Genomic DNA, 57280 nt, shown 5'->3' on the forward strand with positions numbered 1-57280 from the left:
TGGGGCATGGCGTTCCCGCTGGCTATGTATACAACGAGCACGTACCAGCTCTCGCAGGCGTTAAAGCTTCCGTTTCTAGTTGCGATCCCGCGTGTTATGGTCGTGATTGCTTTCGTTGCCTGGATAGCGGTGCTGGGCGGATTCATCCATCATCAAATCATCTCGTTCGGAAAAGCTCATTTAAAGGTGAAAGGTAATTAACCAGACCGGAAGCTGGACCGAAACTGATGGAAAAGCAAGCAAAAAACCCGGAGCGGAAAGGAATAGTGCTTCCAGCTTCGGGTTTTTGTTGTTTACCTGTCTGTTGATGCGTTAATCTTCAAGGAAGACGAGTCCGATAAAATCGTCCATTTCCAGATTGCCGAAATAATGCTTAACATCGATTCCGGATAGCGCTGCGCGGACATCGTTCTCTTCATACCGCACGCCTTTGAGTTTGTCTTCAATGTCGCTCACATCGCCGACGCCGAAGAAGTCGCCGTAGATCTTGATGCCCTGAATATGGCCGTCCTTGATATCCATCCGTAAATCGATGATACCGACCGGGAATTTCTTAGCGTGCTTCACATTGCTTTCCGGAGATAATCCGTAATTCCAATCCCAGTTCTTATAGCGCTGTTCCGAAATTTCGCGGATTTTGGCCCAGTCTGTTTCCGTCAGCTTATATTGCGGCACATCCTTCGGATCCATGCCGAAAATGTGGCGGAGCAGCTCGGAACGGAACTCCTCGATCGTCATTTTGCGGTCCAGGAAATCGATAATGTTCGCGACGCGGCTGCGTACGGATTTCGTGCTCTTGGACTTGAATTTCTCGGGATTCGCATGTAGCGAGGCCTGTACATCTTCCAAGTTCAAGTTGAACATCAAGGTGCCGTGGCTGAACATCCGGCCGCGCGTCGCAAATTGGGCGTTGCCCGATATTTTTTGTTCCCCGACCTGAAGGTCGTTACGGCCGGTCATTTCGGCATTGACGCCGAAGGAGCGAAGAGCCTCGACTACCGGTTCGGTGAACTTGCGGAAATTATGAAACGATTGTCCGTCATCCTTGGTAATAAAGCTGAAATTGAGATTGCCGAGGTCATGATATACCGCGCCTCCGCCGGACAGGCGGCGAACGACTTGGATGCCGTTTTCTTTTACGTATTCGGCGTTGATTTCTTCGATCGTGTTCTGATGCTTCCCGATAATGATGGACGGAGCGTTAATATAGAACAGCAAGTAGCTGTCGTCTTCCAGCGGAAGATGTCTAAGCGCGTATTCTTCGATGGCCAGATTGAGTGACGCATCGGTAATTCCCTGATTGTCGATAAACAGCATGGATCTCTGGTCCCCCATTTACTATGGATTGGTAACGATTTTCTATATCCTATTGTAAACCAAATAATCCGCGAAATGAAAGACGGTCCTGTGATCATCTGCTTATTCCGTCTTGATTTCACGTCAGGGTGTGATAGACTTCACCTAAAAGTGTGTGTTCAAAAAGTCGGCTTTTCAGCACCGAGAAGGTTGCGAGAACCCGAAGAAGGAGGAACGGAGTGTAGGCAAAACCTACATGAGTACCGGACTTCGAGGGTGAACGGAAGATTCGATGTTGATTTAACGACTTGAAATGCTTCGTGATCAAAAGATGACTTTTTAAACTACCGCAAAAAGTGTGTGTTCAAAAAGTCGGCTTTTCAGCACCGAGAAGGTTGCGAGAACCCGAAGAAGGAGGAACGGAGTGTAGGCAAAACCTACATGAGTACCGGACTTCAAGGGTGAACGCAAGATTCGATGTCGATTTAACGACTTGAAATGCTTCGTGATCAAAAGATGACTTTTTAAACTACCGCTAAAAGTTGTGTTCATTTGGGTAGGAAAGAGGAGAGTTTATGATACTGGAAGTTTACGGGCACGGCGGGGATTTACGGACGGCTTCCGCCAGATACGGGATACCTGCGGATCAATTTATCGACTTCAGCGCCAATATCAATCCGCTGGGACCTCCGCCGGGGTTGTTCGACCGGTTACGCGAAGCGCTGCCGACAATAACGAGTTACCCGGACCCGGGCCACAGGGCATTCGTTTCGCGCTTAGCGGACACGCTCGATACGGAGGAAGCCGGTCTGGTTACCGGGAACGGGGCGGCTGAAAACATGGCGCTCGCTCTGCTGGCTCTAAAGCCGGAGAAGGTTGGGGTTGTTGAACCGTGTTTCTCGGAATATAAGACATTATCGGAACAATTCGGAGCGCAGGTTCTGTCGGCATACGGAAGAGAAGAACTGGATTTTAAAGCATCGCCTGAAGAAGTGGAAGAGCTGATCAGTGAAAGTGACCTCGTATTTATCGGACAGCCAAACAATCCGAACGGCGTCCAGTACAGCCTGGATGAGCTGCGGCGATTCGCCGAGGCGGGGGAGCGTTGCCGTACATATATCGTGGTCGACGAAGCGTTTATTGATTTTATTCCGGGATCGGAAAGAAAGTCGCTGCTTAAGGAGATCGGACGCTATCCGCGCTTGATTCTGATCCGGTCGATGACGAAGTTTTATGCAATTCCGGGACTGCGTCTCGGTTATGCCGTTGCTCATCCGGAGACGGCGGCAGCGATGCGGGGAAAGCAGGTGACCTGGAGCGTTAATTCGCTGGCCCTGATTGCGGGAGAAGCTTGTCTTGCCGCTGGACAAGAGTATGAGGAGGAGACGATTTCGCAGATTGCCCGGCAGCGGGCGATGCTGCGGAAGGAACTGGACGGAATGGGGTGCCGGACTTGGCCCGGCGAGGCCAATTTCCTGCTTGTGCGTTTGCCCGGGGACTGGACGGCTGCGGGGATGCAGGCGGCATTAGGAGCTAAGGGGATATTGGTGCGTAGCTGCGCCATGTATCCGGGGCTCGGGGAGCGGGATATCCGGATTGCCGTGAAAGACCGGGATGCTTGCATTAAGCTGCTAGATGCTTTGAAGCAAGTGCTGAATGGAGAGGGAGGAAAATAGAGATGGCTACGCCTTTTTTGAAAACCGGCGAAAGCGGGAGCTATGAATCGGCCGTGTGGCCGGGCTTGAAGCTGACCCGGGGAGACCGCCATATTTTGCTGGAAGCTCCAGCGGTAATGGATGGATTGGGAAGCTCTGTCTATGGCGGCGGCATGACGCCGCTGAGACGGATCGTCAACATCTATGTGGATCGTTTTTACCGGTGCGATGATCCGGAAAGAGATATTGCCGATAGTCTAAGAGCTTGGGGGTATCCTTCAATGGATACGGCAGGCCTGCTTACCGCGGTCCAATTGCGACACGCCTCCGTTGCGGAGGAACGGTGCGACGATTACGCCGTGTTTTGCTGCGCCACGGCCGGGGTATCCAATGCGGCTCGTGCGGGCGTGAAGCGGACGACGTTTCCGGCTTCCTGGACGCCGGGGACGATCAATTTGATGCTGGCGGTCGACGGGCGGATGACGCCGGGAGCGATGGTGAACGCCATCATCACGGCAACCGAGGCGAAGGCCGCCGCGCTTAGCGATCTCGGCGTGCGCGACGCCGAGACGGGCCTTTCGGCCACCGGCACCACGACCGATGCGGTCGTGCTCGGCGTAAGCCAGCGGCCGGATTGGCCGCTGCTGCACAGCTACGCCGGCACCGCAACGGACCTTGGCGGCACGGTGGGCCGCCTGGTCTATGCCGCCGTGAGCGAGTCGCTGCGCGTAGCGGCGGAGGCGCGCGCTTGACGGCGGCGTGGTGGGTGCTGCCGGTCGCGTATGCGCTGGACCGGCTGCTTGGCGACCCGCGCTGGCTTCCTCATCCCGTTATCGGGATGGGGAAGGCGATCAAGCGGGTCGAGGCGGCGATCCGCCGCCTGTTTCCGCCCCGCGCCTACAAGGCCGCGGGGGTGCTGCTGCCGCTCGTTATAGCGGGCGGCAGCTTTGCATTGACCTGGGCCGCGCTGCGCCTGCTGGCCGGGATCAACCCGTGGCTCGCCGCTGCGGCCGAAGCCGCGCTCATCTGGACGACGATCGCGGCCAAGGGGCTGCGGGACGCCGGGATGGAGGTGTGCGGCCATCTGCGAAATGGCGACCTGCCTGCTGCCCGTCGATCGCTAGGCATGATCGTCGGCCGCGATACCGAGCAGCTTGATTCGCCCGAAGTGGCTCGCGGCGCGGTAGAAACCGTGGCCGAAAACATCGTCGACGCGGTCGTGTCGCCGCTGTTTTTCGCCCTGCTGGGCGGAGCTCCGCTGGCGATGGCTTACCGGGCGGTAAATACCCTTGATTCGATGGTCGGTTACAAGAATGACAAATACATACATCTCGGTTGGGCATCCGCCCGCCTGGACGATATCGCAAACCTCATTCCCGCCCGATTGACCGCGCTAATGCTCATCTTCGCTTCCTGGTGCTTGAGATTTGACGCCGCCGGCGCATGGCGGTCCGTGCGGCGGGACGCCCGCTCGCATCCAAGCCCGAACAGCGGCTATCCGGAAGCGGCGGTGGCCGGAGCGCTCGGCATCCGGCTTGGCGGGGAGAACTCCTATCATGGTGTCAAATCGTTCCGGAGTTACATGGGCGACAAAACGCGGGAACTGGAGCCCGATGATATTTCAAGAGCGTCCAGGCTGATGTTCTTCGTATCCGGATTGTTCATCCTGCTGGCAACCGGGGTATGGATTTGGGTGACCGGCGGTCCAGCCTGGATTTGAAGGAGGAAGCGTGATGGAGTTATGGCTGGTTCGTCACGGCAAGACAGAGTGGAACTTAGCGCATAAATATCAGGGAAATAGTGATCCGGACCTGCTGCCCGGGGACACTTCGGGACTGTCCTCTTTGCAGGCGTTGCTGGCGGGGATCTCCTTCTCCGCCGTATATTGCAGTGATCTCAGGCGCTGCAGGAGCACATTGGAATATTTGCGCCCGGATTTAAAAGCTGCTACCCATTATGACGCGCGGCTCAGAGAGATGAATTTCGGAGAATGGGAAGGCCGGACGTATGAGCAGCTTAAGCACAACCCGCATTATCGCAACTGGATTGACAGCCCCCAAACCGTCGTGCCACCGGGCGGTGAATCGTGGCCGGAATTTGAAGGTCGGATTCGGGAATTTGCCGGTGAGGTGGCAGTAGATTATCGCAAGCACCGAGCTAAAAGGCTGGCGGATGACCCCTGTCTGATCGTAACCCATGGGGGCGTTATTTCCATGCTGGGTACAATCCTGAAGCCGGGAACCGATTTCTGGGACGCCAAATACAAGATCTCGACGGGGGAAGTGCTGAAATTAAAGGTTTGAAATTAAGTGAAGTGTCCACTTTTAAGTGGGCATTTTTAATTTAAATATAATTCATACTTGACAGGTGTGAATAATGGGTTTAATATTCGTGATATAAAATCTTTTATCAATCATTTTCTTAGTGCTAAGAGAATACCGGGCAGCCGATTGGATCACCAAAGGCTCCTGAAAGAATCCCTCACGGGATTGCTTTCGGGGGCCTTTTGCGCATGCCGGGAATGCGGATGTACGAGTGAAAATGTTGGTTCCGAACCCGGAACTCAAACAGGGAATACTTTCGGGTTCGATTGGAGGAGCATGAATTTTACAAAAGGGGATGGGGCCGTCATTAGCAGATGCAACGCCGAGTTGGAGTTGATGGAGGAAGCGGATTGGCTGTTCCGGAGAATGGTCAGACGATTCGTGAAGGAACGGGACAAAGTTGAAGTCGAGGGGATCTCGCTGCCCGGTTTGCTGGTATTGCAAAAAATGATCCGGGAAGGCCCCCAGCGTCTTGGGGATTTGGCTGAAGAGCTGGACTTCACCTCGGGTGCCGTGACCGGACTTTGCGACAAGTTGGAGAGAAAAGGGTTCGCCCTGAGAATCCGGCGGGACAGCGACCGCAGGTCGGTATGGCTTGATATTACTACGCAGGGCAGGGAATTCGTGAGCCGCAATCGAAACATCGGCACCCGGTGCATTGCGATTTTGTTTGAGGAATTATCGGTGGAGGAGCTGGGGCAAGTCCATGATCTGTTCAAAGGATTGATCGACCGGCTGGAACATTTTTCAGATACGTTGAACTCCCTTGCGGAGAGCAATTTACGGCAACCATCGGTTCATTCCACCGGTGTTCGGCCTGAAGATATCGATGAACAAACGGCCGGAGAAGAGAAACGGCAGGGGAAATATCTATCTTACTAAAGGGGCGGTATAAATGGGACATCCGACAATATATCCTACGGGAGCAACGGTATACAAACCGGAGAAAGCATGGAGCGGTTACACGATCTATCAGGCGGCGGACACGGGAGCGCTGCTGATCGACATGAGCGGAAAGGAGGTTCATCTGTGGAAGGGCCTGCGCGGATTCCCCAACAAGGTGTTTCCGGGAGGCTACGTGCTCGGGAGCACGGCTGAACGGGACCCCAAGCACGGTTTTCAGGACGAGGCCGACCTGGTTCAGGTCGATTGGGACGGCAACATCGTATGGCGTTTCAATCGCCATGAATGGATCGAGGATCCCGGGCATGAACCGCAGTGGATGGCGAGAGCCCATCACGATTACCAGCGAAGTGGCAATCCCGTAGGGTATTATGTTCCCGGCGCCGACCCGGAAGTTGGCGGGGGAAACACGCTAATTCTGGTTCATAAAAATGTGCACAACCCGAAAATCTCAGATAAGTTGCTGTTGGACGATTCGATTATTGAAGTGGACTGGGAAGGAAACATTGTCTGGGAATGGAACTGCCATGAGCATTTCGACGAACTCGGCTTTGACGAGCAGGCTAAAAACGTGTTGTTCCGCGATCCGAACACCCGGTTCTTCGGCGATGAATCGGGAGACTGGATGCATATCAATTCCATCTCGGTGCTCGGACCGAACCGGTTCTATGATGCGGGAGACGAGCGGTTCCATCCCGACAATATTATCTGGGACGCCAGAGAGAGCAACATTATAGCTATCGTTGACAAAAAGACCGGAGCGATCGTCTGGCGGTTAGGCCCGGATTATTCGGCTCCCGAATTTAAGCATCTGGGCTGGATTATCGGGCAGCATCATGCTCACTTGATTCCCCGGGGATTGCCGGGCGAAGGCAATCTGCTCCTGTTTGACAACGGCGGCTGGGCCGGGTACGGCGCTCCGAATCCGGCTTCTCCAATCGGCCAAAAGAACGCGGTTCGGGACCATTCCCGCATTTTGGAGATCGATCCGGTCACTCTCGAAATCGTGTGGCAGTATACTCCGACCGAGGCCGGATTTATTGCCCCGCTGGACTCTTATCGTTTCTATAGTCCTTATATCAGTTCCGCCCAGCGGCTGCCAAACGGGAACACGCTGATTACGGAAGGGGCGGACGGACGGATTTTCGAAGTGACCCGGGAGCATGAGCTGGTTTGGGAATATATTTCACCTTACAAAAATAAACGGAACTCCAATATGGTGTATCGCGCTTATCGCGTGCCTTACGAGTGGGTGCCTCAGCTTTCGCGTCCGGTCGAACAGGCGATTGAACCGTTGGACGTGGCTAGCTTCCGGGTTCCGGGTGCCGCTGGGACGGGTGCCGAATCCGTTGCTGTTGTGGACGGCACGATCTCTTACGAGGATGGAGCTCTGTGTGTCGCCCGCATCGACGAGCGGCCTCAGAACAAAGATGAATAATTAAAGGAGGGGAAAGGACCATGCTGAACCAGAACCATAAGAAAAATAGGACTCGATCGGTGACTATGCTTGTTTCGCTATCTTTATTATTTATCATTGCCTTGACCGGCTGCGGTTCGTCGCCGGATTCCACGTCATCCAAAGCCCGTGCGGCCGAAAATGGAGAGAGCGCGGGGACAACCGAAACCGCAAGTGAAAAAGCGGAGAAGGTGAAGCTGAATATCGCCGATATTTCCTCAAATCCCGTGCTGCGGGTTGCAGCGAATCAAGGGATTTTTGAGAAGCACGGAATCGAAGCGAAACTGGTTACGTTTGCCACGCCGGCGGAAGGAATTAATTCATTGTTTATCAAGCAGGCGGATATCGCTTGGGGAGCCGACTTCCCGATTTTGAACGCCGTCAGCAAAGGAGAGTACGCGATCATCGCGTCGACGGGAAACTCTACCGATCTGAGCGCGAAACAGTGGAAGCTGTACGTGCGGAACGAAATAGAACGTCCGGAGGATTTGGCCGGAAAGAACCTGAGCTTTTTGCGGGGGACCTTCATTTCTTATTTATGGGATGAATACTTGTCCGAATACGGGCTCGAACCCGAGAATGTCAAGTTCATCGGCCAAGGAGGATTTGATGAAGCATACATTGCACTGAAAAAGGGCGAAGTCGATGCCGTTTGGGTTACCGGTGCAGCCATGGTGGATAAGTTTGAAGCTTTGGAGGGAGCGCATCAACTGACCGATATGTCGCAAACGAAGGTACGGATCGGCAGCCAGATTATCGCCCCGGAATCGCTGATTGCCGACAAGCCGGACGTCGTGGCGAATTTTCTGGATGCGCTGGATGAATCGTCCCGGTTTGTGAAGGAGAACCCGGAGAAGGTTGCGGATATTTTATACAAGGAAGTCAAACAACCGAAAGAAGCGACGCTGAAGGATTTATCCGTCATTAATTGGAACGTCGAATTCACGGATTCCGCGCTCGACAGCCTGTCCCGCCAAAAGCAATACATGGTGGAGAACGGGATCATACAGCAGGACTTCGAATTGAGAGATAAAATCAAGCTGGATCCGCTGCGGACTGTTTTTCCTGACCGCGTGACGGCGGCACCTTAAGGAGGGATCGGGATGTCCTTGGCGTCTGTTAAACCTGTGGCTTCAAAGAAACATACAATCACAATCGAAGGTTTGAACAAAAGCTATCATGATCATCCCGGGTCCGGTAGTGGAAACGGGGATATTCACTACATCATCAAAGATGTGGACCTGGTGATCAAGGGCGGCGAGTTTTTTGTTCTCCTTGGGCCGAGCGGCTGCGGAAAATCCACACTGTTGAACATGATCGCAGGCTTCATTTCAAAAACAAGCGGAAATCTGCGTGTTGGTGGGTCCGATATCGATAAGCCGGGTCGCGACCGGGCGGTCGTGTTCCAGCAGGCCGATTCCTCGCTGTTCCCCTGGCTTACCGTCAGGCAGAACGTCGAGTTCGGGCTAAAGATGAAGAAGGTTCCGAAGCGGGACAGAAGGGTCGTCTCCGAGCAGTATATCGACCTGGTAGGGCTGACAGGACATGGAGATAAACTGCCGAGGGAACTATCCGGCGGGATGAAGCAGCGGGTGCAACTTGCCCGCGTCCTGGCCAACGATCCGGAAATCCTGCTTATGGATGAGCCGTTCGGCGCATTGGATGCGATGACCCGCAGAACGATGCAGAAAGAGCTGGTTCGCATTTGGCGGCAAACGGACAAAACCATCGTGTTCGTAACGCACGATATCCAAGAGGCTATCCTGCTCGGAGGACGGATTGGCATCATGTCCCCGGGCCCTTCATCCAAAATATCGCATATTTACGATATTCCGCTCACTTATCCAAGGGAAGTTTCGGCGGCGGAGTTTTACGAGTATCATTCACGGATTCAGGCGCACTTTGACGAATAGGGGGGGAAGAGTGATGACTTGGTTAAAAAAGAAATGGGCCGGCCTGCTCCTGCTTTGGATTTTCGTTTTGGCGGCCTGGCAAACCGGGGCGTTGCTTTACGGCCCTGAAGTAATTCCCGGCCCGGTAGAGACCGTTAAAGGCGGGGTTGAACTGTTCAAGGACGGCTCGCTCCCGAAATATATCGGTATCAGCTTTTACAGAGTGTTTAGCGGCTGGGCACTCGGCAGCCTGATTGCGATTCCGCTGGGCGTCCTCATCGGCAAGGTGGATGTCATCCGTCATTTTGCCGAGCCGTTGCTCAATTTCATCCGGTTTATTCCTCCCATCGCATTCATTACGCTGTTTCTTGTCTGGTTCGGCATCGGGGAGCAGTCAAAAATCGCCCTGATCCTGTATGCCACACTATTTATCGTGATGATGAACACGCTGACAGGGGTGCTGTCCGTAGAAGAGGATAAAGTCCGGGCGGCCCGCAGCATGGGGGCATCGGAATGGCAGATCATCCTGCATGTCATCATCCCGGCGACGGCGCCCTATATGTTCACCGGAGTCCGGCTCGCCATGGGGACATCGTATATGGCCATCGTCGGGGCGGAAATGATCGCTTCCAATGAAGGCGTCGGCTATTTGATCTGGAACTCGCGGTTGTTTTTCCGCACGGACTGGATTTTTGTCGGCCTCATCAGCCTCGGATTAATGGGCTTTGTCACGGACCGGCTGTTTGGCTGGTTCGGACGCAAAGTATTGTGGAGGTATGGAGTCGTCGGCTCTACCCCGGTTCGGAGATAGGGTTCATATTTGAGCTTCCCGATTGCGATTTTGATACAATAAGAGCAAGGTCTTATATTTCGGGAGGAATCATGGAAAGTGCATCCGAGTCATCTCAACAACCAAAGTTTTTGACGAATTTACATTCTGATCGATATATTTATCCATTTGCTTGTCATGAAAACGATCGCGAATTGTGTAATATGGAATTCCGTGCCCTATTCGGACAAACGCCGGGAGTATACCCCTATATAGACAGTAATGTGGCGATTGCGCCGGAACGGAGTCCATTTATTTCCATGCGGATAGACGTATTGTTCACAGGGGTGGGACTTGAGGATATTGTTGCCCAAGCGGGGGGAATTCAGCTTGATGGACATACGTTTAAAGTGCTGTATATCAAGCACGGGTTGAAACGGAGTTATGGGGAGCAACGGCAGTTGGAGCGGCAAGTAGGAGCTGGTATCCGGGGGACCGCAGAAATGCGCACTCCGGATTTTACGTTTGGTTTGCTTTCTTTTGAAGAGGGCTGGCTGCTTGGAGTTTGCCGAATGGCGGATCCGGCCTGGCAGGAGCATAAGCATAAGCCGCAAAATTATTCTACCGGGCTTTCCGCCGCGCTGGCCCGATCCCTTGTCAACATCGCAGTTCCTGACCCGGCAGGGATTAGGGCGATCGATCCCTGCTGCGGGATGGGCAATGTCCTTATCGAAGCACTATCTATGGGAATAGACATCCGGGGCCGGGATTTGAATCCGCTGGCCGTTAAGGGAGCCCGGGAGAATTTGGCGTATTTCGGATACGATGCCTCGAGTCTTGTTACCTTCGGAGACATGAGGGACGTGAGCGATCATTACGATGCGGCGATTCTGGATATGCCCTACAATCTGTGCTCTGTGCTGCCGCAAGAAGTCAAACAATCTATGCTGGCCGGCCTGCGGGGATTCAGCGACCGTGCTGTAATCATCTCAACGGAGGAGATAGAGGAGGATATTCTGGCATGCGGATTTAGAATTATGGACTACGGCCGTGCAGCCAAAGGTTCATTCATTCGAAAGATATGGGTATGTCAGGGATAACCGAATCCCAGTCAAAAGCCTGAATAAATATAACACGATGTGTAAAGTATTGATGTTTTCAAAGGGAATTTATGAATATTTTTAATTTTTCTATAAAATTCCCTTTTTAAGTTCAGAATCCCGCTTTATAATGTTAGATAATCTGACATGAGGTGGCGAGGACAATGAGATATTTTGGTGTGTTCGAAAAAAATGTACGTCTGCTTGGCTTTATAGCAGCTATCGTATTATTCGTGGCGGCTTTGCTGCAGGATTCTTCCTGGTACATTCCTTTGACGGCCCTGATTGCCGTTCTTTGTTTTGTAATGCTGTCCCTGAATCTTCCGATATCCTGGAGGAAAGGACAACCCCCTTCCGGTTCTATTCCTCCGGCAGCTCCGCAGGGATCGGACGAAGAAGCGCAGACGGCAAGCCAATGGGGGGCGATGGTGAACGAATCGCGAGTAGCGGCGGACCGGTTGCAAGCTGCCGTCGGTGAGGTGAGTGAGAGTATCGGGGAGCTCCAGCATTTATCCGATGTATCTTCCGTTGAGGATATGAAGCTGAAAGCCAGCAGCGAACGGTCTTTGGAACAAGTGCAGGAGAGCCTGGCCGCGATGGAGGAGGTAGCTTCTTCCGCATTCCGGATTCAAGAGGCTGCGGAACAGCTGCGTTACCGCAGCGAAAGGACGCTGTCGGAAGCTTCAAGGATGTCGGAGGCGCTCGTAGCTGCAGACGGTACGATCCGCTCGCTGGCGGAATCCCAGCAATCCATTGCCGGCCCTATGAATGATCTTGAGAGCAATACACGAAAGCTCGGGGCCCTGTACCGGGAGCTTGAGGGAATATCCGGCGAGGTGTCGTTGCTGGCGCTGAACGCCTCTATTGAGGCGGCCAGGCTGGGGGAGCAGGGCAAAGGTTTCGATGTGGTGGCCATGCGGATGAGGCAACTCGCTGAGCAGAGCGGCAAGGCTATCGGCAGCTCCGCTCCCTTGTTCCGGCAAATCGTGGATGAGGTTGACAGGGTCAAGGAAACGCTGCATGAGGGAAAGAAGTCGGCTTTAGACGGCATTGAGTTATTGAAAATCATGGGGAGAGACATCCTGTTTATTTCCGATGAAGTGGCTGCGATCAACGATCACGTAGCCGAGACAGGAAAGCGCAGCAAGGAACAGACTGAGATGACGCGGAATATGGACAGTATGATGAATGATGTCCATGCCGCGCTTAGCCGCAGCATTTCCCATGTGGAAGGTGCGTTGTCTCGCATGGAATCTCAAAGAATACATATCGGCAAGCTGCAAACCGTAGCCGGTGGTTTGCACCGGGCACAAGCCGAACTGATCACCTCGCTTGACGCTGTCCGGATCGGTTCATCCGGTGGTGAGGAGTCGGCAGAACAACGGGAGGCGGTCCGGGCTCTGGGTTTGACTTACGCCCGCAAACTTCAGGAGATTGCGCAAACCGAGCCGCTGACCGGGATGTTGGAGGCGGATCACCGGACCGCTCTGGAGCTGCTCTTGTCCCGGGAATCCGGTCTGGAGGCGGCATGGACAAACCGGGTGGACGGTTCATTTGTGATTTCGATTCCGGAGGCGGGATTGCTGAATGCCAAGGGGCGTGAATGGTTCCGCAGTGCAAAGAGCGGGGAGACGGTCATTTCGGAGAGCTATGTCTCGGCTATAACGAAACGGCGATGCATCACCTTATCTGTTCCTATTGTGAAGGACGATATCGTGATAGGCGTACTTGGAGCCGATTTGTCAATAGAATAAGAGTTCCTGGGTGAGTCTCGAGAAACAGGGGATTCGATCATGAAGCTTGCCCGGGAGTATTGTAAGTTTGAGTCTTTTCCCCTATAATCCTATAGAGAAAGAAAGCCTTGATTCAAGCGAATAGAAGTGCCCGTAGGTCCTGGAGCAAGCTTAACCGCAAGCTTCGGGTTAAAAGGGAAGCCGGTGTAAATCCGGCACGGTCCCGCCACTGTGTACAGGGACGAAGCTCATCGATGCCACTGCCATACGCCATAGTATGATGGGAAGGCGGACTTCGTCGCAACCTGATAGTCAGGAGACCTGCCAACGGGAGATTAGACGGTCCTTCGAGGAAAGGATAACGTTCTGCTTAGAACACGGAGCCTGCTTTTCCGCTAGGGCAGTCAAGCCATTAAGCCAAGGCCTCCGATATGACTTTGTAGACGTAACCCATCCGCTCAGGATGGGTTTTTTTCTTAAATAATAGGGCTTCGCTAGGGTTAAGGCGTTTCTTAATAAAGAAACCCGAAGGAGAGGGACAAAATGAAGAAATGGACTAAGATTTGGGGGATTTGGCTGCTGGCGCTGTTGTTGCTAGTTACGGCCGGCTGCGGTACAAACGAAAAGAATAACGTGACGGATAATAGCGGCAATACGTCACAAAAGGAACAGAGTCAAAATAACGAAACTTCCGCGCCGGAGCAGGAAGGGCAGCAGACTTCTTATCCGCTAACGGTAAAGGATGCTTTCGGAACGGAGTTTACGTTTGAATCCGCACCGCAGCGGATCGTATCGTTGGCGCCATCGGAGACAGAAGGGCTGTTCGCGCTTGGTCTGGATGAGCAGGTGGTCGGAGTTTCCGATAATGACGATTATCCGGAAGCCGTAAAGGACAAGCCAAGAATGGGCGGGTTCCAGGTGAATGTAGAAGCTGTAGTTGCGGCTCAGCCTGACCTTGTGCTTGCGGGGAACCTGATCGGGGAAGATACGGTCAAGAGCCTGAGCGACCTGGGCATGAAAGTATACCGCTCCAATCCGAAGACGATTGACGGAGTGATGGAGAATATCCGGACGATCGGCGAGATCACCGATCATCAAAAAGAGGCAAACGAAGTAACCGCACAAATGCAGGCCGAATTGGATAAAGTGACCGAGGCCGTGAAATCTTTACCGGCTGATCAAAAGAAAAAGGTATATATCGAATTTTCTCCCGGCTGGACGGTAGGCAAGGGAGAGTTTATGGATGAGATGATTCAGGTTGCAGGCGGGGAAAATGTGGCATCCGACATTACCGGCTGGAGCGAAATTAACGAAGAGAATATTATTAAGGCAAATCCGGACGTTATTTTATATGCGAAAAGCGTCGTAGATGAGAACAACCGGACGTTAGCCGAGATTATCAAAGGCCGCGGGGGATGGGATCAGATCACGGCCGTGAAGGAAGATCGCATTGTGGCAATGGACGACAATTTGCTCAGCCGGCCGGGACCACGGGTAACCCAAGGTTTGATTGAAGTGGCTAAAGCGATCTATCCGGACCTGATTCAGCCATGAGGACCAGGCTGGCAGGTTACGGATTTATCGGCCTAGGATTGCTTATATTCTCACTGCTGATCTGCATCGGGTTCGGTTCCGTTCACTTGCCTGCCGGGGAAATCGCTCGTATCCTGCTCCATCAGTTGCCCGGTCTCGGGCGGTGGATTCAGCCTGACTGGAGCGTGGCTTCGGAGCAAATCGTGATGCAGGTTCGCCTGCCGCGCGTGCTGCTCGGCCTGTTGGTGGGAGCTTCGCTTGCCGTCGCGGGCTCCGCATTTCAAGGGGTGCTCCGCAACCCGCTTGCCGATCCGTTCACGCTGGGCGTATCCTCGGGTTCCGCGGTAGGCGCGGCCGTATTGATCTTTTTCGGTTGGCAGTTTTCTTTGCTGGGGATATTCACGTTGCCGGTAGTCGCTTTCCTGACGGGGGCGGCAACGCTGTGGATCGTGATGTGGCTGGCGAGAGAGAATGGAAAAATACCGATCGAAAGCCTGATTTTGTCGGGGGTAGTGATGCAATCCTTTCTCGGGGCGGTCGTTTCTTTTCTTACGGCCATGTCGAAAAGGACGGTCAACGAAATTTTGTATTGGACAATGGGAAGCCTGAGTCTTCGAGGATGGTCGTATACGGCCATCCTGCTTCCATATTTATTGCTTGGCGGACTTTATCTCTGGAGCCGTTCGCGTTCATTGAACCTGCTGGCTTTAGGTGAACGTCAAGCGGCACATTCCGGACTGAACGTGGAGTCGACAAAACTGGCCGTTCTGCTCGTGGCCACGTTGATGACGGCAGCGGCTGTTTCCGTTTCCGGAGTTATCGGCTTTGTCGGGCTAGTCGTTCCTCATATGATCCGGCTGGTTACCGGTCCCGATTATCGTCTCATCATCCCGTTGTCCGCGCTTGGAGGCGGGATCTTCATGATGTGGAGCGACCTCGCGGCCCGTTCTCTGCTTGCGCCAACGGAAATACCGCTCGGCGTAATTACGGCCTTTATCGGCGCGCCGTTTTTTGCTTATTTGTTATATAGGAAGAAAAAAGCGAGAGAGAGGGAAATGCGATGATCGAGGTCCAAAACGCCGCTAAATCGTATGGCCGTCTCCATGCGCTGAAAGAGATCAACTGGAAGGTTGAGCCCGGCGAGTTCTGGGGGGTTATCGGTCCGAACGGCAGCGGCAAAAGCACGCTGCTGAGCCTGATTTCCGGCATCGAAGCCCCGGATCATGGAGAGATCTCATTATCCGGTCAACCCATAGCATCCTATAACAGAAAGGCGTTGTCCCGGAAGCTGGCCGTATTGCAGCAGGATGGGCTTCCTCCGGTTTCTTTTACCGTGCGCGAAGTGATCGAAATGGGGCGGTTTCCGTTTCTGGACTGGCGGGGCAGAGAGAAGGACGGACATGCGGAGAAGCTGATGCAGAGCATAATGGACAGGTTGGAGCTCGGGGACTTGGCGGATCGTCAGCTCAGCAGCCTGAGCGGCGGACAGAGGCAGCGGGCCGCGCTGGGAAAGGTAATGGCGCAGCAGCCGGAGGTAGTTCTGCTGGATGAACCGACGACGTATTTGGATATTCGCTATCAACAGCAATTTATGGAGCTTGTCGCGGGGTGGCAGCGTGAAGAAGGATTAACGGTCATCTCTGTCATGCATGATTTGAATCTCGCCTCACTTTACTGCGATCGCCTGCTGGTCCTGAATGCGGGTTCATTAGTGGCCATGGGCGCTCCCTCGGAAATATTGAATTCCGATACGATGGAATCCGTATTTGATGTCAAATCCCATATTGTTGCCCATCCTGATACAGGGGTTCCGCAATTGCTGCTGCAAAAGGATGCCAAGAACGGCTGAGTCCGAAGCGGGCGATTAATTGTCAGGGCTTTTTTGTATTTCCTGCCGGGCAGGAATGGTAGAATGGTATAAAAGAATCATAGGCGAGAAGAAGAGAGGGGTTATTGGATGAGTCGCTCTATTAAGGATATAGCCGGATCCGTGCGAGCGTTGGATCCTGCGGCTTCGGCAGCCGCGGCAGCACATTTGGACAGTTTGACCAAACCGCCGGGAAGTCTTGGCAAGCTTGAGGCTTTGGCGGTCAAGCTGGCGGGGATTACAGGCGAGATGCAGCCGAAATTCCCGGGACGCGGCGTGGTTGTCATGGCTGCCGATCACGGCGTATGCGAGGAAGGGATCAGCGCATTTCCAGCTGAGGTGACACCGCAGATGGTGTTCAACTTTCTTTCCGGAGGCGCGGCAGTAAATGTTCTTGCCCGCCAAGCGGGGGCGGAAGTCATGTGCGTCGACGTGGGCGTCAATGCGGAGCTGGAACATCCGGATCTCATCTCGCGGAAGGTTCGCTTCGGCACGGCTAATATGGTATCCGGCCCGGCTATGACCCGCGAAGAAGCCGAGGCCGCTATAATGGCCGGGGTGGATATCGTGGAAGATGCCGTATCGAGAGGGATAAGATGCTTTGTAACGGGTGAGATGGGCATCGGAAATACGACGGCCAGCGCCGCGCTTATGAGCGCGTTTACCGGGGTCTCCTCCCTGGAAACGGTCGGCCGGGGAACCGGAATCAACGAAGAACGGATGCGCCATAAAGTTCTGGTCGTTGAACGTGCATTGGAATGCAATCGTCCCGACCCGTCGGATGCGATAGATACGCTTGCCAAAGTAGGCGGCCTGGAAATCGCAGGATTGACGGGTGTTATTTTGGGCGCTGCCGCAAATCGTTGCCCGGTCATTTTGGACGGGTTTATTTCCGGCGCAGCGGCGTTGGCTGCCGAGCGATTAGCTCCAGAATCGGTGAATTACATGGTCGCATCCCATGTATCGCAGGAGCAGGGACATGTTCATCTGCTGAAGGCGCTCGGCCTGGAGCCGATGCTTCATCTGGACATGCGGCTCGGCGAAGGGACGGGAGGCGTACTCGCTTTGCATCTGGTGGATGCGGCTTGCCGGATTATGACGGAGATGGCGACGTTTGAAAGCGCGGGAATTTCATCGGGAAATGATCAGGCGGAGTCTTCCGGGGAGTCGCAGATATGATCGTCACGGTTACCGGCGGAGCCCGCAGCGGTAAGAGTGCATTTGCTGAAAAATGGTGCATGAAGCATGGCGATTCCGGGTTATACGTCGCAACCGCCCAAGCCTTCGATTCGGAGATGAGACAGCGTATTGCGCATCACCGGCTGCAGCGTGAGGAGAGCGGGTTCCAATGGTCCACGTTAGAGGAGCCGCTCCATGTAGCTGACTTGCTGGAAGGAACGTCTGGTCAAAGGGGGATTATCCCTGCCACGGCTCAAACCGGGGAAGCATTAGCCCCGGTGGTATTGATCGACTGTCTGACGTTGTGGCTGTCAAACGTGATGCTTATGCCGGAAGACGGGGATACGAACGGAGATGGAATGGCCAGCGATCATGCGGTGCAAAAGGAAATGGACCGTCTTGTTTCAGCCGTGGAGAGTTATAGCGGCCATTTAGTGATGGTAACGAATGAAGTTGGAAGCGGGATCGTGCCGGAATATCCGCTTGGACGTAAATACCGTGATTGGGCCGGAATTTTGAACCGGAAGATGGCCGAAATCTCTGATCAGGTGTTTCTGGTTACCGCAGGTATCGCCATAGAGCTCAAAAGCAGGGAGTATAAATTATGAGTCAAAAAGGACGGCCGAATTTGGCCGCTTTTCAATTTTTATCCCGGTTTCCGGTGAAGGCCGAGCTGGACTTCTCGCCGGAACTTTTAAGGCGCAGCGCCAAGTATTACCCGCTGGTCGGTGCAGCAATCGGCCTTGCCGTAGCATTGGCGGGAGGACTTGCCGGCTGGGCGATTCCGTCCCTGCCTGCCGCGGCAGCGGCGCTGATCATATGGGTGTGGTTGACTGGCGGCCTGCACCTCGACGGCTGGATGGATTCAGCGGATGCTCTCCTTAGCTACCGCTCTCGCGAGCGGATGCTGGAGATCATGAAGGACAGCCGGGTCGGCGCGATGGGGGTGTTGGCCTGCGTGCTGCTGCTTCTGTTCAAAGTAACGCTGATTTCATCGCTCCTGGACTCCGGCCGATTTGCATTCGCCGCTGCGATGCTGACAGTACCCGTCTGGAGCCGGTGGTTTATGGCCTGGGCCATGCACCGCTTTCCGACCGCGCGGGCCGGGGAAGGATTGGCCGGACGGTTTCGCGGGCTCGGCACAAAGGACATGGCCAGCGCTACCTTGTTGGCCCTGCTGCTGACCGGCGCCGGTCTCGGGATAGCCGGAATTGCAGACGGGCTAATTTCAGGAGTTATTTCCGGCAGTGCTCCCGGCGGAATGGGTTTCTGGCTGCCGATCGGGGGGTATTTTGCCGCCGCGCCTTTGGTGACTTTGGCTGCAGGCTCTTTCGCTGCTAGTAAAATCAGCGCAAGGCTTGGCGGACTTACAGGAGATATATACGGAGCTCTGAATGAAGGCCTGGAAGCTTTGCTGCTGCTTGTTGCGGTCATTTTTTTCTGCTAACGGACATAAGAGACCTTAACTCTTATAAAAACGCTGCTTTCAACAGCTAACGGACATCAGAGCTGTTATTTAGGGATGAACAGGTAGTTTAGGGTAGAAATTCGCAAAATAACGGCCGCTGTGTCCTTTAGATTAAAAAAATGATAAATTTAGGGCGCTAAGCGTCCGTCATGTCCGTTAGAGTTAAACACATAACGGGCATGTTTTAGATGAGCGCGAGAGATATCTTTTTACTGGAAGGGAGGCGATGGGATGAGTGAGCGAGTATGGGACGATGCGGGGACAAGGGCCGAAATCAAAATGACGGCGGAATCGGCCGAAGTAATTGCGGATGCCGAGGCAGGTGACGAATTGAGAGCGGAAAATGAGAAAGCCAGTCCGCAAGGCGCAGTTCTGATGGTGCAAGGTACAGCGTCGGATGTGGGCAAAAGCGTGATTGTCACGGCGCTATGCCGCATTTTTACGCGAGACGGGCATTCCACAGCCCCTTTCAAATCGCAGAATATGGCCTTGAACTCGTACGTAACCCCGGACGGCAAGGAGATCGGGAGGGCCCAAGGTATACAGGCGGACGCCTGCGGCATTCCGGCAACGACGGATATGAACCCAATCCTGTTAAAGCCAACGGGCGAGATGCATTCGCAGGTCGTCGTTCACGGTAAGCCTTATCGCGATCTCAGCGCGGCGGGGTACCGTGAGGATTTCCTGCCGCATGCCAAGCCGTTGGTGATGGAGGCGCTGGGACGCCTGCGCCGGCAATTCGATATCGTGGTGATGGAAGGCGCTGGCAGTCCGGCTGAAATCAATTTGAAGCACCGGGATATCGTCAATATGAATCTTGCAGGATGGGCGGATGCTCCCGTCATCCTGGTAGGGGATATCGACCGCGGCGGCGTGTTCGCGTTTCTTGTCGGGACCCTGGAGCTATTGGAGCCGGAAGAACGGGCCCGGGTGAAGGGATTCGTGATCAACAAATTCCGGGGCGATTTGTCCCTGCTGCAACCGGGGCTGGAATGGCTGGAACAGCGGACAGGCATACCGGTGCTTGGCGTATTGCCGTTTATGCCGGACCTGGATGTCGAAGCCGAGGATTCAGTGGTTCTGGATTCGTATCCGACCCGGCCTCTACCGGGCAAGGACCTGGACATCGCTGTAATTCGCCATCCCCGGTTATCGAATTTCACCGATTTTGATATTTTGGCCGCCGAGCCCGATGTTTCCCTTCGGTATGTGCAGAAATTATCTCAATTGGGAGAGCCGGATGTCGTCATTCTTCCCGGTTCCAAAGATACGATCGGGGATCTGGAATATTTGCGGGAGCAAGGGCTCGACGAAGGGATTGCGGAAATGATGGCAAGGCGGCCGCATACCAGACTTGTCGGTATATGCGGGGGCTATCAAATGCTGGGCGCGGAGCTTCATGATCCGGCTGCTGTAGAATCGTCCGTACCGCGCCATGCGGAAGGGCTTGGCTGGCTGCCGGTCGCGACGACCTTTATCCCTGGTAAGACGACCGTTCGTGTAACCGGAACAGCCTTCATGAATGATGAAGACTTTGCGGGGCGTCCGACCGGAGACATTTCTATCAGCGGATATGAAATTCACTCCGGAAGGACAGTAACATGCGGCGTCCATGAGAAGGAGACCGTGCCCGTTTTCCGAATCCGGGAGGAAGACGGGACGGGGCGGAATGAAGGCTGCGCTACGCCGGACGGGCGGGTTTTCGGAACGTATTTACACGGCTTGTTCCAAAATGATTTATGGAGACGGACATGGCTGAATTCCGTCCGCAAGGATAAAAGGCTGTCCCCGCTGACCTCGGAGATTTCAGCGGAGTTGCGTAAAGTAGCCGCTTTTGATCGGCTGGCCGACCACGTTAGCCGGCATTTGGATATGGAGCGGATTTACGAATTGATTCGTAATTAGGCTAGAATCAAAAAAGACGTATCCCCTAAATAACAGGGATACGTCTTTTTGCACTTGTTACATTTTGAACTTTTCGACGGACGCCTTCAAAGTCAAAGCCTGATCAAACAGCGCCTGTACCGTCTTGGAATGGATTTCAGTTTCGGAGATCTGCTGTCCGGAATAATTGGCGATTTCTTCGATGCTTTGCAGCGATTTTGCCGTAATATTCGCGGCCTCTTCCACTGAAGCGGTGACCTCCTCGGTTCCGGCGGACACTTCCTGGGTGGAAGCGGAGACCGATTGGATGGTCATATTGATGTTGTAAATCAAATCCGTCAGCTGCCCGAAAGCTAAGCTGGCCTGGTTGACCCGCTCTCTGCCCGATTTGATCTCTTCGCTGACATGATCCATGGCATTTACCGAATTTACCGCCTCTTCCCGAATGCTGAGCAGGTATTCTCCGATTTGATCCGTGGCGTTTCGGGATTGTTCGGCTAATTTGCGGACCTCCTCGGCCACTACGGCGAAGCCCTTGCCGTGCTCGCCCGCGCGAGCCGCTTCAATCGCGGCATTCAAAGCCAAAATGTTGATTTGCTTGGTTATTTCCATAATGACGCTCACTACGCTGGCGATGGATTCCGACCGTTCGTTCAGTACGGCAATGGAATCCCGGGATTGAATGGCCGCTTGCTCCACCTGTTTCATCTGCTCGACGGCGGTCTTGGCAAGCTCATTGCCTGAGCCGGCTTCTTTCGAGGCCTGGCCGATCTTTTCCGAGACTTCCGCGGAAGAGGTGGCAATATGCTGTACGCCTTGCGAGATTTCTTCCATGGCCCGGGCGTTCTCGGCTGCGGTGGAAGCGATAGTGTAGCTGCCTTCTTTAATTTCAAGTGTAGCCGCTCCGGATTTTTCAGTAAGTTCTTTGTACGTCGCGGTCGAATGAAGCAGTTGATCCGATCCGTTGACGACGGATTGGGAGGTCTCCAGCACTTTCCCGATCATCTCTTTGAGCTGAGCGGTCATCGTCCGGAAACTGTCGGCCAGATGTCCCACTTCGTCTTTGGCGACGATGTCGATCTGTTCGCGAAAATCGCCTTGCGCCATCTTTTCCGTAACAGCGGCGAGCTTCTTGATCGGGTTGGTGATTCTCCGGCTGTTGAGGTAGGCGACGATCATGCCGACGGCGATAACGAAGATTGAGATCCCGAAGCAAATCCAGTAGATTTCGGTTCTTTTTTCCTCGATAAATGTTGCATCCATACCGACGGCCAGAAGGGCCGTACTGCCGGGAAGAGCTATGTAGGCGGTTTTATGGGAGCCGAACTGGTCGGAATACAATTCGCTGATTCTGGCGTTCCCTTTGGATTCGGCGGCAAGCATGGCTTCCTGGATGGCCAGTGAATCGCCGATCTTCATCTTGGAGTTTTCGTTTACGCCGATGACCGTCGCTTTATCCTTCTGCAAATCAAGAATGTAAGCGGTATGTAACTGATATTCTTCCACTTTGTCCGAAAGGTAGGATTCCACGACAAAGCGGGAATTTTCTTTACCCTTCAGCAACTGGAGAGCCTGGGTTGTGTCCAGATTTTTGAATATGTCTTTTGAACTGGTCTGAAGCACCTTGTCGAACTGAGGTAGAACGTTCTTGTTGATGATTCCCATGGAAACAACTAAGAAGCTGGTACTGAACAATACCGATGACAAAATGATGACGACAGCAAACGTGAACATGAATTTGCGGTTAATGGAATGTTTCGTCTTAAACATGGAAATCCTCCCCGTATCCTAATTTTCTGTTTAGTTCTCTCTATACAGTATGGTGCGCCTCAGGTCTTATTTGACCGGTGTTCATTATTGTTATTCTATAGAAAAAGTCGGCTTTTGAAAATGATGTTTTTCATTATTTTTCATTTTCAAAATTGAGCGGAATGTTAGGGGTAGAATCTTGAGCGGAGATATGGTATCTTGGGACTTGCTGTGCTAATTCACGGCCGCGGTTCGTAACCATCCCGCGTAATCAAAACTAGGAGGAATTCTGTTTGTTCAACATCGGATGGGGCATATTTTATATGCTCGTCAACTTTTCTTTTTTTCTGCTTTGTTACAAGCTGTTCGGAAAAAAGGGTCTTTATGCCTGGATCGGCGTGGCTACGGTCGTAGCCAACATTCAAGTCGTTAAGACGGTGGAGATGTTCGGCATCGTCATGACGCTCGGCAATACGATGTATGTCAGCCTGTATCTGACCAGTGATCTGCTCAACGAGAAATTCGGGCGCCAGGAAGCGAAAAAAGCGGTCTGGTTCGGGTTTTTTACGCTGATCATGACCACGATTCTGATGCAGATGGTCCTTGCCTTCCAGCCTCAGGAGACCGATATCGCCCAAGGTTCGCTCGAGACGATCTTTGGTCTGATGCCGCGGCTTGCCCTAGGCAGCCTTACCGCTTATTTCGTCAGCCAGTTCCTTGACGTACGACTGTACGCCTGGATTCGGAAGTTTTATCCGAAAAGGAACCAGTTGTGGATCAGAAACAACGGCAGCACGATGGTAAGTTCGTTCGTGGATACCGTGATTTTCTGCTCGATCGCTTTCATTGGAGAGTACAGTCTCCAAGTCTGGTTTGAAATTCTGCTGACGACGTATGTGTTCAAATTCGTCCTGACGGCGGTGGGGACTCCATTCCTGTATATCGCCCGGAATTTCCGCCACGAAGAAGACGAGCCGTCAATAGCTCCGCAATAAAACAACAAACCTCCAGGCTATTCAATATAGCCGGAGGTTTGTTTTCTTTTATAGGCCTATAGATTACAGATACGTCAGCTGTTTGGGGAAGCTCGTCAATACTTCCACGCCGGTATCCGTTACGAGACAATCGTCCTCGATACGCACCCCGCCTACGCCAGGAACGTAAATTCCGGGCTCCACCGTAAATACATTGCCCTCGCTGAGCAGATATTCGTTTTGCCCGTGAACCGAAGGGAATTCATGCACATCAATGCCAAGTCCGTGGCCCAGCCGATGAATGAAATATTGGCCATACCCGGCATTCTCGATGACATCTCTGGCGGCTTTATCGATGGACGCATAAGTGACGCCGGGACGGATAGCCGCAATCGCTGCTTCGTTCGCGGCAAGCACGGTCTCATAGATTCGGATCTGCTCCTCAGTCAGCTCGCCGAACGCGAAAGTTCGCGTTATATCGGACGCATATCCTGAGGCATATACGCCGATATCAAACATGAGCATATCGCCGCGGCGAAGTTTGCGTTCTCCTGGAACTCCGTGGGGCAGCGCCGTTTTTTCGCCGGACAGCACCATGGAATCAAAGGATGGACCGTCCGCACCCAGCTTGCGGATCTGGTATTCCACTTCGGCTACGAGTTCGTTCTCGGATACGCCTTCTTTTACCTGCTTGAGCGATTCCTGAAGCACTTCCTCGATGAGCCGGACCGCATGGCGTATTTTGCCGATCTCTCCGGCCGTTTTTCGGACGCGCATATCACGGAGCCAAGGCCCCACGTCGTGATATGTAGTGAAGCCCAGCGACTCTTGAAGCTGTTCGAAGCGGGCTACCGTGAGGTTTTCTTTTTCCAGTCCGACAGTTCCGACCGGAGCGTGAAGCTTATTTTTTAACAAAAGATAAGGGTTATCCGTATCCAGGTGGGTGATGATCTCCATATTTCCGGTCGCGGCGCGCGCGGCCTCTTCGTCAAGAGCGGGGGCCACCAAAATCGGTTCATTGCCGGGTTGGAAGAGAATCCCCAGAAACCGTTCATGCGGATTGCTCAAAAACCCCGTCAAATAATATACATGCTTGGGATCGGTAATGAGCAGCGTTTGAATCCCTTGCTGCCGCATGCTTTGTTCTAATCCTGACCAATGTTCATTCATGTCGAATACTTCCTTTCTTACTCTGTTCCTATATATTATAGGCTACACCTTCCCGGAAAGAAAAAAAAGTTGCCTCAAAGGGACAATGTTGAACGGCAGCGGATTGCAATTGCAATAAATCGGAAATGATTTTTCAAAAAATGTTTACTTTTTATCAATATTCACTAAAATAAAATAGGTATTCAAATTTGAATAGGTACAAGGGGGGCCAAGAATGGCTGCTGAGAAAAAGGACTACACCAAATTTATTCTGATCGGCCTCATGTTAGGCATCCTGATGTCGGCCATGGATAATACGATTGTAACGACGGCCATGGGAACGATCGTTTCCGAGCTTGGAGGAATGGAGCAATTCGTTTGGGTTACCTCCGCCTATATGGTGGCTGTCATGGCAGGTACGCCGATCTTCGGCAAGCTGTCCGATATGTACGGACGAAAGCGGTTTTTCCTGTTCGGAATCATTATGTTTCTGATCGGATCAATCCTGTGCGGGATGGCGGGAAGCATTGTGCAGCTCAGCATTTACCGGGCGATCCAGGGGATCGGCGGCGGGGCGCTGATGCCGATTGCGTTCACGATTATTTATGATATTTTTCCCGTGGAGAAACGGGGGAAAATGACAGGGCTGATGGGGGCCGTCTTCGGCACCTCCAGCATATTCGGTCCGCTGCTCGGCGCTTATATTACCGACTCGCTCGGCTGGAATTGGGTATTTTACATTAATGTACCGATCGGTCTCGTATCGCTGGTGCTGATCATTATGTTCTATAAAGAATCGCTTACGCATGCCAAACAGCAGATCGACTGGAGCGGTGCGTTTACACTGGTTGGAGCTGTCGTCTGCTTGATGTTCGCGCTGGAACTCGGCGGAGAGAAATACGCCTGGGATTCGGCGGTCATTCTGGGCCTGTTTGCCGGGTTTGCGCTGTTGTTCGTAGTTTTCCTGGTTGCGGAAACAAGAGCGAAGGAGCCGATCATTTCGTTTGATATGTTCCGGAACCGGCTTTATGCGACAAGCAGCCTGTTGGCGTTGTTCTATGGCAGTGTCTTTATCGTGGCTACGGTTTATATTCCGATTTATGTGCAAGGCGTATTCGGGGGAAGTGCTACTAACTCGGGCCTCATTCTGATGCCGATGATGATCGGCTCCGTCGTAGGCAGTATGATGGGCGGGATGTTGACTTCAAAACTGTCTTACAAGGGCGTTATGTCCATCTCCGTCGTCTTTTTCGTATCGGGCATTTTTGCGCTCAGTACGCTGAGCGGCGATTCGTCGCGGATGCTTCTGACGCTCTATAGCATTTTGACCGGATTTGGCGTCGGATTCTCCTTTTCCGTGCTTGGCATGGCTGCGGTACATCCGTTCGATATGCGCAAACGGGGTGCGGCAACCTCGACCAACTCTTTTCTCAGATCGCTTGGCATGACGCTGGGGATTACGATCTTCGGCATTGTACAGAGGAATCTGATGGCGAACAATATGGCGGAGGCCTTTCAGGGAATGGGCCAGGCAGGCCAAGCCTTTGGGGATACCCGGGAAGCGTTGTCTCCCGAGAAGCGGGCGCTGATTCCGCCGGATATTTTGGATAAATTGACGAATGCGATGGCTACTTCCATCGGTCATACCTTCATGTGGGCGTTGATTCCGGCCGTTCTGGCCGTACTCGTCGTAATCGCGATGCCAAACGACCGGATGGTAGCTAAGGCGAAGGCGGCCGAAGTGTCCAAACAGCGTGTTTGAGGACGGTTTGATATGCAAGCTTTATCGATCCGTCTAAGCATTCTCGGTTTGTTGATGGAAGAGGATATGCATCCTTATGAAATCCGGAGCCGGATGAAGGACCGCTTTCTGGATTTCCAGGGCAGATTCAAAATCGGTTCGCTCTATTATGCTGTTGATCAACTGGCGAAACAGTCGTATATCGAAGCGGTGGAAACCATACAAAGCGACACCCGTCCGGACAAAACCGTATATCGGATTACGGACAAGGGGAGGGCTTATTTTCACAAGCTGCTGCTGGACCGGTTCAAGGAGGAGGATATTCCTTTTCATCCGATGTACATCGCCCTGGTGTTTGCCGGAAAAGGGGACCGCGAGAAGATCGCCGCTATTCTCCGGGACCGGGTACGGGAGGCCGAGCATCACGTGAATTACTGTTATCAGGTGTATTGCGAGCATAAGGGGACAGTGCCGCGGAGCGTTCTGCATTTAATGGCCGGGCGATATGAACATGCCAAAACCGAGCTCGCCTGGCTGGTCCGGCTGTTGGAAGATACCGAGGCGGGGCGCCTGAACGAGGTGGCTTTCTCTCCGTTATTGGAAGAGGATTAGGCGCTGCTATTCCAATGCTGTTGTAGATTGATTCTATTACTCTCGTCTTAACTCTCGAACACTTCCCGTGTTTATTCCGGAAGGTTTTGAGGTATAAAGGAAGTACAAAGCCGTAGACGAGGTGAAAATCATGGATAACGAACGGAACGATGCCGGTTTCCCGGATCGCTCGAAAGAAACCCCGAAGACCGGGGAGATTCCCACCCGGGATCATCCCGAGCAATATCCTACGGAACAGCCCAGCTTGTTCGATATGTTCGAAAGCGAGCAAAACGTCGATCCGATTCCGGTCGAGGATTTGAATCTTGAAGTCCGCGAGGAGAAGGACAAGGAAGCGACGAAGCACGCCTCTTCCAGCGAACGGAAGTATCATACGGGATTCGAAGATTAATTTACCGGAATGCCAAAAACTCCCCAAGCCCATGATTCATGGAGCTTGGGGAGTTTTTGAATTTAGGGATGATCGTTTCTCTGTTTCTCTACCTCAGTTCCTTTACTACATTCGGAGGGGTATGCCCTTGCAGCGCCAACACCAGGTTTTTGGCGGCGGCCATGGCCATCTCGCGGCGCGTATGCTCCGTGGAAGAGCCGATATGCGGCAGGGTTACGACGTTCGGTAAGGTTAGCAGCGGATGGTCAGCCTCGATCGGCTCCCGCTCAAATACATCCAGCCCGGCTCCGTAAATTTGTTTGTTCTTCAAAGCCTGGATCAAAGCCGATTCATCCACAGTTGCACCGCGCGATGCATTGATGAACACCGCCGTACGTTTCATGAGATCAAACTCCGGCTGTCCGATGAGTCCGCGGGTTTCCGGCGTCAACGGCGTCATTATCACGACGAAATCGGATTCACTCAGCAGTTGGTGAAGAGTGCGGTATTCCGCTTGCAGTTCTGCTTCGGCCTCCGGCTTGCGGTGACGGTTATGATAAAGCACCTCCATGCCGAAGCCGAGTCTGCACCGGCGTGCGACCGCCTCTCCGATGCCGCCCATCCCGATAATGCCGAGCTTTTTATGATGGACGTCCAATCCGAAGAAGATCTCGTCATCGCCCCGCTTCCAGCGGCCATCCTTTACATACTTGTCCAATTCCGCGATCCGGCGGGCCGTGGACAACATGAGCGCCATAATCAAATCGGCTACCGTTTCATTCAGCACCCCGGGCGTATTCGTACCGAGTATCCGCCGCGCCTTCATCGCTTCAATGTCGAAATTGTTATAGCCGACACTGATCGTACTGACCGCGCGCAACAGAGGGGCGCGTTCCAGCAGCTCTGCGTCGATTTTGCCGCCTGAGGTGAGGAGCCCCTCAGCATTTCCCAGGCTTTCAAGCAGGCGTTCGCGGGGAATAGGCTTGGGTTGATCCCACTTGCTGCAATCGCAATGTTCTTCAAGATAAGCTTCAACTTCAGGAGGAACTTTTCTGGCAATAAACACTTTAGGTTTCATGAGCGTTCTCCTCTCCAAGTCAGGGACGGTAACCGAATCAAAACATGAATTAGCGATTATCCACCTTTTCGGGATAAAGGTCATGATTCAGCAGGCGATGTTCGGCCATAGCTTCATATTTTGTTCCGGGACGGCCGTAGTTGCAGTACGGATCGATGGAAATTCCGCCGCGCGGCGTGAATTTTCCCCATACCTCAATATATTTGGGGTCCATCAGCTTAATCAGATCATTCATTATAATATTAACGCAATCCTCGTGAAAATCACCGTGATTACGGAAACTGAACAAATACAATTTGAGCGATTTGCTCTCCACCATTTTGATATCCGGAATATAACAGATGTAAATGGTGGCAAAATCGGGTTGACCGGTAATCGGACAAAGGCTGGTGAATTCCGGACAATTGAATTTTACAAAGTAATCCCGATAAGGATGCTTGTTATCAAAGCTTTCCAACATTTCGGGCGCATAAGTCATCGGATATTGAACTCCCTGATTGCCCAACAGACTAACATTTTGCATTTCTTCGGGTCGTCTTCCTGACATTCTTATATCCTCCTTTTTTAAACTCCCCGCTTGTTGCCCCATACCAGGGCATGAAGCTGGGGAAGAACACGTACATCGTTCAAATCGCTCATAGACATAACCCGGTCTATGAGTGCTTCGTAACGATGCAGCAAGTCAGCGGCGTGGTGGCCGATGTCCATACGCCGCACATCGGGGTTGCCGACCTGCAGGAACATCGCAACGCCCGGATAACGGGCGTGCACCTGCTTGGCGTAGGCAAGGTCGGCATCGTCGAACACGACGACCTTGAGGCTCACCGCCAAGGGAGCAGGTCGTCCATCGAGCTTGGCGACGATCTCGTCCAGCATGGCCCAATCGGTATTCATTCCCGAGCTGGGCGGCTTAGGGGAGATCGTCACCTGGTGAATGTCGCTCAGCCAGTCCTGCCACCGGGAGCCTTGCGTCTCTACGGCCACCGTGATGCCTTTGCTCCGGAGCAAAGAGACAAGTCCCTCCAACTGAGGCAGGAGGGCAGGATTCCCGCCGGACAAGGTCACGTGCGAGAACCGGTCGCCTCCGATCCGGTACAGTTCGTTCCAAATCTCCGCAGGGGTCATCCGGGAGATCAACTCTTTGGCGCTGCCGTCCCAGGTGAAAGCGGAGTCGCACCAGCTGCAGCGATAATCACAGCCTGCGGTGCGGACGAACATCGTCTTTTGTCCGATAACCATGCCTTCGCCCTGAACAGTCGGGCCGAATATTTCAAGCACGGGAATGTGCTGTTGTTTGATTTCTTCATTCATCCCTCATCCACTCCCGTCTAGCTTCCGCGTAACTTGTCGGTGTCTCGTACAGGCGTACGAATTCCGTACGGGCCTCCGGGAGAGAAGAGCGGTAGCACTCCAATGCCATGGAGGCTTCCATCTTCTCAAAGAGCCAAACGACCATATTCTCGGCCGTCGTATTCATCGGAGGCAGCGTTTCATTCAAATAGCGGTGATCCAAATAGCCTTCGATTTCTTCCTTCCAAATTTGCTTGATCGTGCCGAAGTCGACGGTGATCCCCACCTCGTCGGGCTTTCCGCTGATACCAAAGACTACTTTGTACGTATGGCCGTGCAGGTTTTTGCATTTCCCGTCATATGCGTGCAGATGGTGGGCCGCATCGAAGGTAAACTCCTTGCTGACGAGCACGCGCCGACGATGATAACGGAGCTGCTCTTTGGCGATGTCCTGACCAAGCACCTGCAACTGTTCTACGATTCGAAATTCTCCGGGTGTCCGTTCCATATTTAGAACTCCTCCTTGACGGAGCCGCCGGTACCGCGAGTCTGAAGATAGCTGTCCATTCCGGCTCTTCTGAGCTTGCAGGCGGGACAGTCGCCGCAGCCGTCCCCGATGATTCCGTTATAGCAGGTCAGCGTACGTTCGCGGACAAAATCGAAAGCGCCCAGCTCATCGGCCAGTTGCCAGGTTTGGGCTTTGTCAATCCACATCAGGGGCGTATGAATGACGAAATCAAAGTCCATCGCCAGATTCAAGGTCACGTTCAGCGATTTAACGAAAGCGTCCCGGCAGTCCGGGTATCCGCTGAAGTCGGTCTCGCATACACCGGTTACCAGGTGGCGTGCTCCGACGCCTTTGGCCAGTACCGCAGCAAAGCTGAGGAATAGATGGTTCCGGCCCTCCACAAAGGTGCTGGGAAGCTCCCCTTCCTCATGCGTGATCGGGATGTCGCTGCGGGTGAGCGCATTTTGCGTCAATTGACCGAGGAGGGACATGTCCAGGACGGTCAATTTAACCCCCAATTCATCCGCGATTCCTTTGGCGCATTCGATTTCCAGAGAATGGCGCTGACCGTAATCGAAGGTGACGGCTTCGACTTCACGGAACTGCTCAAGCGCCCAAAACAAGCAGGTGGTACTGTCCTGGCCGCCGCTGAAAACAACGACCGCTTTTTCATTTTTAAGCATAAAAAAACCTCTCATTCTTCTTGGATTGATCCGAAGGCGAGCAAACGCCTTCTGGGAAGAAAGAGAGTTCTTGAACTTACACCGCAAAAAAACAAGCCCATGCTACTCAGGCAGGGGCACCATTAGTTTTTTATAGAGGGAGTTCGCGAACCTCTTCCGTGCGATAGCCGCAAGGATCTTTTTTTCAATTGTCACAGGCTTGCGCCCGCAGCCATTATAACATACTTGCCGCCTCAGGCGGTATGGTAATGTAAGCAAATAAATCCGCCTAATTCTCTATTTACAAACCCGAAACCGTTGGATGATAATGGAATAATATGATGAAGAGGGGGACTCATGGGGATGAAGACAATAAAATTCAAATGGCTTGCGCTTCCGCTGACGCTTCTGATGATTGCGCTCGCGGGCTGCCAGGCAGTGGCGGGCTTTGATATCAACAAGGCGTTGGTTCAAAGCATCCAGCCGACATCAAGTGAATCCAAGCAGACTCTGTCGGTAGAGCTTGTTCCGGCGACAGGAACGCTCTCTGCGGAAGATAAGAAGACGATCGATCTGATCAATTCCTTCTCGCTGAATGTGGATAGCGCCAAGATGCAGGATGCTTCCAATATTTCGATCAAGGGATCGGTCGGGTACGACGGTAACAAGCTGCCTTTCCATTTGTCGATGGACGATAAAGGAATGGCGATTCAGGTTGAAGGAGCCAAGCAGCCGGTATACATATCGCTTGATCCCGCCGACACAGGCATGCCGGATATGACGGAGTATCAGGATCAAATCCAGCAATTAACGAAGAAGGCGAGCGAGTTTGTTCTGAAGCATTTGCCGAATCCGAGCAAGGTATCGGTAAAGCAGGGCAGTGAAACCGTAAACGGGGAATCCTTGAATTTGACCAACCTGCAGGTTGAATTGCGGGGGGATGAGCTGATCGGTTTGATCAAACCGTTTCTGACGAGTGTCGCCAAGGATGAACAGGGAGTCAAAGACCTGATCGGAACTTTTTACGATGTATTCTATCCGCTGATGAGTTCGGGAATGGGTACGGATATCATCGATTCCTATGCAACGGACATTCTTCCCGAATCCAAAGCGGTTACTGTAGCGGCAATGGCTGCAGCGCTTCAGGAAGAGCTGAACAATCTGTTAGCCGATTACGACCAGCAAATGGCGGATTTGATGGCGGAGACGCCGGAACTTGCGACGATCCTGGGCAAAGATACTGTATTGAAGATGAATCTCTATTTTGACAGCAAGCTGAATATCCGCAAGGAAAAGGTGGAACTGAATATCGCCCTTCCTGCGTCGGAAGATTTGCCGATTCAAGCGGTTAAAGTCCATGTGGACAGCGAGATATGGAACGTCGGCGGAACCGTGAAAACGGACGAAGTGAATACCGCGGCCGGAGTCATCGACGCCATGGACCCATACTTGACTCCTGGGCAAATTCTGCGCAATTTTGATACAAATTCGGTGATATACAAAATCTTGAAGGACGAAATGCAAATTTCGTATAAGTATATTTTGCTCGATCCTTACAACGACTATTATGAGGTCATCTCCAAAAAGAACACCTCCTTCGTACCGCTCCGCTACTTGTCGGAACAACTGGATGCCGATGTGAAGTGGACGCCGGGCTCCAGTCAAATCGTCATTACCGACGATATTACCGGTGCGAAGATCGCCGTGACTAAAGGCTCTAACAAGGCTACCGTGAATGGCCAGCCGGTTACGCTGCCGCAGGCCGTGTTTGTTCATGAAGATGGAACAATGTATGTGCCGCTGCGTTTTATTGCGGAATCGCTTGGAGCAACGGTCAACGTTGACGAAGAGGGCTGGATTACGGTGGAGCGCCCATAAGCGCAACTGATTTTATGAAATGCCGGATTTCGAATATTATCCTTTAAAGAAGATGGATTTGCTTCGACTATGCTCGAAGCATCCATCTTTTTTTTGTAGACAAGGGGGGCGCTCCTGATATAATATGAAACCATAAAGAAAATGATAATCATTATCAGTGACAATGGAGGGTCAAACTATGCGTTACATGAAGCACAGCTTTCTATCTTTGACGGCGATCTTGTTACTGTCCATCGTCCTATCCGCTTGCGGGGGACAGAATGGCGGGAATAAAGCCGGAAATACAGACAATGCACCAGCAAATCAAACCAATCAGAATTCAGGCAACCAGGCCTCGAATACAGATGCAGCGAAGACGAAAACGTTCAAAGATCTGAACGGGGACATTGAAGTTCCGACGAACCCGCAGCGGATCGTTTCGATTACTCACCTGGGCGATTTGGCGGCACTTGGCGTTAAGCCGGTCGGCGCAGGCTCGGTGGCATTGGAGAATTCCGTGCTCTTGGAAAAAGAACTGGAGGGTGTAGTCAATGTAGGCGATATCTCCGTCGAGAAGGTATTGGAACTGAATCCGGACCTGATCATTATCCCTTCCTATACACCTGCTGATATCGCAGAGCAATTGAAAAAAATCACGACGACAGTAACGCTGGCTACCACCGGATGGGAAGGCATCGATCCGATTGACGAAGTGAGAACGATGGGTGATTTGCTTGGCCGCGAAAAAGAAGCGGAAGAATTCATCGCACGTTATCAAAAGAAAGCGGAAGAAGCTAAGCAAAAGCTGCAAGAGGTCATCGGACCGGACGAAACAATCGGTACGTATTCGATCTGGGCCAAAAACTTCTGGGTATGGCCGGCTACAAGAGATGCCGGATTCAATTTGTATAAAATGTTCGGGCTGAAGCCGTTGCCGAAGATCGAATCCGAAGTGTTCCCTGGAACCGGCAGCGATATCTCGCTTGAGGTGCTTGGAGATTATGCGGCCGACCATATGTTTGTTACCGTATATGAACCGGACGGCGGGGCGGAACGGGCCAAGGAAGTCATGAACGGGGCAGTGTGGAAGAACCTCCCTTCGGTTAAGAATAATCACGTTTATATGCTGGATATGAAGCAATTCTGGATGGTTGACGGTCTGAACCTGGAGAAACAGATCGACATCCTGACGGATCTGATCATTAGCCAAAATCAAAAGTAAACCTTTATTAAACGGGCTGCCGTATTCTTAAGTTCCCTTAAGATTGCGGCAGCCCTTTAATTTTATGCTTTATTCATGGCAGTTGAAAAATCAACAATAGCTTCCTGCAGTATAGTTGAGGGGGGAGCGTTCTTTTTGGCGGCGGATCTCGCTACCATGGACGTAACGAACCGGTCCCACCAGTTCATATCGTCCGGTTTCAGTTCTCCTCCGAAGCACGAGATCTTCAGGGCGGAATCCCGCAATTCGGACGGCAGGGCACGGGCGATAAACTGGTCTGCTTGCTCGGGGGACCCGCAGCAAACGAACACCCCGACCTTTTTTTGCAAGAGAGTCTTCAGATGTTCCTGGCAGAGCCGGACGCAAGGCTTTTGCCATTGTCCGTAGTAGATGGATCCTCCGATAATTATCTTTTCAAAAGCAGCGAGGTCGGGAAGGGGGTCATGATGCAAATTAACGATACTTACCGGACCCGTCAACCGGCTTTCCAGCATGGACGCGCATTTTGCCGTACAGCCGTACTTTCCGGCATAAGCAATCAATACACTCATAGCGAACCTCCTGTTCAAATCGCATTTTCCAAATTATATATAATGGAGCTTCAAAGAGATAAGAGATTTATCATACTGCTAAGCTTGCGACCATATCTTTGCGCATTGACAAAAGAATAAGAAATTTTTTAATATTGTCCTATATTCGTAATTATTACAATTAAACGGGGTTGAGCCCTGATCCGTGAAGGGAAGATTGACATACATGCTGAAGTTGAAAAAGGGCGATCTCTGGCTCATCGCTGTGCTTGTCGCAGTAGGTATCCTCTGGCTGGGGCTCCGCTATTTTAACGAACAGAGTCATACATATAATCCGGCAGACCTGAATGCGGTCATCACGGTGGACGGTCAATTGTACAAAACCGTTCCCCTGAATGGAGCGACCGAACAAATCGAGATTAAAACCGAGTTCGGGCATAATATTCTTAAAAAGTTTGACGGGGGCATCCAGATGATTTTTGCGGATTGTCCCAAAAAAATTTCCATGGCCATGGGATTCATATCCCGGCCGAATGAGACCATTATCTGCGTCCCGAACCGGGTCTACGTGGAAATTGCCGGAAATAAAGGTAGCAAGGAGAATGAGGAAGATGAAGTGGATGCTTATGTCCGTTAAGCGGGAAAGCCCAAGCTTGGAGTTTGTCTTTACGAGTCATCCCCAGCCCCCGGCTTAATACCTCCAGAAGACTCTCTTGCCTCTTGGATCCATTGTTCCACCGCTTTACTGTTGAGATAAATATAAGGAGTATCCGGTCGTGGAATTTCGGTCACCAACTCGGCTTCAACCGCAATAACTTCCCTATCTTCGCGAATTACCGTAACCAAGTTCCCCTCGACTTCTAACCATGCATCGTTTCGGACGGCGGGATGGTTAGCCTGAAGAAGGACCGGAACGCCGAAGGGATAAGCATCCGCCGTGCAGCATTGCACGAGAAAACGTCCCAGGACAAATTCATCATCCGGTGAAACGCCCTCATCGCGGTAAACAAAACCGCTCAGCCTGATCCTCTTTCCCTTGAACTCCTCTTTGAACAATTGTATAGACCCTACGATTTCTGAATATATTTCCGGTTTAACTTCGATTGGATCCTGCACATATAGCAGCTTGGCCAGTTCGGCAAATTCCACATTGTACTTGTCCGGTGCTTTGAATTTGCCGTCCAGCTGTTCTCTGGTCAGTACGGGCGATCCGAGAATCATGCCTTTTTTTGCTGCGGCCGTAACCCCGAGAGCCTGGTCGGGAAGTAGGCTTCCTAATAGTATCGGAAGAATAAATAGGGCATAAATCGCCGCATGTTTGAGTTTGGAACCGGTGACGGGGTGTTGGCAATGGCAATCCACACCGTGCTTCGTCCCGAACATAGCCCGGTACGCAAGATTGACGGATAGCGCGACGAGCGGAATGACGCTCAGCCGTAGCCAAGGATACATTTCCGGTGCAACGTAATATTGAAGATAGCCTGTAGCGGACAGACGAGCGATATATATGGCGAAGCCGAGTAGGATGAGACTGCGGATCAGTTCATGGCTCCGGAAGACCGGTTCTTCATTCATCATAATTCCCTCCTATTGGCTTAAAAAGAAAGCATCTACAGCAACTGCCCCCGTAAAGACCACCGTACAAATCAGAAAAGCCAAGTAAATGACGAATTTCGTTTTGAAAACGGACAGCAGCATTAGTGTATTTTTGAAATCAAGCATCGGACCGAAGACGAGGAAAGCGAGCAGGGATCCGGAAGAAAACGAATGGAGAAACGTTTGGGCGACAAAAGCATCGGAAGTGGAGCAAAGAGACAGCAGAAATGCGAATCCCATCATGAACACATAGGCGCTGATAGGGCCGCTGCCGATGGATTCAAGGCTTTCTTTGGCCACAAAGGATTGAATTCCTGCGGTAAGCATGCAGCCTAGCAACAAATATTTGCCCATATCGAAAAATTCATCCGCCGTGTGGACAAAGATGGAGGTCCACTTCTTTTTACCTTGATTTGAATGGGAATGGTGAGCGTGATGGTCTTGAGCGGTTGCTCCGGATGCAGAAGCCGTTTTAAGCGGGTCTGTTTTCCAGGTGACGTAAATCATGACCCCGATGGAGGCGGCTACGAAAAAGGCCAGTCCCATCCGGGCGTAAACCATCTCGGGATACAGCCGGAAAGCCATGTAGGTCGCGCCGAAGACGACCGGATTGATAATCGGCCCCGATAGAATGAAAACTGTCGCAATATATACGGGCATACCTTTCTGGATGAGTCTGCGGATCAGCGGAATCATGCCGCACTCGCAAACGGGGAACAAGAGCCCGAGAATACAGGCGGTCAAAATTCCGGCGGCCGGATTTTTGGGGATCCACTTTTTCAGCAATTGTTCGGATACGTATAAATGCACCAGCGAGGACAATATCGAGCCTAGCAGGACAAACGGCAGTGCCTCCAGCAATATGCCGAGAAAGCTTGTCCGGAACGTATATAGGTAGGTTAAATCGACGGAGCCTGCGGCGAGAGGCAAGAGGACGGTCATACAAGCCAAAATGAACGCGGCAAGCGCCAAAATGGGAAGGATGCGGAGCGGAAAGAGTTTGTTCATCGACGGGATCTCCTTTACGGGATTCTTAATCATAATCATTACTATTTAGCTGAATAAGAGTTCAGAACAGAAAAGCAAAATTTTCGTGAACCGTTGACAACTTGGTTAGCGGGGGATATAGTAATTGTTATTAATCGTAATAATTACGAATAAGAAATGACACTTAAATTGGAAGGGGCAAGTGAGTTAGTGACATTGGATACGAAAATAATACCCGTCACCGTGCTTTGCGGCTATCTGGGGTCAGGCAAGACCACGCTGCTTAACCACGTTCTGAACCAGCGCGGCGGCATGAAAGTAGCCGTAATCGTAAACGACATGAGTGAAATTAATATCGACGCCGGCCTTGTGAGCAACGGGGCCCAGCTATCCAGAACGGAAGAGAAGCTGGTGGAGCTGTCCAACGGCTGCATCTGCTGTACGCTCCGGGACGATTTGCTGAGAGAGGTCCAAAAGCTGGCGGCGGAAGGCCGGTTTGATTACATTTTGATTGAATCTACCGGAATCAGCGAGCCGGTTCCCATAGCCCAAACCTTTACTTATGAAGATCCTGATACGGGAATCGACTTGACCGCCTTTGCCAGACTGGACACCATGGTGACCGTGGTGGATGCCTATCGGTTCTGGCATGATTTCAGCTCGGGCGAAACGCTACTCGACCGGGGACAGGCGACAGGGGAAGAGGATACCCGGGACGTGGTCGATTTACTGATCGACCAGATCGAAACCTGTGATGTGCTGATCCTGAATAAATGCGATCTGGTGAGCCAGGACGATCTCGAAGAGCTTAAGGGAGTGCTTCGCAGACTGCAGCCGACGGCCAAGCTGATTACTTCAAGCAACGGTGTGGTCGATCCGAAGGAGATATTGAACACGGGCCGATTTGATTTCGAAAAAGCCAGCCTGTCCGCCGGTTGGATCAAAGAGCTTCAGAGGGAAGAGCATACGCCCGAGACGGAGGAGTACGGCATAGGTTCCTTCGTGTACCGGAGATCGAAACCTTTTCATCCGGAAAGGCTCGCCAAGGTGCTGGAAAATTGGCCGGTTGAAGTCGTGAGAGCCAAAGGAACCGTATGGCTTGCAGTAAAGCATGATCTGGCGGCAAGCCTGAGCCAAGCCGGCCCCTCGATCCAATTCGGTCCGGCCGGCAGGTGGGTGGCTGCTCTCAATGAGGAAGAACGGAAAACGGTGTTCGAGACAGAACCGGAGGTACTGGCGAAATGGGATTCCGTCTGGGGTGACCGTTTGAACGAAGTCGTGTTAATCGGCATCGATATGGATCGAAGCGGGCTGGAGCGGGACCTCGACGATTGCCTGCTTACGGCGGAGGAGATGGAGCTGGATTGGTCCGGTTTCAACAACCCGCTCCCCTGGATCAGTGATGAGGATTATGAGGCCGCCATGGGCAAATGACCGGATTTTATAGAATTGTACCGAACCAGGAAGGAGGTGAAGGTTATGCGCGTAGTTGTCACTTTGGCTTGCACGGAATGCGGGGACAGAAACTATACGACCACCAAAAACAAAAAAACTCATCCGGAGCGTCTGGAATTGCGTAAATATTCGCCTCGGCTGAGAAAATATACGATTCACAGAGAAACAAGATAGCCTGGGGATATAGGACTGCCTCAAAATAAATAAGACCGGCCCCAGGCCGGTCAAATAATATTTTTCCCATAAAATATTTCGTCCATCTCGATCGTCAAACGCTCCGTAATTTCCAGTTGCTCCTGCGGACTAAGTGTGTCCTTGGTGTAGCCGAACAGGTAATTGTTCAGATCGAATTCCTTCAGTTTGCATTTGGTATGGAAAATATGCTCCTGGTACACATTGACGTCAATCATATGGTACTGGTCAAGCACCTCGTCGGGGATATAGTTCTGGATAGAACTGATATCATGGTCGATGAACAGCTTCTGACCGTTGATATCGCGCGTGAAGCCCCTGACTCTGTAATCGATCGTCATTATATCGGTATCGAAAGAGTGGATTAAATAATTCAGCGCCTTCAGCGGTGAAATTTCACCGCAAGTCGAGACATCGATATCCGCCCGGAATGTGCAAATTCCTTCATTCGGATCGTACTCCGGATACGTATGGACGGTAATATGGCTTTTGTCCAACTGGATGACTACATTATCCGGCAGAGGTCCGGGCGATTCCTCGAACGATTCGTTCGGCACCTCCACCACCGGCCCCTCCGAAACAAGCACGGTAACGCTGGCCCCTTGAGGGACATAATCCTGCTTTGCCACATTAAGAACATGGGCGCCGATAATTTCCGCAACGGTGGTCAAAATTTTCGTAAGCCGGTCGGAATTGTACTGTTCGTCAATGTAGGCGATATAGGCTTCCCGTTCTTCTTTGGTTCGCGTATAGCAAATATCATACATATTAAAACTTAGCGATTTGGTCAAATTGTTAAACTCGTGCAACTGGATCCGCTGTTCCTGGGTCAGTTTCATGAGGGAATCCCCCTTTTCATGGCTGTTCTCAAGGTAAAGTTTGTTTGCATTACCTTACTTTTATACCCATTCTGTCCCGGAAAAAACGTCTCGGAGGGAGGTAGAGGCAAATAGTTAGCCGCGGGGGGAAGTAACTTCAGTTCAAATCATCCCATCTTTCCCATTGATCCCGGGGATTTACTTCATAAACCTCCTGATCCCGGGACATCAGCCGGTGAATGATGAATTCTCTGCGGATGGTGGCATAATCGCCGTGAAACTGCTTGATAAATTCGTTGATCTCTTTTTCCGCATATTTCCGCACCGGATCCAGCAAGGATACAAGATGATGCAATACGATCAGCTTCTTCTTGTATTGGGCGGGCAGGTGTTTCAATGTACCCTCCGCGGTAAAAAAGTTTCGGATAACGCTGTTTTGCAGTGCCTGCTGTTTAGACTCTAAGGTCAACCGCTCCGTCTCTTGTTTTTCGTTTGGCTGAAGTTGCATGAATAAGACCCTCCTTAAGTTGTTCGAATTGAACAGAAAATGAAGTCAATTAAATTCGATGAATGTTTAATTAGATAATAGTCTAATAAGTTAAAGGAGTCAAATACGAACTTGCTCCATGCCCTTTAACAGTTAATCGTTTTGAACCTAACCAAGAACAAAAATAGCCCGGCGGAGGCATCCGCCGGGCTTTCATTGCGATGATCGCGATTAAGGCTCGAGTCCCCAAACGAGGCTGCCGTTCAGGTAAGCGGGAACGCGCTCCCAGTCGGCATATGCCGATTTGGTCGAGTCATAAGAGAAATCGTCCGCTTCCGCATAATTAGTCCAGTCGGTTTTATTGATGCGGACTTGAATTTCTCCGGAGTCCGTACCGGGGGCCAGGCTTCCGGCTCCGGCACCGAAGGAGATCTCGATATAGTAATCTCCTCCCGGAAGAGCAGGGTCCACCTTGACGAAAGTGCCGCTGACATTACCGCTTCCGATCGCGGCATAGTCGCAATGGAACTGCTGGGCTTTGTCTCCATCGATGGTGTAATAATAACGCAGCTTTACATCGCTTAACGCAATAGCTTCGTCCCCGTTGTTGACGATTTTGAATTGGGCCCGGATTTGATTGTCGTTCGCGTTGTTGTCATTCGTCCGGTATTGGACGGTCAAATCGCCTTCCGCGGGAATCGGCGCCTCTGTCGGCGTCGCGCTGACTTCTGCGGAATCCGGGCTGGAACCTGCCGCATTGCCTGCGCTTACCACATAGTAGTAAGTCGTGTCGTTGACCACGTCGAAATCGGTGTAAGCCGTTTCGGAAATCGTGGCGATGTCGGTGTATGGTCCTCCGCTGAGGGTGGCCCGTTTGACCGTATAAGACTCGGCGCCGGCCGGTTTGTTCCAGGTCAAACCGACTTGAGCGTCGCCGGCTGTCGCCTTAAGGCCTGTCGGCGCTTTAGGAGCCACAGGCTCTACCGGGCCTCCTCCGCCGCCGTTGATCAGCCGGTCATATTCGGCATAGGCTGTTGCCATGTCGACTTGGGACCAGAAGCGATGGTACGTGAATTCCGGAGTCCCGTTATCCCATTGTTTGGTTTGCGGGTTCCAGGACGTGTTGAATTTGTTTTCGAGATAGGACCAGGCCGGATCGTTTGTAATTTCCGGACGGACATCGATATAGCTGGCGTACACCCCGTCTCCGCCTTTGGCAGGATCGGAAGGAACGGTGCTGCTTCCCGGAATGGCGTTGCCCTGGCCGAAGGTTCCGTTCCATCCGTTCGGAAAGTAAATTTCCTTCATGAAATATCTGTAGTAATCGCTGCGAGGCTCTACCGTTGTGATGCCGACACCGTCATTGTATCCCCAAGCCGCATCCAGCAGCGATTTGGCCAATTGTTCGGCCTGGCTGCCGAGTGCGGAGTAGCTGCCGTTTTCCGCCTTCGTAGCGGCTGCAAAGAAGGTTAAAGCTTTGATGTAGCTGCCGAGCACTCCGGCGTCTTGTCCCGGGTTTTTCGTAACCACGTGAAGACCCGGATTGCCGGTGTGATTGCTGAATCCGTTCCAGCTATCCGGTTTGCCTTGCCATTCCAGATTGCTCGGAATCCAGAATTCCCCCGGAGCGGACACGGTATCGATTTGCGGATCGTTGCCGCCGAGTACCCGGTTCCCTTGCTGATCGAGGTAATAGCCCTCCGAATCGGTCACCGGGCGGCTGTTGGCGAAGGCGTAATCCATCGACCAGTCGACCCAGTTTTCAACGACCTGCTTGGCCATTTGGAAGTTTTCGGACGAGGTGTCTCCATTGGAAGCGAGAATATAGTATAACTCCGCGATCCGTTCCACCGGCCAGGCTTGCATACCGAACCAGTTGTTGGAAGGAGGATCATGATAGACCGGCGCATCGTCATAGGCCATTCCGTAGAACGTACTGGTTCCTGCCGGATAAGCTTTATAGGCACCGTCATAGCTGTTGGTCGCCCCGCCGGCTATGGCGCCTTCGCTGGACTGCAGCCAGGAGTAGAATTCAAGCTGACGTTTCAGCGAAGTGGCCCAGTCCGTCCCCGCCGTCGGCGAAGACGGGATCAAGCCGCCTTCCGGATCGGACAGGGCATAGGCTGCGACTACGTTCTGATAGCCTTGATGCGCATGGCTGGCACCGATGCGCCATGCCCAGTTGCCGGTGCTTCCAAGCCCGCCGCCCCAGGCGGTATACCAGGCCATCAGATAGTGCGCGGCATCTTTGCCGGTACCGGCCGAAGGTGAGCCGTCGGAGGCGCTGCCGATTTGCTGGAAGTACTTGTCGTACATGCCGTAGCGCAAATAGTCGCCCATTTTTTCGGCCTTTTGCAAATAAACTTCATTGTCATAGCCGAGCTCCTTAGCCCAGTACATGGCTTGAATGGCCCGGGCATCGGCATCCGTCGCGTTGGTATAACGCCATTGTGCGGCCGGCGTGTTGCTCTCTTTCGTGAAGAGGGTCATAAAACCTTCGCCGGGTTTACCGAACGATTTGTCGTCCTGGGAGGGGTGAGGGACCGCTTCCCAAACCGATTCCTGTTCGCCGCGCTGGAAGGTGTTTACGTATGCGGCGGTATGGCTGGGGTTCAACAGGTTTCCGAATCCGTACCAGTTGTCCACATCGACGAGCCAATGCATAAGATAAGTCTGGTTATTGCCGTAGGTCGCCTTCAGCTCGGCATCGAGCGGGTCCTTACCTGCGGCATATTGTCCGCTTAGCTGGCTCGGATACTTGTCCGGCTGGTCATATTCTGCGGCATAGGTCGCCGGACTGTTAGGGTTGTAATAGCTCATGGTCGGCTGTTCTTCTTTACCGTCGCCTTCATTCACCGGGATAATATATTTCTCCATGTTATCCCAGGCTTCTTCCAGCTTGCTCCAGTCTCCCGTATAGTGGCCATACAGTACTTCTAGCCACATCCAGTAACTGTAGGCTTCGGAGGTCGTCATATGCCCGTAGTCCGGGGCTTCGCTCATCAAGGTTTCAACAGCGTGATAGGGGATGCCCTCGGGCGAAAAATATCCGCTGGCGGGATCTTTAAGCTGATCGTAAAGCTGCAGAAAGCGGGTTTCTTCCGGGGAGGCGGCCATCGCTTTTGGAGTCCCGGCACCGAACACACCGGTTATCAAAGAAAATAATAATGCGGCAGTCAAGGCAAGCGAGAGAGGTTTCCTGAACACGTTCGATCTTTTCATAAATCCATCATCCCTTCAATTTAATTTGGGTAAGGATTGAATGGCTTTGCTTATCGATCTTGGCAGTCAGTTTGATCAGATTCTGGCTAGGCTTGGCTCAGGGCTCTGCTCCCCACACGAGAGTTCCGTTCAGGTATAATGGCGTCTTGTCCCACTCGGCATAACTTTGCCTTGTTCCGTCATAAGAATAATCATCGCCTTCGCTAAAATTGGTCCAGTCGGTTTTATTGAAGCGGATTTGAATTTCCCCGGTGTCGGCACCCGGTGCCAGGGTGCCCGCACTTGGGCCAAAGCTAATTTCAAGATAATAATCGGCCCCCGGAAGAGGGGAGTCCAGTTTAACGAAAGAACCGCTCACGTTTCCGCTGCCGATTGCGGCGTAATCGCAGTGGAACTGCTGCGCTTTGTCCCCGTCGATCGTGTAATAATAACGCAGCTTCACATTGCTGAGCGAAATGTCTTCGTCTCCGGTGTTGACGATCTTGAACTGGGCCCGGATCTGATTATCTCCGGCATTGGTGTCGTTGGTGCGATATTGAACTCTTAAGTCCCCTTCCGCAGGAATGGGGATTTCTCGCGGCGTCGCGCTGACTTGAACGGAAGGAAGGCTGCTGCCGACCTGATTTCTCGCCATAACGACGTAGAAATAGGTTGTACCGTTGCTCAGGCCGCTATCGCTGAACGAGGTGCCGGTCACGCTGCCTACGGTAGTATAAGGACCGCCGCTCGCTTCCGAACGTTGAATTACATAATCGGCCGCTCCCGATACCGCATTCCAGGACAAGTCTACCGTTCCGCTGCCCGGAGTCGCTTTTACTCCTTTAGGCGCTACAGGGACTTGGGGTTCACCCGGATTTCCGCCTCCCGGCGGAATTTCGCCGAATACCCGGACGCCGGCGTCGAACACCGGAATATTTGCGCTTTTTACCGGTCCGGCGCTGTTAGTTCCGATTCCCTGATACGAAAAGTCGTTGCTGTTATCCCAGAAATTCGTGTTCAGCGGCCCGGCGATACGGAATTGCACCTCTTTGCGGTACGCCGATTGGCCGCCCGGATAGATGCGCGTTCCGGTGAAATCCACGTTCGTATAATAAATGTGGTTCGCTTCATCGTGGGGCTGCAATTGGGATACGGTAGCTCCCTGGTTGTAGCCTCCGGCCGTTACCGTAATGTCTTCCGGTCCATACCCGGCGGCGACGGCTTCACTGAGATCAAGATAATATTTGAAGGACATGTTTTCGCTGGCGCGTGCAGGCCATCCGGAGCGATTGTTCAGCAAAGCCCGGATTTCGATGAAGTTGCTGCCGCTGGCGTTGACCGAGGCCTCAACGAACATTTCGTCCTCGCGGGTTTCCGGCGCAGGGAACGAGGAGAGGGGCTGTTGGCCGGCGCCGTGAAGGAGCATCATTTTGGCCAATGCACCGGTGAAGCCGGCATTGTAATCCGTCGCAACTTCGTTGGACACATAGTCCCCGATCGAGTCGGTGTAGGCGTCGGTTTTTGAAGGTCCGCCAACTAGCGCGCCGTACAGCACATGCCGATGATTCGCCGGTACGGACTGACTGTCCGCCCAGGACCCGTGAGAGGTACGGTGGTGCGGATGCTGCGGCGAATTATCGCCGAAGCCGATAACATAGCTGCTGTTCCGAGGATTGTCGCCAAGCATGTACAAGATCTGCTGCTCAGCGAATGAACGCGCGTTTATTTTCTTCGCGGCATCGCTCACCCAATCGGAATACACAAAGGCCAGAAATGCCTGGTTGGCGGAATACCGCAGAGCTCCCCATTGATCGAGATGGGCAAGGCCTCCGGGGGTGTATGATACCTTTTCGCCCGTACCGCTAACGCCGGTGGTCCAAAACTCCATATTTCGTTCCGTGGATTGAACGAAACGGGGGTCTCCGGTGATCCGGGCCAGCAGGAGCTGGGCTCCATAATGTTTGTCATCCCAGGCGTGGGTCCATTTGTAATCCCATTGCCCCTGCTGATTGGTACCCCACAAATCGCTGGCAGCGATCGCTTTGTCCAGATAATTCTGGTCCTGGGTAGCGAGGTATAGCCAAACCGCTCCCCAACTCAGCTCATCGGCGTACCCGCTCCAGGAGTTATAAAACTGTGTGGCGTCCGTGATACTATCGGAGTATTTGCCGCGGTATTGATCTGCGAAGCTATACAATTCCTTGGCATGACGGAGCAGCTCGGCTGAATAAGACGGATCGCTGTCTTTAAAAATGATCGAAGCGGCTGCCAGCGCGGCTGCCGTTTCACCGGCCAGATCGGAACCGGGATGGGCAGCGTCGATTTTATATGCCGGGCGCTGCATCGGCATCACCTCGGCCGGTCCCCACCAGTTATGGTCAGCTGTTCCGTTACCGACTTGCCCCCATAACTCATTCGGGGCCGTATGCGCTTTCATAAAATAGTCCGTTGCCCAGCGAATATTGTCCAGTATTTCATCCAGTTGACCGGATTGCTCATAGCCTTCGCGGTATTCATACACCGACCAGGCCAGCAAGGTTGCCGTGGAGGCCATCGGGAATCCGAACTTGACGTGGTCCCCGGCATCATACCACCCTCCGGTCAAATCATGCCCAACGTCCGCACCGTCCTGCATTCCCGAATCCCCGCGCCATTCCACACGGTTGTTATCGGGAAGCTCTCCGGACCGCTGCGTTTCATAGAAATAGATCGATTTTTGCAGCGCCTCGGCATAATTGTAATCGGAAGCGGCCGCGCTTGCCTTGCCGGGAAGGGATGACCATCCCGAATAACTTGTAAGCGCTAACAAAATACAGAATGACAGTGCACTACTTTTCCTGAACCATTTGCCCATAGCAGATTTCATCCTCTCTTAGAGTGATTCTACTAAACAAACGACTTTCGGCTGTACACAAAAAAATAGCCCGTTCACCTCACTTTCGGTAAAGTAGAGGACGCGCTGACTTCGGCATGGGGTGGGATTTCTCTTGTACCATCCATAATATACCATGTAAATCTAATATTTTCTAGTTTTTACAGTAAAAAATTTCTATAAATTCCATTTGAATGTGAAAAGTCCCTCATACTTAACATGAGGGACTCTTGTCACTGCATACCAATTGTCAAATTGATAGGTGTACCACGCTGATAGACTTAAGCCTCCGGCTTGTTCAACTGGGCGTTTTGTTTTAACAGATCCCGAATTTCGGCCAGCAGCAATTCTTCATTTGAGGGAAGAGGGGCTTGCTCAGGTTTGACTTCCTCTTCTTTGCGTTTGAATCGGGATACTCCTTTGATGAAAAGAAAGATGGAGAACGAAATGATCAGGAAATCGACGACGGTTTGTAAAAAAACTCCGTAATTCAGCGTGGCATTTCCAAACGTGAATGTTAGACCGGAGAGGTTGACACCCCCAAGTAGCAGGCCTACCAGAGGCATGAGGATATCGCTCACGAGAGAAGCGACGATTTTGCCGAAGGCCGCCCCGATGATGACCCCGATGGCGAGATCCAGTACATTTCCTTTCAACGCAAAAGCTTTAAACTCTTTCCACATAACAAGTACACCGCTCCTGTTTCAAATTTAGATTACGTTTATTGTATCCAATAATAGAAAGCAAGCCAAGAGTCCGGAAAAAAGAAAAACTGTCCCCCATGGAAGTAGGAGACAGTTTTCGATTAGAGATTGGATCGATTGATCCGGAGATTAATACTTCGGATTCGGACCGTATTGGTTGGTGCCTTCTTCGCTGTCCAGGCACATGAATACGAGCAGGACAATCGCCCCCACAAACGGAACTAAGGCGATTAGAAGCCATAAGCCGCTCTTACCCGTGTCGTGCAGTCTGCGGACGCCTACCGCCAATGAAGGTAGTAAAATAGCCAGAGAGTAAAGATAGTTTAAACCGTTGCCCAAGCCGATTATGGCTCCTAAGATACCTAGGACAATACCGATAATGAAATTGAACAGAAAAAACATCCAGTATTCTGTCCGCCGGGCTCTTCCTTGAAAGCCCACATAATTTTGCAAAACCTTGAGATACCAATCCATGAAATAAATTCCCTCCTAAGTAACTGTTTTTTATGAACTATGTATATTCGGAGAATAACTTGTTCTATTTATATATAATTGAAATTCCAAAATTCGACAATATCTATTTTAAAATTTATGAGTCTATTATTTAAGATATTCATTTCAACCACTGATTTGTACATGATTTCCCTTTAAATTTATACGGTATCTTCTACTGGGTACCCATGGTAAATTATTGTATGGAAAACGCTTACATAAAATCGATGGCAAACGAGAGGGGAGTAATGAGTTCATGAGTAAAAAGCATCATCGTTCTTTTTTATCGCTGACGATGGCTGTGGCTATGTTGGTATCGATCTTTTCGTCGGTAGCTTCGGCCGATTCGAAACCGGTCGCGGCTTCCAAGGAAAATGCAGCAATCAACATTCAGGCTTATGTCGAGGACATGCAGCCCGGCTGGAACCTGGGAAATACGCTTGACGCTACGGGAGATGACGAGACGAGTTGGGGCAATCCCCGCGTTACGAAGGAATTGATTCAAGAAATTGCCGGCCAAGGTTATAAGAGCATCCGCATTCCGGTGACCTGGGGCCAGCATATGGGTGAAGCACCCGACTATAAGATCGATCCGGCTTATTTTAACCGGGTAGAGGAAGTTGTAAACTGGGCTCTGGAAGCCGATCTGTATGTCATGATTAACATGCATCATGATTCCTGGCAGTGGATCAGCCATATGGAGAAGAACCATGACGAAGTGCTCGCAAAGTATAAATCGGCATGGACTCAGATCGCCGACCGGTTTAAGAACCATTCCAACAAGCTTATGTTTGAAGCGATCAACGAGCCGCGGTTTACGGATGGCGGGACTACGGATCATGCCAAGCAATATGAAATGCTGGAAGAACTGATCACTTCTTTCCATGTTATCGTTAGAAATTCCGGCGGACTCAACGCGGAGCGCCCCTTGGTGATTCCGACCCGCGAGACTTCGCCGCAGCAGGAAGATTTGACGGTTCTGTACAACACGATCAATAAGCTTAACGATAAGAATTTGATTGCAACCGTACATTTTTATGGTTTCTGGCCGTTCAGCGTGAACATTGCCGGGTACTATAAGCTGGAGAAGGATACGTTGAATGATTTGACAACCACCTTTGACAACGTTTACAACACGCTGGTAGCCAAAGGAATCCCGGTTATCCTTGGTGAATACGGGTTGCTGGGCTTCGACAAAAACACTGGCGTCATCGAGCAGGGCGAGAAACTGAAGTTCTTCGAGATTTTGACCAATTATCTTAAAGAAAAGAAAATTACGCATATGCTGTGGGATAACGGGCAGCATTTTGGCCGGACTACGTTTAAATGGTCTGACGAGCAATTATTCAACATTATGAAAGCCGGGTGGACAGGACGTTCGTCCACTGCCGAAACCGATCTGATTTACCTGAAGCAAGGGGCGGAAATTCAAGATGCGAAAATCCAGCTGAATCTGAACGGAAACCAGCTGACCGGATTGTTCGCGGGCAGCGAAAAACTGGTTCAGGGCGAAGATTACGAATTGAACGGGGAAGAGCTGATTCTTAAAGCCAGCCGGCTCACGAAATTGACGGCGGCCGGACATTTGGGCCAAAACGCTATTGTCAACGCACGTTTCAGCTACGGTCCGGAATGGAATTTTAAAATCGTTGTCAACAAAACGCCTGAGCTCTTCAATGCCTCCGGGTCCACTGAAGAATTTGCGATTCCTACAGTATTTAACGGGAACCAGCTTGCCACGATGGAGGCGGTATATCCTGGCGGCGGGAATGCCGGACCGCAGGATTGGACTTCTTTCAAAGAGTTCGGATACACCTTCGCACCTTCGTTCGCGACCGACCAAATCAAGCTTTTGCCTGAATTTTTCAAAGAGGTGAAAGACGGAGAGGTCATTCTGAAATTCCATTTCTGGAGCGGCGAGATTGTGAATTACAAGCTCACAAAGAAGGGAACCGTCGTAACGGGGCAAGTTTTGGCAGAATAATGGATTTTTAATCGAAGTCCTGTGCCTGTAAAGGCCTGGACTTCTTTTTTTCGTAACGGAGCGAATGTGCGCACTACTTATTTTATCTCAAGAAACCTCTTGTCCGGCTTGGAATATTAAGGTATGATAGTGTCCTTCTTGCAAAATCGCCTTGTCTGAAGTGGACGGATTTCAGCGTCTATTATGCTTATCGGAGGTGCTATACTTATGCTCTATTTCACGCTGGCTTCCAAAGCCTATGCCCGCAACCTGCAATACCGCGGCGCGCATATGGTGCACAATCTCGCTAGCGCCATGTTCGGGTTCATGTACGCGTGCATCTGGATCGGCCTGGGCCGGGATCACCCTTTGGGAGAATACGGAACGCAGGGAATGGTCGGCTACATCGGCTTTACCCAGGCGGCGCTCTGGATTACCAGCTTCATCTCGAACGGTCTCGGTATTCCGCAAGCCGTCAGGACCGGTCAAATCTCGCTTGATCTGATGCGTCCCGTTCATCTGTTCAGCCATATGGCGGCCAGGGAATGCGGGCAAATCGCCTACCAGCTTCTTTACAAATCCATTCCGATTTATCTCCTGTACTTTTTTGTGTTTTCGCTTCAGACTCCACAGCATGGAATTACTTATTTGCACACCGCTGCCGGATTGTCCGGAGCTGCCTACTTATCCATTTGCTTGAATTATCTCATTGGAGTCAGCGCATTATGGACAACCGAGTCGTCATGGCTTTATTGGGGCAATCACGCGCTCATCAATCTGCTTGCCGGATTTTTTATTCCGCTCGAGTGGCTGCCGGGACCGCTGGAGAGTCTGGCTTGGATGTCTCCTTATCCTTATCTGCTATATGTGCCCACAACGGTGTATCTCGGCTATGGTAATGCCTTTTGGTTATGGGGAACCCTGTTTTGGTGCGCGCTTCTGACGGTTCTCTGTCTTCTGGCGACCAAAGTGGTGCGGCGGAAAGTGGAGGTGCAGGGAGGATGAAGCTTAAATCCTGGTTGACCTTGTACCGGCTGTTGATCCGCACCAGTATCCGAAGCCGGATGCAATATAAGTTTAATTTCCTGCTTGCGGCGGTGTTGGCCGCCCTGATCCAGATCTCCGAGTTTCTGATGGTCGCGATTGTACTGCATAAATTCGGCGCTATCCAGGGTTGGTCCATCTATGAGGTGGGTTATTTATTCGCGGTAATGACCTTGTCCAAAACACTGTACCGGACCTTTGCCGATGAGGTGCATCATTTGGAAAAATACCTCGTCAGCGGCGATTTCGATCAGCTCTTGACCCGGCCAATGCCGGTGCTGCTTGCATTGATGCCGCAAAATTTCCGGATTATGCTCGGCGAAGTGTTGCAGGGCGGGTTCATCCTTTGCTGGTCCCTCGGAGGGATGATGAAGGGCGGGCAAGTCGGTTGGACCGCTGTGCCATCCACTTTGTTTATTATTGGCACGGGCGCGGTCATCTTGTTCTCGATCGGTCTCGCGACGGCTACGATCGGCTTTTGGACTACACGGATCGGCGAGCTGCAGACATTCACGGAGGATGCGGCCCGTACAGCGGCACAGTACCCGCTCTCGATATATCCCAAGTGGATGTCCTCTCTGCTGCTGATCGTAATCCCGGTAGGCTTCGTGAATTACATTCCGTCCCTTTATATTTTGCGGGGCGAGTTGGGGGCATGGGTGCTCGCGGCATCGGCAGGCGTGGCGATCGTCTGTCTTGCGGCAAGCCTGCGCTTCTGGCGGTTCGGCATCACTAAATACCAAAGTACGGGAAGCTAGGGGAGGGGTTAAGCAATGATCGAAGCCCGGAATTTATATAAAGAGTTTAAGACCCCGGTTGTTCGGGAAGGCCGATTTTCCGGCATACGTACGTTATTTTCCAGGGAATACCGGCATAAAGAGGCGGTGCGCGGCATCAGCTTTCAAGTGGAACGGGGAGAATTTGTTGGCTATATCGGTCCGAACGGAGCGGGAAAGTCGACCACAATAAAGATGTTGACCGGGATCCTGCACCCCACCTCCGGCGAGGTGTCCGTGGGCGGCTTGAACCCGCACAAGGACCGCCGGAAAGCGGTGCGGCAGCTCGGCGTCGTGTTCGGACAGCGGAGTCAGCTTTGGTGGGATCTTCCGGTTAAGGATTCCTATGATATTTTGGCTCAGATGTACGATGTCAGCCCGGCCGATAAAAATCAAAGATTGAATCAGTTCGCAGAGTTGCTGGATCTGAATGAATTTTGGGAGACGCCGGTGCGAAAGCTGTCCCTTGGTCAACGGATGCGGGCGGATATTGCAGCCGCCATGCTCCATGATCCCGAGCTGCTGTTTCTCGACGAGCCGACCATCGGGCTGGATGTGCACGCGAAAGTCAATATCAGGCAGTTTTTGCGCACACTGAATCAGGATTTCGGCAAAACGATTTTGCTGACCACGCATGACATGGACGATATCGAACAGCTGTGCAATCGGGTCATGGTCATTGATCACGGGCAACTCACGTATGATGGAACCATCCCGTCCTTGCGGGAGATGATCGGGCTGCCAACATCCATCCGGATCAAGTTCCGTGGGGCTTATCATGTACCGGAGGATTTGGACCGCCGCGCTCATTCTCATTTGTTCCGTGTGACGGGCATGGAGGACGATACCGTTATGATCGAGGCAAACCGTACCGAGGTCAGCACGATGGAGATCATCCGAATCGTGGGCACCTGGGGCGAGATCGACGATATTGCGATGGAGGAGCCGGAATTTGAGGAGGTTATCCGCAGCTTTTCGGCCTTCTGAGCCAGAACTTGACATTTCTACCTGCTCAAATTACATTTAATACAAACTATAATATACGCGAATGACGATTATGGGAGAGCCCGCTATCCTTGCAGGAATGAGCGGCACCGAAGGAGCAAAGGGCAGGCCTTGCGCGCCAGTCATGAATCTCTCAGGTAACAGGACCATAATCCGACGCGACTCTGGAGAGAGCGTTCAGCCACCCAAGGGGTACGTGTCCGAGTGATGAGGGACATTAAACTTTCTGGTAACCGGGACAGAGAAGAGGCAATTGGCCTTTTCCTGTCCTTTTTGCATGACTTGACTTTCTTGAGGAATAAGAGCAGCCGGGGGAGATATCGATGCGATTCAAGAATGTGTTCTCAATTATCGGGCCGGCGATGATCGGCCCGTCCAGCTCCCATACCGCCGGAGCGGTACGGATCGGACGCTTTGCAAGACAATTGCTCGGTGCCGAGCCGACGGAGGCCGATATTTGCTTCTATGGTTCGTTTGCCGAGACCTTTAAGGGGCATGGCACGGATCTTGCGGTAGTGGGCGGTATCCTGGATTACCGCACGGATGACGAGCGGATTCGCAATTCTCTGCAAAACGCGGAGGAGGCCGGAGTGAACCTGCACTTTTCAACCGGCACGGCGCCTGGAGCTCATCCGAATACAGTAAAAATAAATTTGACCTCCGGGGAAGAGCGATGCGAAGTGATTGGGGCTTCCATCGGCGGGGGGACCGTCGTGATCCGCAACATTAACGGATTCGAAGTGAAGAGCTCCGGCGAACTGCCTACGCTGGTGGTGGCTCATGCCGACCGTCAGGGCGTGCTGGCAGGGATTACCGCTTTGTTTAGTAAAGCGGACGTCAATATAGGTTATATTATTACCGACCGGAAGGGCAGGACAGGAGAAGCGCTTACTGTGGTGGAAGCGGACTCGGCCATTCCTGAACCGCTGATTGGCGAGGTTACCTCATTGCCTTACGTCAGCCGGGTTTCATATATTCATCTGACTTAGGAGGGAGCGGGTACGATGCGGTTTCGCAATTTGCAGGAACTCATGGAACTGTGTGAGAGTGAATCCAAGACGATTTCGGAAATTATGATTCAGGATCAGTCTGAAGAGACCGGCCAATCCGCGGCCGAGATAATGACGGTCATGACGGAATATTACCAAATCATGAAAAGCGCGGTGCATAAAGGATTGACGGAGGAAACGAAATCGCCCAGCGGATTGACGGGCGGTGATGCCAAAAGGGTGGAGGCATACCGGAAGCGTGAAGAATCGTCAGCAGGAGACATCGCCTGCCAGGCGATGGCTTATGCCCTGGCCGTGTCGGAGGTCAACGCTTCCATGGGGCGGATCGTCGCGACGCCGACGGCAGGCTCATGCGGCATCATTCCCGGCGTATTCGTAAGCGCCCAGGAACGTTTCGGCTGGGACGACGAGCATCTGGTGCGGGGGCTGTTCTGCGCCGGGGCGATCGGTTATGTGATCGCCAACAATTCGTTCATCTCCGGCGCCGAAGGCGGGTGCCAGGCGGAAGTCGGCTCGGCGATCGGCATGGCGGCCGGGGCTATGGTGGAACTGCGCGGAGGCACGCCGGAGCAGGCGGTGCATGCGGTCGGGCTTGCTCTTAAAAATACGCTCGGCTTGATCTGTGATCCGGTCGGCGGCCTCGTCGAAATCCCCTGTATCGTCCGTAACGGATTCGGGGCAGTCAATGCGCTGGCGGCCGCAGATATGGCGCTGGCCGGTGTGCGAAGCGCCATTCCGTCCGACGAGGTGATCGACGTGATGCTGGAGGTCGGCTCCGCCATGCCGAGCCGGCACCGGGAGACCGCCCAAGGCGGTCTGGCTCAGACTCCGACCGGCCGCAAGATCATGAAGGAACTGCGAGCACGCAAAAAATAGCCGCCCTTTCGGGCGGCTGTTTTTATACTGTAATTATGTTATACCTTTTCGGCATTCCAGGCCATCTGTCAGGTTGTACAGTTTTTTGAGATTAAACCTGTTGCTTGGTCGTCATAAATGTTTTTACCGCAGGAGGTTCATAAGATAGAAATTGATCCAGCAGTCCTTTGGGAGTCGTGTCGCTAAGCGTCATGGAACGGAACTTTTCCTGAAGGAACTGCTCGTCGGCCATATGATTGATCATGGTGATCAGGGGATCGTAGTAACGGTTCGTGTTCAGCAGTCCGCAGGGCTTGCGATGCAGGCCCAACTGCGCCCATGTGAATATTTCGAAAAATTCGTCCATCGTGCCCGCTCCTCCCGGCAGAACCACGAAGCCATCCGCCAGTTCGGCCATCTTGGCCTTTCTTTCGTGCATGGAATCCACGATATATAGTTCGGACAGGTTCTTGTGAGCAATTTCCCGGTTTTCCAAAAAAGTCGGCAGCACGCCGATGGCTTCTCCGCCTTCCGCAAGCACCGTATCGGCAACAGTACCCATCAACCCCACGCTGGAGCCCCCGTAAACAAGAGTAAGCTTCCTTGCAGCCAGTTCTTTGCCCAGCTCGGCCGCCCCTTGGCCGTAAACTTCAGATGCTCCGGCACTTGACCCGCAAAATACGGCTATTCTTTTCATTCCATCGCCTCCTTAAGTTCATTAAAATTATAGCCTACTTCTTTAGCTTGTTGAATAACCGGACTAGGCTCTTTTGTAAATTGTAAAAGACGTTTATATGCAAAGTATCTCTGTCTCTACTTTGGAGAGCATGATATTTTGAATCTAATACTAGATATGCATGTAGGAGGTAATGTAATGAACCATTCTGCGATAAGCAGAACCATTCGAAATTTCAGACAGGATGATATGCAACTGCTGGGCGATTTGTATACAGCCGTAAGTTCTAGAGCCAATGCCGTGTTTTGGTGGGTAGGGAATGAAGAGAATTGGAATAACGTGTTCTGTGCATTTGAAAACGGCAGAATGGTCGCCAAAGGCCAGGTTGGCGTCATTAATTCCGTCCCGCCCGGACGTTCCCCGGACAGCAGGCACTCGATTTATCTCAATCTGAAGGCGCTCCCGGAACGGGAGACGGACGCGGAATTGCTGGAACAAATCTACGCTTGTCTCGTTGACCGGGCCTATGAATTGAAAAGTACTTTGTCGCCGGAATACGGTACGAATTTATGTGTCGGAAATGATGCATCGGAAAAAGTGAACAGCTCGTTTTTCATAGAAAAGGGCTTTATCCATCTGAACAGTTTGTTTCGCATGAATCGCAATCTGTCGGAACCGATTTCCGATTTCGAACTGGATAAGGAGCTTGAATTTTCTTGTTGGGACATGGCTGCTCCCAGTGAAGAGGATGAATATCTGAGAATCGAGAGTGAAGTATGGCCGGACACCCCGCTCGGCAAAGAGAGGCTTGCTCAATATAAGGGGAATCCGCTTTGGACTTCCATGGTGGTCCGGAAAGAAGGGGCGGTAGCCGGAGGGTTGATGGCCTGGAAAGAAGAAGATACCGGTGTTATTGAGGACGTATTCGTTCGTGAACCTTGGCGAAAGCGGGGGCTAGCGAAATATTTGCTTACTGAGGCTCTGAGGTATTTGAAATCCAACAATCTGAAAAACGCATACTTGATGGTTTTAACATCTAACCAGTCGGCGTTGTCCCTCTATGAATCTGTCGGTTTTTACCCGGTAAGCGAGGAAATCAGGTATTTCATAGAAATGAATTAAATATTGAAATATGTAATAAGGGGCTACCTATGCAGGTAAGCCCCTGAAATGCGTAATTGGTTATATAGCTTCGGCAGTTTCCGGCTGAAGCTTAGGGGTGACAACCGAGACGAGAAGTTCATTTTCGGAAGAAATAAGGAGGACACCTTCAGGTAGTTCCAGATCACGCACGTACAAAGAGTCTCCGATTTCGAGATGACTTATGTCGGCCAGAATCGACGCTGGAATTAGTTCAGGCAAGGATTCGATCTCAATGAACGTGCTTTGTGTTTGAACGATGCCGCCCAGCTTAGAGCCCTTAGCGATCCCTGCATATTCGATATTGATCTTGGTACGGACCCGTTGATCTTTATCCACGCGAAGAAAGTCCGCATGAATATATTCCTGGGTTACCGGATCCCGCTGTACGTCTTCCAGCAGAACGAGAACTTGGTCTTGTGCGCCAAGGTCCAATTCTACCATCCCGCCGCTGCCGTTTCTTACCCACTTCCCAAATTGTTTAGCGGAAAGGTGGATCATGTCATTGTCTTCTCCGAGCCCGAAAATGACAGCGGGAAGTCTTCCCGAATCTCTTAGACGCTTCAAGCCCGTCTTATTCGTTGGCGTGCGCCGTTCAACCTGAAAACTTGTTCTCATCATCATAAACACTCCTCTTAGAAATGGTATTTCATGCATTCAAAATCTATCGTCTTTGCGACTACGGATTCCGCCCCCCGTAGCAGGGGAAGCACGAGCACCATTACATCACCGCCTTTAGACATTTAATGTAAAAATCCCGCAAAATACGCGAGAAGGCACCTCGTTCCGAAGGAACGAAATGCCTTGTTTATAGCTACCATATCATAGAAAGCAGGTTCTGTCGAACATGCTGTGCTATGGTAAAGAGCCCTTTGCGATGAAAAAATACATCCTTCCTCGGACTGATCGCTTTCCCGACTTAAGACCGGCTGCAAATACCGTCCTAGGTCCATTTTGTCATTTCTGAATTCGCCTACAATAAAACATGAGTGCAGGGAAGGTATTTCCTGGAAAATAAAAAGGCGATATACGAGGAGATGGATAAGTGAACAAGTTAATCGAATTCAGAAATGTAATGAAAGAGTCTTTAAAAAGTGTAGAATAAGACGTATTACTTACTACTAGCTGAAGCTGAAAAGCCCAGACACTAACTTTATCTGGGCTTTTTCGAAGTAGATCAGTAATCAAGCAGACGACCATAATCAT

Annotated in this window: 55 protein-coding genes and 3 riboswitches (2 of these 58 only partly in view); of the genes, 35 read left to right on the forward strand and 20 right to left on the reverse strand. The window is 52.0% G+C overall.

Features of this window, described 5'->3' with window-relative positions; all coding sequences use genetic code 11:
* A protein-coding gene (locus KB559_RS11365; protein WP_211021906.1) for a tellurite resistance/C4-dicarboxylate transporter family protein crosses the window boundary here: on the forward strand, window positions 1-201 show its 3' end. The gene continues 855 nt to the left of window position 1, outside the view; 201 of the gene's 1056 nt are visible here — the last part of the coding sequence; its start codon lies beyond the left edge, outside the window; the stop codon is at window positions 199-201.
* 111 nt (window positions 202-312) lie between these two features.
* Here KB559_RS11365 and lplA read toward each other — a convergent pair whose 3' ends face one another.
* A complete protein-coding gene (gene lplA / locus KB559_RS11370) occupies window positions 313-1317 on the reverse strand; it encodes a lipoate--protein ligase (RefSeq protein ID WP_211022186.1) in 1005 nt (334 codons plus the stop codon).
* Window positions 1318-1871: 554 nt separating this feature from the next.
* On the opposite strand from lplA, the gene cobD reads away from it, so the two are divergent.
* The 18 genes from cobD (at window position 1872) to KB559_RS11460 (ending at window position 21080) form a co-directional block, all read left to right on the forward strand.
* Window positions 1872-2972, forward strand: a complete 1101-nt coding sequence (gene cobD, locus KB559_RS11375) for a threonine-phosphate decarboxylase CobD (RefSeq protein ID WP_211021908.1) — start codon at window positions 1872-1874, stop codon at window positions 2970-2972.
* Window positions 2973-2974: 2 nt separating this feature from the next.
* Window positions 2975-3703, forward strand: coding sequence for an adenosylcobinamide amidohydrolase (locus tag KB559_RS11380; RefSeq protein ID WP_211021910.1), 729 nt, complete (start codon window positions 2975-2977; stop codon window positions 3701-3703).
* Complete coding sequence (cbiB, locus tag KB559_RS11385; protein ID WP_211021912.1) at window positions 3700-4671, forward strand: adenosylcobinamide-phosphate synthase CbiB; 972 nt, start codon at window positions 3700-3702, stop codon at window positions 4669-4671. Before KB559_RS11380 ends, cbiB begins: the two co-directional genes overlap by 4 nt.
* A 13-nt stretch (window positions 4672-4684) precedes the next feature.
* Window positions 4685-5254, forward strand: a complete 570-nt coding sequence (locus tag KB559_RS11390) for a histidine phosphatase family protein (protein WP_211021914.1) — start codon at window positions 4685-4687, stop codon at window positions 5252-5254.
* Between the two features lie 297 nt (window positions 5255-5551).
* Window positions 5552-6157: a MarR family winged helix-turn-helix transcriptional regulator gene (locus tag KB559_RS11395; protein ID WP_211021916.1), complete on the forward strand. Its 606-nt coding sequence runs from the start codon at window positions 5552-5554 to the stop codon at window positions 6155-6157.
* Between the two features lie 13 nt (window positions 6158-6170).
* Window positions 6171-7616: an aryl-sulfate sulfotransferase gene (locus tag KB559_RS11400; protein WP_211021918.1), complete on the forward strand. Its 1446-nt coding sequence runs from the start codon at window positions 6171-6173 to the stop codon at window positions 7614-7616.
* Window positions 7617-7636: 20 nt separating this feature from the next.
* Window positions 7637-8725 (forward strand): ABC transporter substrate-binding protein, encoded by a 1089-nt coding sequence (locus tag KB559_RS11405; protein ID WP_244861629.1) that lies wholly within the window; start codon window positions 7637-7639, stop codon window positions 8723-8725.
* A 12-nt stretch (window positions 8726-8737) separates the two neighbouring features.
* On the forward strand, window positions 8738-9547 hold the full coding sequence (locus KB559_RS11410; protein ID WP_211021920.1) for an ABC transporter ATP-binding protein: 810 nt from the start codon (window positions 8738-8740) through the stop codon (window positions 9545-9547).
* A 13-nt stretch (window positions 9548-9560) separates the two neighbouring features.
* Window positions 9561-10337: an ABC transporter permease gene (locus tag KB559_RS11415; RefSeq protein ID WP_211021922.1), complete on the forward strand. Its 777-nt coding sequence runs from the start codon at window positions 9561-9563 to the stop codon at window positions 10335-10337.
* A 182-nt stretch (window positions 10338-10519) separates the two neighbouring features.
* Window positions 10520-11395, forward strand: a complete 876-nt coding sequence (locus tag KB559_RS11420; RefSeq protein WP_247681748.1) for a TRM11 family SAM-dependent methyltransferase — start codon at window positions 10520-10522, stop codon at window positions 11393-11395.
* 164 nt (window positions 11396-11559) lie between these two features.
* A complete protein-coding gene (locus tag KB559_RS11425) occupies window positions 11560-13149 on the forward strand; it encodes a methyl-accepting chemotaxis protein (RefSeq protein ID WP_211021926.1) in 1590 nt (529 codons plus the stop codon).
* A 117-nt stretch (window positions 13150-13266) separates the two neighbouring features.
* A riboswitch (cobalamin riboswitch) is annotated at window positions 13267-13471 on the forward strand.
* Window positions 13472-13671: 200 nt separating this feature from the next.
* Window positions 13672-14682, forward strand: a complete 1011-nt coding sequence (locus KB559_RS11430; RefSeq protein ID WP_211021929.1) for an ABC transporter substrate-binding protein — start codon at window positions 13672-13674, stop codon at window positions 14680-14682.
* Window positions 14679-15725 carry a FecCD family ABC transporter permease gene (locus KB559_RS11435; protein WP_211021931.1) on the forward strand — a complete coding sequence of 349 codons (1047 nt, stop codon included), beginning with the start codon at window positions 14679-14681 and terminating at the stop codon, window positions 15723-15725. The genes KB559_RS11430 and KB559_RS11435 overlap by 4 nt, the downstream gene beginning before the upstream one ends.
* Entirely contained in the window at window positions 15722-16510 is a 789-nt protein-coding gene (locus KB559_RS11440; RefSeq protein WP_211021933.1) for an ABC transporter ATP-binding protein, read from the forward strand. The genes KB559_RS11435 and KB559_RS11440 overlap by 4 nt, the downstream gene beginning before the upstream one ends.
* A 108-nt stretch (window positions 16511-16618) precedes the next feature.
* Window positions 16619-17707 (forward strand): nicotinate-nucleotide--dimethylbenzimidazole phosphoribosyltransferase, encoded by a 1089-nt coding sequence (cobT, locus tag KB559_RS11445; protein WP_211021935.1) that lies wholly within the window; start codon window positions 16619-16621, stop codon window positions 17705-17707.
* Window positions 17704-18315, forward strand: coding sequence for a bifunctional adenosylcobinamide kinase/adenosylcobinamide-phosphate guanylyltransferase (cobU, locus tag KB559_RS11450; protein ID WP_211021938.1), 612 nt, complete (start codon window positions 17704-17706; stop codon window positions 18313-18315). Before cobT ends, cobU begins: the two co-directional genes overlap by 4 nt.
* Window positions 18312-19154: an adenosylcobinamide-GDP ribazoletransferase gene (locus tag KB559_RS11455; protein ID WP_211021940.1), complete on the forward strand. Its 843-nt coding sequence runs from the start codon at window positions 18312-18314 to the stop codon at window positions 19152-19154. The genes cobU and KB559_RS11455 overlap by 4 nt, the downstream gene beginning before the upstream one ends.
* A 396-nt stretch (window positions 19155-19550) precedes the next feature.
* The gene (locus KB559_RS11460) at window positions 19551-21080 is read left to right on the forward strand and encodes a cobyric acid synthase (RefSeq protein ID WP_247681774.1); all 1530 of its coding nucleotides are present in this window, start codon (window positions 19551-19553) and stop codon (window positions 21078-21080) included.
* 57 nt (window positions 21081-21137) lie between these two features.
* Here KB559_RS11460 and KB559_RS11465 read toward each other — a convergent pair whose 3' ends face one another.
* A complete protein-coding gene (locus KB559_RS11465; RefSeq protein ID WP_211021942.1) occupies window positions 21138-22829 on the reverse strand; it encodes a methyl-accepting chemotaxis protein in 1692 nt (563 codons plus the stop codon).
* A 272-nt stretch (window positions 22830-23101) separates the two neighbouring features.
* On the opposite strand from KB559_RS11465, the gene KB559_RS11470 reads away from it, so the two are divergent.
* Entirely contained in the window at window positions 23102-23803 is a 702-nt protein-coding gene (locus tag KB559_RS11470) for a queuosine precursor transporter (protein WP_211021944.1), read from the forward strand.
* 63 nt (window positions 23804-23866) lie between these two features.
* Here the strand turns inward: KB559_RS11470 and KB559_RS11475 are convergent, their stop codons facing one another.
* Entirely contained in the window at window positions 23867-24952 is a 1086-nt protein-coding gene (locus tag KB559_RS11475) for a M24 family metallopeptidase (RefSeq protein WP_211021946.1), read from the reverse strand.
* A 214-nt stretch (window positions 24953-25166) separates the two neighbouring features.
* On the opposite strand from KB559_RS11475, the gene KB559_RS11480 reads away from it, so the two are divergent.
* The 3 genes from KB559_RS11480 to KB559_RS11490 all read left to right on the forward strand — a co-directional run bounded on the left by KB559_RS11480 (window position 25167) and on the right by KB559_RS11490 (window position 27675).
* The gene (locus tag KB559_RS11480; protein WP_211021948.1) at window positions 25167-26693 is read left to right on the forward strand and encodes an MDR family MFS transporter; all 1527 of its coding nucleotides are present in this window, start codon (window positions 25167-25169) and stop codon (window positions 26691-26693) included.
* A gap of 12 nt (window positions 26694-26705) precedes the next feature.
* The gene (locus KB559_RS11485) at window positions 26706-27284 is read left to right on the forward strand and encodes a PadR family transcriptional regulator (protein ID WP_211021950.1); all 579 of its coding nucleotides are present in this window, start codon (window positions 26706-26708) and stop codon (window positions 27282-27284) included.
* 130 nt (window positions 27285-27414) lie between these two features.
* On the forward strand, window positions 27415-27675 hold the full coding sequence (locus KB559_RS11490; protein WP_247681749.1) for a hypothetical protein: 261 nt from the start codon (window positions 27415-27417) through the stop codon (window positions 27673-27675).
* 88 nt (window positions 27676-27763) lie between these two features.
* On the opposite strand, the gene KB559_RS11495 is transcribed toward KB559_RS11490, so the two are convergent.
* The 5 genes from KB559_RS11495 to queC are packed head-to-tail and all read right to left on the reverse strand — an operon-like array spanning window position 27764 to window position 31213.
* Window positions 27764-28732 (reverse strand): 2-hydroxyacid dehydrogenase, encoded by a 969-nt coding sequence (locus KB559_RS11495; protein ID WP_211021952.1) that lies wholly within the window; start codon window positions 28730-28732, stop codon window positions 27764-27766.
* 49 nt (window positions 28733-28781) lie between these two features.
* Window positions 28782-29279: a preQ(1) synthase gene (gene queF / locus KB559_RS11500; RefSeq protein WP_211021954.1), complete on the reverse strand. Its 498-nt coding sequence runs from the start codon at window positions 29277-29279 to the stop codon at window positions 28782-28784.
* Between the two features lie 17 nt (window positions 29280-29296).
* The gene (gene queE, locus KB559_RS11505; protein WP_211021956.1) at window positions 29297-30043 is read right to left on the reverse strand and encodes a 7-carboxy-7-deazaguanine synthase QueE; all 747 of its coding nucleotides are present in this window, start codon (window positions 30041-30043) and stop codon (window positions 29297-29299) included.
* Window positions 30036-30530, reverse strand: a complete 495-nt coding sequence (queD, locus tag KB559_RS11510) for a 6-carboxytetrahydropterin synthase QueD (protein WP_211021958.1) — start codon at window positions 30528-30530, stop codon at window positions 30036-30038. Before queD ends, queE begins: the two co-directional genes overlap by 8 nt.
* A gap of 2 nt (window positions 30531-30532) precedes the next feature.
* Entirely contained in the window at window positions 30533-31213 is a 681-nt protein-coding gene (gene queC, locus KB559_RS11515) for a 7-cyano-7-deazaguanine synthase QueC (RefSeq protein WP_211021960.1), read from the reverse strand.
* Window positions 31214-31329: 116 nt separating this feature from the next.
* Window positions 31330-31373: riboswitch (PreQ1 riboswitch) on the reverse strand.
* 182 nt (window positions 31374-31555) lie between these two features.
* Here queC and KB559_RS11520 point away from each other — a divergent pair.
* Window positions 31556-33070, forward strand: a complete 1515-nt coding sequence (locus tag KB559_RS11520) for a copper amine oxidase N-terminal domain-containing protein (protein WP_247681750.1) — start codon at window positions 31556-31558, stop codon at window positions 33068-33070.
* A 178-nt stretch (window positions 33071-33248) separates the two neighbouring features.
* Window positions 33249-34271, forward strand: coding sequence for an ABC transporter substrate-binding protein (locus tag KB559_RS11525; RefSeq protein WP_211021964.1), 1023 nt, complete (start codon window positions 33249-33251; stop codon window positions 34269-34271).
* 62 nt (window positions 34272-34333) lie between these two features.
* Here KB559_RS11525 and KB559_RS11530 read toward each other — a convergent pair whose 3' ends face one another.
* On the reverse strand, window positions 34334-34822 hold the full coding sequence (locus tag KB559_RS11530; RefSeq protein ID WP_211021966.1) for a flavodoxin domain-containing protein: 489 nt from the start codon (window positions 34820-34822) through the stop codon (window positions 34334-34336).
* A 205-nt stretch (window positions 34823-35027) separates the two neighbouring features.
* Here KB559_RS11530 and KB559_RS11535 point away from each other — a divergent pair, with 205 nt between their 5' ends.
* The gene (locus KB559_RS11535; protein ID WP_211021968.1) at window positions 35028-35438 is read left to right on the forward strand and encodes a NusG domain II-containing protein; all 411 of its coding nucleotides are present in this window, start codon (window positions 35028-35030) and stop codon (window positions 35436-35438) included.
* Between the two features lie 29 nt (window positions 35439-35467).
* Here KB559_RS11535 and KB559_RS11540 read toward each other — a convergent pair whose 3' ends face one another.
* Together KB559_RS11540 and KB559_RS11545 are read right to left on the reverse strand one after the other, a co-directional pair.
* Window positions 35468-36376 carry a TIGR03943 family putative permease subunit gene (locus KB559_RS11540; RefSeq protein WP_211021970.1) on the reverse strand — a complete coding sequence of 303 codons (909 nt, stop codon included), beginning with the start codon at window positions 36374-36376 and terminating at the stop codon, window positions 35468-35470.
* Between the two features lie 12 nt (window positions 36377-36388).
* Complete coding sequence (locus KB559_RS11545) at window positions 36389-37405, reverse strand: permease (RefSeq protein WP_211021972.1); 1017 nt, start codon at window positions 37403-37405, stop codon at window positions 36389-36391.
* A 156-nt stretch (window positions 37406-37561) separates the two neighbouring features.
* Here KB559_RS11545 and KB559_RS11550 point away from each other — a divergent pair, with 156 nt between their 5' ends.
* Together KB559_RS11550 and rpmG are read left to right on the forward strand one after the other, a co-directional pair.
* Window positions 37562-38818: a GTP-binding protein gene (locus tag KB559_RS11550; RefSeq protein WP_211021974.1), complete on the forward strand. Its 1257-nt coding sequence runs from the start codon at window positions 37562-37564 to the stop codon at window positions 38816-38818.
* A 45-nt stretch (window positions 38819-38863) separates the two neighbouring features.
* Window positions 38864-39013 carry a 50S ribosomal protein L33 gene (rpmG, locus tag KB559_RS11555; RefSeq protein WP_059046469.1) on the forward strand — a complete coding sequence of 50 codons (150 nt, stop codon included), beginning with the start codon at window positions 38864-38866 and terminating at the stop codon, window positions 39011-39013.
* Between the two features lie 50 nt (window positions 39014-39063).
* Here the strand turns inward: rpmG and speD are convergent, their stop codons facing one another.
* The 6 genes from speD to KB559_RS11585 form a co-directional block, all read right to left on the reverse strand.
* Entirely contained in the window at window positions 39064-39870 is an 807-nt protein-coding gene (gene speD / locus KB559_RS11560) for an adenosylmethionine decarboxylase (RefSeq protein ID WP_211021976.1), read from the reverse strand.
* Between the two features lie 136 nt (window positions 39871-40006).
* Window positions 40007-40357 carry a DUF2087 domain-containing protein gene (locus KB559_RS11565; protein ID WP_211021977.1) on the reverse strand — a complete coding sequence of 117 codons (351 nt, stop codon included), beginning with the start codon at window positions 40355-40357 and terminating at the stop codon, window positions 40007-40009.
* A gap of 210 nt (window positions 40358-40567) precedes the next feature.
* Window positions 40568-43558 carry a glycoside hydrolase family 48 protein gene (locus KB559_RS11570; RefSeq protein WP_211021979.1) on the reverse strand — a complete coding sequence of 997 codons (2991 nt, stop codon included), beginning with the start codon at window positions 43556-43558 and terminating at the stop codon, window positions 40568-40570.
* Window positions 43559-43655: 97 nt separating this feature from the next.
* Window positions 43656-46391, reverse strand: coding sequence for a glycoside hydrolase family 9 protein (locus KB559_RS11575; protein WP_211021981.1), 2736 nt, complete (start codon window positions 46389-46391; stop codon window positions 43656-43658).
* A 299-nt stretch (window positions 46392-46690) separates the two neighbouring features.
* A complete protein-coding gene (gene mscL / locus KB559_RS11580; protein WP_211021983.1) occupies window positions 46691-47092 on the reverse strand; it encodes a large conductance mechanosensitive channel protein MscL in 402 nt (133 codons plus the stop codon).
* Between the two features lie 150 nt (window positions 47093-47242).
* Window positions 47243-47587, reverse strand: a complete 345-nt coding sequence (locus tag KB559_RS11585; RefSeq protein ID WP_211021985.1) for a DUF805 domain-containing protein — start codon at window positions 47585-47587, stop codon at window positions 47243-47245.
* Between the two features lie 274 nt (window positions 47588-47861).
* Here KB559_RS11585 and KB559_RS11590 point away from each other — a divergent pair, with 274 nt between their 5' ends.
* From KB559_RS11590 to sdaAA, 6 genes are all read left to right on the forward strand, one after another.
* Window positions 47862-49589, forward strand: coding sequence for a cellulase family glycosylhydrolase (locus tag KB559_RS11590; RefSeq protein WP_211021987.1), 1728 nt, complete (start codon window positions 47862-47864; stop codon window positions 49587-49589).
* 207 nt (window positions 49590-49796) lie between these two features.
* Window positions 49797-50573 carry an ABC transporter permease gene (locus KB559_RS11595; RefSeq protein WP_211021989.1) on the forward strand — a complete coding sequence of 259 codons (777 nt, stop codon included), beginning with the start codon at window positions 49797-49799 and terminating at the stop codon, window positions 50571-50573.
* Window positions 50570-51370: an ABC transporter permease gene (locus KB559_RS11600; RefSeq protein ID WP_211021991.1), complete on the forward strand. Its 801-nt coding sequence runs from the start codon at window positions 50570-50572 to the stop codon at window positions 51368-51370. Before KB559_RS11595 ends, KB559_RS11600 begins: the two co-directional genes overlap by 4 nt.
* 15 nt (window positions 51371-51385) lie before the next feature.
* Window positions 51386-52375, forward strand: coding sequence for an ABC transporter ATP-binding protein (locus KB559_RS11605; RefSeq protein WP_211021993.1), 990 nt, complete (start codon window positions 51386-51388; stop codon window positions 52373-52375).
* A 61-nt stretch (window positions 52376-52436) separates the two neighbouring features.
* Window positions 52437-52552: riboswitch (glycine riboswitch) on the forward strand.
* Between the two features lie 164 nt (window positions 52553-52716).
* A complete protein-coding gene (gene sdaAB, locus KB559_RS11610; protein WP_211021995.1) occupies window positions 52717-53382 on the forward strand; it encodes an L-serine ammonia-lyase, iron-sulfur-dependent subunit beta in 666 nt (221 codons plus the stop codon).
* 15 nt (window positions 53383-53397) lie between these two features.
* Window positions 53398-54279 (forward strand): L-serine ammonia-lyase, iron-sulfur-dependent, subunit alpha, encoded by an 882-nt coding sequence (sdaAA, locus tag KB559_RS11615; RefSeq protein ID WP_211021997.1) that lies wholly within the window; start codon window positions 53398-53400, stop codon window positions 54277-54279.
* Between the two features lie 91 nt (window positions 54280-54370).
* Here the strand turns inward: sdaAA and KB559_RS11620 are convergent, their stop codons facing one another.
* Window positions 54371-54955, reverse strand: coding sequence for an LOG family protein (locus KB559_RS11620; protein WP_211021999.1), 585 nt, complete (start codon window positions 54953-54955; stop codon window positions 54371-54373).
* A gap of 177 nt (window positions 54956-55132) precedes the next feature.
* Here KB559_RS11620 and KB559_RS11625 point away from each other — a divergent pair, with 177 nt between their 5' ends.
* Window positions 55133-56056, forward strand: coding sequence for a GNAT family N-acetyltransferase (locus KB559_RS11625; protein ID WP_247681751.1), 924 nt, complete (start codon window positions 55133-55135; stop codon window positions 56054-56056).
* Window positions 56057-56116: 60 nt separating this feature from the next.
* Here KB559_RS11625 and KB559_RS11630 read toward each other — a convergent pair whose 3' ends face one another.
* Both KB559_RS11630 and KB559_RS11635 read right to left on the reverse strand, forming a co-directional pair.
* Window positions 56117-56692: a 50S ribosomal protein L25 gene (locus tag KB559_RS11630; protein ID WP_211022001.1), complete on the reverse strand. Its 576-nt coding sequence runs from the start codon at window positions 56690-56692 to the stop codon at window positions 56117-56119.
* Between the two features lie 559 nt (window positions 56693-57251).
* On the reverse strand, window positions 57252-57280 hold the 3' end of the coding sequence (locus KB559_RS11635; RefSeq protein ID WP_211022003.1) for a YdeI/OmpD-associated family protein. 541 nt of this gene lie beyond the right edge of the window; only the last 29 of its 570 coding nucleotides appear in the window; its start codon lies beyond the right edge, outside the window; it ends in the stop codon at window positions 57252-57254.

The organism is Paenibacillus sp. Marseille-P2973 (assembly GCF_018101095.1).
Classification (GTDB): domain Bacteria; phylum Bacillota; class Bacilli; order Paenibacillales; family Paenibacillaceae; genus Fontibacillus; species Fontibacillus vini.

What these genes read in the sequence shown, in the direction of transcription:
- KB559_RS11440 (WP_211021933.1), top strand. Translation starts at nt 15,722, where the DNA reads ATGATCGAGGTCCAAAACGCCGCTAAATCGTATGGCCGTCTCCATGCG.
- KB559_RS11585 (WP_211021985.1), bottom strand. Translation starts at nt 47,587, where the DNA reads ATGGATTGGTATCTCAAGGTTTTGCAAAATTATGTGGGCTTTCAAGGA.
- KB559_RS11550 (WP_211021974.1), top strand. Translation starts at nt 37,562, where the DNA reads ATGACACTTAAATTGGAAGGGGCAAGTGAGTTAGTGACATTGGATACG.
- sdaAB (WP_211021995.1), top strand. Translation starts at nt 52,717, where the DNA reads ATGCGATTCAAGAATGTGTTCTCAATTATCGGGCCGGCGATGATCGGC.
- KB559_RS11495 (WP_211021952.1), bottom strand. Translation starts at nt 28,732, where the DNA reads ATGAAACCTAAAGTGTTTATTGCCAGAAAAGTTCCTCCTGAAGTTGAA.
- KB559_RS11525 (WP_211021964.1), top strand. Translation starts at nt 33,249, where the DNA reads ATGCGTTACATGAAGCACAGCTTTCTATCTTTGACGGCGATCTTGTTA.
- KB559_RS11605 (WP_211021993.1), top strand. Translation starts at nt 51,386, where the DNA reads ATGATCGAAGCCCGGAATTTATATAAAGAGTTTAAGACCCCGGTTGTT.
- KB559_RS11460 (WP_247681774.1), top strand. Translation starts at nt 19,551, where the DNA reads ATGGTGCAAGGTACAGCGTCGGATGTGGGCAAAAGCGTGATTGTCACG.
- KB559_RS11630 (WP_211022001.1), bottom strand. Translation starts at nt 56,692, where the DNA reads ATGAGAACAAGTTTTCAGGTTGAACGGCGCACGCCAACGAATAAGACG.
- queF (WP_211021954.1), bottom strand. Translation starts at nt 29,279, where the DNA reads ATGTCAGGAAGACGACCCGAAGAAATGCAAAATGTTAGTCTGTTGGGC.
- queE (WP_211021956.1), bottom strand. Translation starts at nt 30,043, where the DNA reads ATGAATGAAGAAATCAAACAACAGCACATTCCCGTGCTTGAAATATTC.
- KB559_RS11430 (WP_211021929.1), top strand. Translation starts at nt 13,672, where the DNA reads ATGAAGAAATGGACTAAGATTTGGGGGATTTGGCTGCTGGCGCTGTTG.
- KB559_RS11425 (WP_211021926.1), top strand. Translation starts at nt 11,560, where the DNA reads ATGAGATATTTTGGTGTGTTCGAAAAAAATGTACGTCTGCTTGGCTTT.
- KB559_RS11415 (WP_211021922.1), top strand. Translation starts at nt 9,561, where the DNA reads ATGACTTGGTTAAAAAAGAAATGGGCCGGCCTGCTCCTGCTTTGGATT.
- rpmG (WP_059046469.1), top strand. Translation starts at nt 38,864, where the DNA reads ATGCGCGTAGTTGTCACTTTGGCTTGCACGGAATGCGGGGACAGAAAC.
- cobT (WP_211021935.1), top strand. Translation starts at nt 16,619, where the DNA reads ATGAGTCGCTCTATTAAGGATATAGCCGGATCCGTGCGAGCGTTGGAT.
- KB559_RS11475 (WP_211021946.1), bottom strand. Translation starts at nt 24,952, where the DNA reads ATGAATGAACATTGGTCAGGATTAGAACAAAGCATGCGGCAGCAAGGG.
- KB559_RS11380 (WP_211021910.1), top strand. Translation starts at nt 2,975, where the DNA reads ATGGCTACGCCTTTTTTGAAAACCGGCGAAAGCGGGAGCTATGAATCG.
- cobU (WP_211021938.1), top strand. Translation starts at nt 17,704, where the DNA reads ATGATCGTCACGGTTACCGGCGGAGCCCGCAGCGGTAAGAGTGCATTT.
- KB559_RS11575 (WP_211021981.1), bottom strand. Translation starts at nt 46,391, where the DNA reads ATGGGCAAATGGTTCAGGAAAAGTAGTGCACTGTCATTCTGTATTTTG.
- mscL (WP_211021983.1), bottom strand. Translation starts at nt 47,092, where the DNA reads ATGTGGAAAGAGTTTAAAGCTTTTGCGTTGAAAGGAAATGTACTGGAT.
- queC (WP_211021960.1), bottom strand. Translation starts at nt 31,213, where the DNA reads ATGCTTAAAAATGAAAAAGCGGTCGTTGTTTTCAGCGGCGGCCAGGAC.
- KB559_RS11390 (WP_211021914.1), top strand. Translation starts at nt 4,685, where the DNA reads ATGGAGTTATGGCTGGTTCGTCACGGCAAGACAGAGTGGAACTTAGCG.
- KB559_RS11565 (WP_211021977.1), bottom strand. Translation starts at nt 40,357, where the DNA reads ATGCAACTTCAGCCAAACGAAAAACAAGAGACGGAGCGGTTGACCTTA.
- KB559_RS11570 (WP_211021979.1), bottom strand. Translation starts at nt 43,558, where the DNA reads ATGAAAAGATCGAACGTGTTCAGGAAACCTCTCTCGCTTGCCTTGACT.
- KB559_RS11485 (WP_211021950.1), top strand. Translation starts at nt 26,706, where the DNA reads ATGCAAGCTTTATCGATCCGTCTAAGCATTCTCGGTTTGTTGATGGAA.
- speD (WP_211021976.1), bottom strand. Translation starts at nt 39,870, where the DNA reads ATGAAACTGACCCAGGAACAGCGGATCCAGTTGCACGAGTTTAACAAT.
- KB559_RS11480 (WP_211021948.1), top strand. Translation starts at nt 25,167, where the DNA reads ATGGCTGCTGAGAAAAAGGACTACACCAAATTTATTCTGATCGGCCTC.
- KB559_RS11395 (WP_211021916.1), top strand. Translation starts at nt 5,552, where the DNA reads ATGAATTTTACAAAAGGGGATGGGGCCGTCATTAGCAGATGCAACGCC.
- KB559_RS11535 (WP_211021968.1), top strand. Translation starts at nt 35,028, where the DNA reads ATGCTGAAGTTGAAAAAGGGCGATCTCTGGCTCATCGCTGTGCTTGTC.
- KB559_RS11400 (WP_211021918.1), top strand. Translation starts at nt 6,171, where the DNA reads ATGGGACATCCGACAATATATCCTACGGGAGCAACGGTATACAAACCG.
- cobD (WP_211021908.1), top strand. Translation starts at nt 1,872, where the DNA reads ATGATACTGGAAGTTTACGGGCACGGCGGGGATTTACGGACGGCTTCC.
- KB559_RS11625 (WP_247681751.1), top strand. Translation starts at nt 55,133, where the DNA reads ATGAACCATTCTGCGATAAGCAGAACCATTCGAAATTTCAGACAGGAT.
- KB559_RS11530 (WP_211021966.1), bottom strand. Translation starts at nt 34,822, where the DNA reads ATGAGTGTATTGATTGCTTATGCCGGAAAGTACGGCTGTACGGCAAAA.
- KB559_RS11600 (WP_211021991.1), top strand. Translation starts at nt 50,570, where the DNA reads ATGAAGCTTAAATCCTGGTTGACCTTGTACCGGCTGTTGATCCGCACC.
- KB559_RS11520 (WP_247681750.1), top strand. Translation starts at nt 31,556, where the DNA reads ATGAAGACAATAAAATTCAAATGGCTTGCGCTTCCGCTGACGCTTCTG.
- sdaAA (WP_211021997.1), top strand. Translation starts at nt 53,398, where the DNA reads ATGCGGTTTCGCAATTTGCAGGAACTCATGGAACTGTGTGAGAGTGAA.
- KB559_RS11595 (WP_211021989.1), top strand. Translation starts at nt 49,797, where the DNA reads ATGCTCTATTTCACGCTGGCTTCCAAAGCCTATGCCCGCAACCTGCAA.
- queD (WP_211021958.1), bottom strand. Translation starts at nt 30,530, where the DNA reads ATGGAACGGACACCCGGAGAATTTCGAATCGTAGAACAGTTGCAGGTG.
- KB559_RS11410 (WP_211021920.1), top strand. Translation starts at nt 8,738, where the DNA reads ATGTCCTTGGCGTCTGTTAAACCTGTGGCTTCAAAGAAACATACAATC.
- lplA (WP_211022186.1), bottom strand. Translation starts at nt 1,317, where the DNA reads ATGCTGTTTATCGACAATCAGGGAATTACCGATGCGTCACTCAATCTG.
- KB559_RS11590 (WP_211021987.1), top strand. Translation starts at nt 47,862, where the DNA reads ATGAGTAAAAAGCATCATCGTTCTTTTTTATCGCTGACGATGGCTGTG.
- KB559_RS11420 (WP_247681748.1), top strand. Translation starts at nt 10,520, where the DNA reads ATGGAATTCCGTGCCCTATTCGGACAAACGCCGGGAGTATACCCCTAT.
- KB559_RS11435 (WP_211021931.1), top strand. Translation starts at nt 14,679, where the DNA reads ATGAGGACCAGGCTGGCAGGTTACGGATTTATCGGCCTAGGATTGCTT.
- KB559_RS11405 (WP_244861629.1), top strand. Translation starts at nt 7,637, where the DNA reads ATGCTGAACCAGAACCATAAGAAAAATAGGACTCGATCGGTGACTATG.
- KB559_RS11620 (WP_211021999.1), bottom strand. Translation starts at nt 54,955, where the DNA reads ATGAAAAGAATAGCCGTATTTTGCGGGTCAAGTGCCGGAGCATCTGAA.
- KB559_RS11490 (WP_247681749.1), top strand. Translation starts at nt 27,415, where the DNA reads ATGGATAACGAACGGAACGATGCCGGTTTCCCGGATCGCTCGAAAGAA.
- KB559_RS11455 (WP_211021940.1), top strand. Translation starts at nt 18,312, where the DNA reads ATGAGTCAAAAAGGACGGCCGAATTTGGCCGCTTTTCAATTTTTATCC.
- KB559_RS11545 (WP_211021972.1), bottom strand. Translation starts at nt 37,405, where the DNA reads ATGAACAAACTCTTTCCGCTCCGCATCCTTCCCATTTTGGCGCTTGCC.
- KB559_RS11465 (WP_211021942.1), bottom strand. Translation starts at nt 22,829, where the DNA reads ATGTTTAAGACGAAACATTCCATTAACCGCAAATTCATGTTCACGTTT.
- KB559_RS11540 (WP_211021970.1), bottom strand. Translation starts at nt 36,376, where the DNA reads ATGAATGAAGAACCGGTCTTCCGGAGCCATGAACTGATCCGCAGTCTC.